Genomic DNA, 57,671 nt, shown 5'->3' with positions numbered 1-57,671 from the left:
GATTATGAGGAGGCAGATATCCTTTATAAAAAAGCCATTCAGTGTTTTGAAGAAATAGGGAATGACTATAAATTAATTGAAACCTATTATAATTTAACTGTTAATTCTCGCGAATTGTTTAGGTATCATGAAGCAATTGAATATGCTCAAAAGTGCCTTCAATTGATAGGTGAAGATGAAGATTTGCTATTATATTATAAGAGGATTTATTATTTAATTGCTGATAGTTATATAAAGCTTAAAGATTTTGAAAAGGCAGAAGAGTATGTCAATGTTTTAGAGAAAAAATTAGAAAAGAGTAATTTAAAAAATAAAGTGCGTACATATGCCTGGTTTCATGAGGCTAGAGCAGATTTAAATGTTTCAAAAGGAGAGTTTCAAGAGGCTGTTACTAACTTAAAAAAATCAATTCTTTCCTGGAGAGAACTTAATGATGCAACAGTAAAATCTATTGATAAATCGTACAAAAGAGAATTAAGTTTAGAAAAAGAACTTAGAAAAGATAAGGATGTTATAATAAAAGATCAAAGAAAAATACTATTGGTAAGTTTCTTGGCGATAACATTACTTTTTGGATTGATATTTCTTCTTATATTTTTCTTTAAAAAAAATAAAACCAAAAACAATCAAATATCGAAACTAAATCAAGAACTAAATAACCTAATAACCGAACTAAAAGATAATAATATTGATCTGAAGGAAAAGAAAATTGAAATAGAAAACTTACTTAAACTAAATGAACAATCGCTTTTTTCGCGTGTTTTAAAAATCTCCACTTATAACGATACCATTAGAAGAATTAGTAATGACATTGATAGTTATATGGATGGTAATCCATCTGCGTCAGGTTACTTAATGACGGTTCGAAAGAAACTGGATACACTTATTTCTGAAGAAGAATTATGGTCGGATTTTAAAATACAATTTGAGAAAATCAGGCCAGAATTTTTTAACAGATTAAAAGAAGTTGCTCCTGATTTATCTGTAAATGATTTAAAACATTGTACTTACGTTGTTTCAAACTTAAAGAGTAAAGAAGTGGCACAGTTAATAAATGTGTCACCGCGAAGTGTTGAAACAACAAGGTATAGAATTAAGAAAAAAATTGGACTCGAAAAAGATGATAGCCTCTATGATTTATTGGCGAGTTTATAGTGCTCACTAGCATTTGCTATATTTTATTAGAGGAGGAGTCGTGTAGTAATATTGTTTAAGTAAAATTAAAAAGGTTGGGTAAAGTAGTTTTATTGAAAGTATATGTAGTTGCTTGTTTATTAATTTCTTTTAAAAGTGTTGCTTTGGAAGAGGTTAAATTCTTATCTAAAAGTCAAGATTCTGTTGATAACAGTAAAGTATTAAAAGCGTATTATTCATTTCAGAAAAAAGAAGATCCTAAGATTTTGGATTCAATATTGAGTTATTTGAAGGTAAATAATATTCAAATAAAAGAAGACTCAATAAATAGTAAAGCTCTCTATTTAAAAGCTGTAAATAACTATGTGCTTCGAAGGTATGATGTTTGTGAGCAATTTTTAAAGGAATCTCTCAGATTGGCAGAAAAAACTCAAGATATACGGCTAATTGGAGTTGTATATAATATGAGAGGATTAAACGTAACTCAAGATACGGGAGATTTTGTAAAGGCAGAAGAGTATTTAAAAAAAGCGATAGTCTATTTTAAAGCAACAGGTGAGAAATTTCAAATCATAGACACTTATTATAACTTGTTCATGAACTCACGTCGAAGAAAAGAATGGAAGTTAGTCTTAAAATATGCAGATACTTGCATTTCCCTTATTCAAAAAACAGGAGCTAGAAAAAGAGTTTTAAAGACTATATATATACGTAAGGCTCATAGTTATTCTAAGTTGGGTGATTTTAATGCAGCTTTGACTAATTTGAAAAAGGCGGAAGACAATATTACCGCAAAGGATAGAAATGAAAGGAATTTATTGAACTATGCCTATGCTGAATATCACATGGAGAAAAAGGAGTTTGAACAAGCCGCAAAGAGATATAAAATGACACGTGATTCAGTAGCGAAGTTGAATTTTGAAACTCAAAAATTATTAGGAAAATCTTTTGAAAGAGAGTTGGAGTTAGAAGGACAGTTAAAAGCCGATAAAGATAAAATTATTCAAAGCCAGAATCGATCTTTATTCTTTGGAGGTATTGCTTTAGTCGTTTTAATAGTTTTAGTTTTTGTATTGGTCTATAATTCTAAAAGGAACGGAAAGAAGAATATGGAAATTGTTGAATTAAATAACAGTTTAAATAGATTAATAGAGGAGCTTAAGGGAAAAAATATTTCATTAGAAGAGAAAAGGATGGAAGTAGAAAATTTTTTAAGACTCAACGAGCAGTCTTTGTTTTCCCGTGTCTTGAAAATATCAACATATAATGATACTATCAGAAAAATCAGTGCTGAAATTGATAATTACATGGATATGAATCCATCTGCATCTGGATATTTAATGACAGTAAGGAAAAAACTTAACATTCTTATTTCTGAAGAAGAATTATGGGATGACTTTAAAGTTCAATTTGAGAAAATCCGCCCAGAATTTTTTAATAAACTAAAAAGAGTAGCTCCTGATTTATCTGTTAATGATTTAAAGCACTGTACATATGTAGTTTCAAATCTGAAGAGTAAAGAGGTCGCTCAATTAATAAATGTATCGCCAAGAAGCGTTGAAACAACTAGATACAGAATAAAGAAAAAGATTGGTTTAGAAAAAGATGATAGCCTCTATGATTTATTGAGCAACTTGTAAAATTAAATACTTGTAATTATCACAAAAAAATCATTGAATAACGATTTTCCTATAAAAATTGTTAGGAATTTGCCATTCTTTTAAAATGTAGTTTTGAGGTGTTTGTGTTTAAGTGTTTGTTTGTTAGTTGTTTAATGGTTTGTTAGAGGTCTTTTTTTATTATTTTCCTGTTTGTGATTTTTAATTTTTTTCAATTTTACTCAAAAAAACAAAACTTAACAAAGTATTGTAAATCATTGAACTATGGGGTTATGAAGTACATTTGTAGTATATTTGCTAACGAATTTTTTCCACCTAAAAAACATAGATTATGTTAATGAAAAAGCTATCTATTAATATTTTACGACGATTCTAAAAATCATGATTCAGAATAGAATATTTATATTAATTATGGGGCTGTTTTTGTTATTGAAAACGAACATTAACGGGCAAACCAATGACCTTTTACTAACCAATCAGAACATAAACAAGAAGATAAGTGAAGTATATTATAACTTCTATGAGACCGATGACACAAGTCAGATAGAAGAAATCTTATCATTTCTTAAAAAGAATCATGATTTAAAGCTTCATGATACAATTAAGAGCAAAGCGTTATATCTTAATGGTGTCTATCATATTTTGTCTTTACATCAATATAAAGAGGCTAATGAGCTTCTCGATCAGTCATTTGTATTCGCGTCTAAAGCCAATGATCATTTATTGAAAGGATTGATATATAATGATAAATCTGTTGTTAATGGGTATCTGACTCAAAATTATAATGCCTCGAACATTCTTATTGAAAAAGCAATTAACTCTTTTAAAGAGGTTAATAATGTCAGAAAACAAATAGAGAGTTATTATAATTTAACATTAAACCTTAGAGATTTAAAAAAGTATAGGGAGTCTATAGATGCGGCCAATAATTGCTTGAAGTTAATAGGAGATGATCAAAAACTATTGATCTATTACAAACGCATTTTTTATAAAATAGCAGATAATTATATTCGATTAAAAGAGTTTGATAAGGCTGAAGAGTATATTAAAATTCTTGAAGGACATTTAAAAAATAGTAATCTCGATAATAAGGTTTTGACCTATGCATGGTTTCATGGTGCAAATGCAGATTTGGATATTTCAAGAGGAGATTACAAATCGGCTGTTGATAACTTAAAGAAATCGATCATTTCATGGAGAGATTTAAATAATGAAAATAAGAAATCAATCAATGAATCGTATGAAAGAGAATTGTCTTTAGAAAAGCAAGTTAGGAAAGAAAAGGAAGTGATTATTGGTGACCAAAGAAAAATTTTATTTATCAGTTTTGTTTCTATTGTACTTTTATTTGGGTTGATTTTCTTGTTGATTTTCTTTTTTAAGAGAAATAGAAAGAAAAATGAACAGATCGTAAAGTTGAACGATGAGTTAAATGATTTAATTGTCACTTTAAAGGACAACAATCTTATTTTAGAGGAAAGAAAGAAGGACATTGAGAGCTTATTGAAGCTAAATGAACAGTCGCTATTTTCTCGAATCTTAAAAATATCTACGTATAACGATACCATTGGAAAAATTAGCGACGATATTGACGCATATATGGATAGTAGCCCAAGTGCTCCAGGGTATTTAATGACGGTTAGAAAAAAGTTGAAATCATTAGTATCTGAAGAAGAGTTGTGGGAGGATTTTAAAATTCAATTTGAAAAAATTAGACCAGAGTTTTTTAATAGATTAAAAGATGTGGCTCCTAACTTATCCGTAAACGATTTAAAACATTGTACTTATATCGTTTCAAATTTAAAAAGTAAGGAAGTGGCCCAGTTAATAAACGTGTCTCCTAGAAGTGTTGAAACTACACGTTATAGAATTAAAAAGAAGCTAGGTTTGGAGAAAGAAGAGAGTTTATATGATCTTTTGGCAGAACTCTAAAAAAAATTACCAAGAGCAGAAAATCTGTCTTGGTAATAAAAATCAACGGTAAACTTTAAAAGGGGGACTCTCTCAATTGAAAGTCTATTTAAACTATATCTGTGACAAATGTATATTGAGTTGCAAGACTTTTTTAGTATGTAGTGCCTTTTTGCAGGCTGTGTAGTACGTTTGACGTGGGATAACCTTAAATTAAGGTTATGAATTCACTTTAAATGTTAATTATTTAAAGATTGTTTTGTCAATTAAAATATTTTTTTAAATATTTGTATCATTATTAAAACAAAGAAATGACTTTTATTCAATTACATCATCATCATTTTCATACTTGCACTCAAGCGAGCTGAAAATGTATTGAATAAAATTTGAAATATATTTTAAACCCGTTTGAGTAAATCAAACGGGTTTTTTATTTCTGCCGGTACCAAGAAATAACTTTCCTAAAAGATTTACTCAAACCAAAGAAACAAAAATGAGTAAATTAAAAATAGCCATTCAAAAATCAGGAAGATTGAATCAAGATTCTCTTCAAATTTTAAAAGATTGTGGTATTTCAATAGATAATGGAAAAGATCAGCTTAAAGCTTCTTCAAGTAATTTTCCACTAGAGGTTTTTTATTTGAGAAATGGTGATATTCCTCAATATTTAAAAGATGGAGTTGTTGATATTGCCATTATTGGCGAAAATTTATTGATTGAAAAAGGAGGTGGAATTGAGTTTATTGAAAACCTTGGCTTTTCAAAATGTCGAGTTTCATTAGCAATTCCTAAAGGAGAAGTTTATAATGGATTGGAGTACTTTCAAGGAAAGAAAATTGCAACTTCCTACCCTAAAACAGTTGGTGATTACTTAACTAGAAATAAAATTAAAGCTCAGTTACATATTATTAACGGGTCTGTTGAAATAGCACCTAATATTGGTTTGGCTGATGGAATTTGCGATATTGTTTCAAGTGGATCAACACTCTTTAAAAATAATTTACAAGAAGTAGAAGTAATTTTAAAATCACAAGCTGTACTTGCTGTTTCTCCCAGAATACCTAAATCTAAGCAGGAAATTCTAGACAAGCTTCAATTCAGAATTCAATCGGTTTTAAGGGGTAGGCAATCGCGTTATGTTTTACTGAATGCTCCAGATGATAAACTAGAAGAGATTATCAACATTCTTCCAGGAATGAGAAGTCCGACGGTACTTCCATTAGCAGAAGCGGGTTGGAGTTCAGTGCATTCGGTTCTTAATAAAAATGAATTTTGGGAAATAATAGATGAATTAAAGAAATCAGGAGCCGAAGGAATATTGGTATGCCCAATAGAAAAAATGGTGATGTAAAATGAATAATCGAATGAAAATAATTAGAAACCAATCCAAAGACTCAGTTAAAAACTTGACGAAAAGAGTTTTGTTAAATAACGAAGGATTGACGGAGAAAGTGAGAGATGTTCTTTTAGAAGTTAAAGAAAAAGGAGACAGAGCGCTTAAAAGTTATACAAAACAATTTGATGGAGTAGAGCTTGAAAGTTTTTTAGTATCAAAAGAAGAGTTGAATGAAGCAAAAAACTTGGTGGATTTATCTCTAAAAGAAGCAATCCAGTTGGCACAATCGAATATATTAAAGTTTCACAATTCACAGATAAATAAAGAGAAAGTAATTGAAACTACAAAAGGTGTTAATTGTTGGAGAAAAAGTGTTCCCATAGAAAAAGTTGGATTGTATATTCCAGGAGGATCGGCTCCATTGTTTTCAACAATTTTAATGTTGGGTATTCCTGCAAAATTAGCAGGATGTAAAGAAATAATACTTTGTACACCTCCAAATAAAGAGGGGAAAATCAATCCTGTTATATTATACACGGCTTCTTTAGTTGGGGTAACCCAAATTTTTAAGGTCGGAGGAGCACAGGCTGTGGCGGCAATGGCTTTTGGAACGGAAACAATCCCGAACGTGTATAAAGTTTTAGGACCAGGGAATCAATTTGTAACCAAGGCAAAAGAATTAATTCAGCAAGAAGGAGTAGCCATTGATATGCCTGCAGGACCGAGTGAAGTGCTGGTTATTGCTGATAAAACAGCAAATCCGGAATATGTTGCAGCAGATCTTTTATCTCAGGCAGAACATGGTCCGGATAGTCAAGCCTTGTTGGTTACTGTAGATGAAAGCTTAGCAGTAAAAGTTGCTGAAGAAATAGAAAAACAATTAAATGAACTACCAAGAAAGGAAATAGCAAAGAAAGCCATTGAAAACAGTTTTATTTTACTTTTAGAGACGTATGACGATTGCCTTGATTTCAGTAATCAGTACGCACCTGAGCATTTAATTATAGCATCAGATAAACCAGAGGATTTTTCCGAAGGAATTGTTAACGCGGGGTCCGTTTTTTTAGGTAATTATAGTTGTGAAAGCGCCGGTGATTATGCCAGTGGTACGAATCATACTTTGCCAACAAATGGATTTGCCAAAAATTACAGTGGTGTATCACTAGATAGTTTTGTAAAGAAAATAACATTCCAAAAAGTTACCAAAACAGGAATAAAAAATATAGGAAACGCAATAGAGTTAATGGCAAGTGCAGAAGGTTTAGAAGCGCATAAAAATGCCATTACTGTTAGATTAAAAGATATTGAAAATGTTTAAGTTGAATTCATTAATAAGACCCAATATATTAAAATTAGAAGCGTATTCTTCTGCTCGAGATGAGTTTAAAGGGGAAGCGGAAGTGTTTTTAGATGCCAATGAAAACCCTTTTGGAGATCTGAACCGTTATCCAGATCCAAATCAATCTGAGATTAAGAAAAAGCTTTCAAAAATTAAAAATATAGATAGTAACCAAATTTTTATTGGAAATGGAAGTGATGAAGTCATCGATTTGGTTTTTAGAATTTTTTGTGAACCAGGGGTAGATAAAGCACTAACCTTTTCTCCTACATATGGAATGTATAATGTTTCTGCATCTATTAATAATATTGAGTTACTTAAACTTCCACTAGATAAAAACTTCCAAATTGACACGGATCAATTAGGTGCTTATATCAATGATGAAAGTCTAAAGCTTATTTTCATTTGCTCACCTAACAATCCTACAGGGAATTGCTTTAATAAAGCCTCAGTGGAGTATATTTTGAACAATTTCAAAGGAATTGTTATAGTGGATGAAGCCTATATCGACTTTAGTTTAGAGGAGTCTTATATATCAAAAGTCAATGATTTTCCTAATTTAATAGTTTGCCAAACGTTCAGTAAAGCTTGGGGATTGGCAGGTGTTAGAGTGGGAGTGGCATATGCAAACTCCGATATAATTAATTGGTTTAAGAAGGTAAAACCTCCCTACAATGTGAGTACATTGAATCAACAGGCAGTTTTAGATAGGTTAAAAAATAGAGCGCAGTTCGAAATAGAAAAGAATATTATTCTAAATGAAAAAGAAAAACTCATCAAGAGATTTGAGGAGTTGGACCTTGTCAAAAAAATATACCCTTCAGAAGCTAATTTTATCTTAATTGAAGTGAGTAATGCTAATGAAATCTATCAGACTTTGGTATCCCAAAAAATAATTACAAGAAACAGAAACAAGATTGTAAGAAACTGTCTTCGGATAACCGTTGGAAATAGTGATGAAAACGATAGGTTAGTAAATACTATGGAAAAAATTAGTAGAGAATTAGTAACACCAAAAGCATAAAAGACAATTAGATATTATGAAAAAAGTACTATTTATTGATAGGGACGGAACTTTAATAAAGGAACCAGCTGATGAACAAGTAGATTCATTTGAAAAATTGGTGTTTTATCCTAAAGTTTTTCAAGGGTTGGGTAAGATAGCCAGAGAATTAGATTTTGAATTAGTTTTGGTAACAAACCAAGACGGACTAGGTACTGAGGTTTATCCTGAAAATACATTTTGGCCAGTTCAAAATTTTGTAATGAATACCTTGAAAGAGGAAGGGATTGTATTTGCTAACGAAATTATAGATAAAACTTTTGCTAGAGATAATCAACCTACAAGAAAGCCCAATACAGGTTTGTTAACTCAATATTTTTCAGAAGAGTATGATTTAACCAACTCATTTGTAATTGGTGATAGGTTAACGGACGTTGAATTAGCAAAAAACTTAAAGTCTAAAGCAATTTATATAAATGATGAAACCTATTTAGGGTCTGATGAAATTACTGTGAAACGAAACGAGTTGGATGAGTTTATAGCTTTAGAAAGTAATGATTGGAATGCTATTTATGAGTTTTTAAAACTAAAGGACAGAACTGCTGAAATAACAAGAAACACTAACGAAACAAAAATAAATATCCAATTAAACTTAGATGGAACGGGAAAGAGCAATATTGATACAGGAATCGCCTTTTTTGACCATATGCTTGATCAAATTGCACGCCACGGTCAGATGGATTTAAATATCAATGTTGTTGGAGATTTAGAAGTAGATGAACATCATACTATTGAAGATGCTGCGATTGCCTTGGGTGAAGTGTTTTCAAAGGCTCTAGGAGGTAAGTTAGGTATAGAGCGCTATGGTTTTTGTCTTCCTATGGACGATTGTTTGGCTCAAGTCGCTATCGATTTTGGTGGTAGGAATTGGTTGGTTTGGGAAGCTGAGTTTAAAAGAGAAATGATAGGTAAAATGCCCACAGAAATGTTCTATCACTTTTTTAAATCTTTTACTGATGGAGCAAAATGCAACTTAAATGTAAAGGCTGAAGGAACCAATGAGCACCATAAAATAGAGGCTATATTTAAATCTTTTGCAAAAGCCATAAAGGTAGCCGTAAAAAGAGATGTCAACAAAATGATTTTACCATCAACTAAAGGGGTTTTATAATTAATAGTTGTCAGTTATAATAAATCAATAAATAGCATTGCTTGTGATAACTGACAATTGAATAACGGATAATTGAAAATGATAGCGATAATTAAATACAATGCTGGGAATATACGATCTGTGCAAAATGCCATTACGAGACTTGGGTATGAAAGTATTATAACAGATAATCACGAAGAGATTTTGAAAGCAGATAAGGTTATTTTTCCTGGAGTTGGAGAAGCAAGTTCAGCAATGGCTTATCTGAAAGAGCGAGAACTTGATAAATTGATTCCTTCTTTAAAACAGCCAGTATTGGGAATATGTCTTGGTTTGCAACTATTATGCAAAGATTCGGAGGAAGGAAATACAAAGTGTTTAGGTGTGTTTAATTCTTCAACCAAACGTTTTCCTCCAGAAGATAAGGTACCTCATATGGGGTGGAATAATTTTTCTGCAAATTCTGATTCGGAATTATTTAAAGAAATACCTCAGGAGAATGATGTGTATTACGTACACGGATATTATGCTGAAATTAGTGATGATACCATTGCAACTAGTAACTATATAACTTCATTTAGTTCGATAATGAAAAAGGATAATTTTTACGCCATGCAATTTCATCCAGAAAAATCGGCGAACGTAGGAGAGCAACTTTTAAAGAACTTTTTAGAAATTTAGTAATGAGAATTATACCAGCAATAGATATTATAGAAGGAAAGTGTGTACGCTTAACTAAAGGAGATTATAATACCAAAAAAGTATATAATGAAAACCCTATTGAAATAGCCAAGGAATTTGAAGATAATGGAATTCAATATTTACATTTAGTAGATTTAGATGGAGCTAAATCGAGTCATATTGTAAATCATAAAGTATTGGAAACAATCGCATCTAAAACTAGATTGATCATTGATTTTGGCGGAGGTTTAAAATCTGAGGAAGATGCACGAATAGCATTTGAAAGTGGAGCAAGCCAAATCACAGGAGGAAGCATTGCTGTGAAAAATCCTGATGTTTTTATGAACTGGATGAATGTTTATGGAAGTGAGAAAATAATTTTGGGAGCTGATTGTATTGATAGAAAAATAGCAACACATGGTTGGTTAGAAAAATCCGAATTAGATGTTATAGATTTTATCAAGGAATATGAATCCAAAGGTGTTAAAAACTGTATTTGTACTGATGTAGCCAAAGATGGAATGTTACAAGGTGCTTCAGTTGATTTGTATAAGGAAATTGTCAATAAAACTCAGGTTAACCTTATAGCGAGTGGAGGAGTTTCGAATATGGATGATTTACATGAGTTAAAAGAAATAGGGTGTAGTGGAGCTATTTTAGGTAAAGCTATTTATGAGGGAAAAATAACATTAAAAGAACTTCAACAATTATGCTAAAAAAGAGAATTATACCGTGTTTAGATATAAAAAATGGACGTACGGTAAAAGGAGTAAATTTTGTTGATATCCGTGATGCTGGCGACCCAATTGAACTTGCAAAACAATATGTGTTACAAGGAGCAGATGAATTGGTGTTTTTAGATATAACAGCAACTTTAGAGAATAGGAAAACTTTGGTAAATCTTGTGGAGAGAATTGCCAAAGAAATTAATATTCCTTTTACTGTTGGTGGAGGAATAAGTTCCGTTGAGGATGCTTTGGCTTTGATAAATGCGGGAGCTGATAAAGTGAGTATAAACTCTTCCGCAGTAAGAAATCCACAACTTATTGTTGATTTAAAAGAGCGTTTTGGAAGTCAGTTTGTTGTCGTGGCTATTGATACTAAGAATGTCAATGGTGTTTGGAAGGTTTTTACCAAAGGAGGAACCTTTGAAACGGATTTACAAACCTTGGCTTGGGCAAAGAAAGTTGAAGATTTAGGAGCAGGAGAGATATTATTGACTTCAATGAATAGTGATGGAACGAAAGATGGTTTCGATATTGAAGTAACCAAAGCCGTTAGTAGATCTGTAAATATTCCAGTTATCGCATCAGGAGGAGCGGGTAAGGTGGAGCATTTTAAAAAAGTATTTACAGAGACTCAAGCAAGTGCAGGTTTAGCTGCTAGCATTTTTCATTTCGGAGAAATACCAATTCCAACATTAAAAGAACAATTAAAACAAAAAAATATTCCAATAAGATGAAAATAGATTTCTTAAAAACAAATGGATTAGTTCCTGTTATTATTCAAGATCAAGCAACATTACAGGTACTAATGTTGGGATATATGAATGAAGAAGCTTTTCAAAAAACCAAGAAAGAAGGTGTGGTTACCTTTTATAGTAGAAGCAAACAACGCTTATGGACCAAAGGAGAAACTTCAGGAAACTATCTATATGCCAAAAGCATTCAATTAGATTGTGATAATGATACTCTACTGATACAAGTAACTCCAAAAGGACCGACTTGTCACAAGGGGACGACTTCGTGTTTTGGTGAAGCAACGGATAAGGGATTTATGTATAAGTTAGAGCAAATAATAAGCGAAAGAATAGATAATAACGTTGAAGAGTCTTATACAAACAAGCTTTATAGACGAGGGATTAATAAAGTAGCTCAAAAGGTTGGGGAAGAAGCTGTAGAGTTGGTAATTGAAGCTAAGGATGATAATGAAGAGCTGTTTAAAAATGAAGCAGCGGATTTGTTGTATCATTATTTGATTTTATTAAAAGCAAAAGAAATACCATTTGAATCAATAGAGAAAGTATTAAAAGACAGAAGTTAGTGGTTAACTAGAAGATAAGTATAATGTATAAAAAATCAGTATTGCAAAATAATACTGATTTTTTATTGAGAAATGTTTTTTGTTTAAATATTTGTTTGCTAGTATTTTGAATGATTAAAAAAATACTGTTCATCGAAAAATTCTTTTATTTAAACATGAAAAAGTATATTTTTACCTAAAAATAAGGTGTTGATATTGAGGTGTTTATGGTTTAATAGTAAACATTTTATTGTAATAAAAGATCGGCTTAGTGTAGAAAAATAGCCATTTTGTCTTGTGGGGCAAGTAAGGATCCTTAGAAAGTGTTTTGTGAATTTTAGTAGAAACGGTTCTAAAAAAAATAATACTAAAAGGAATAAATCATTTAGGGGAAAAAAAGGCTTACTACTAATTCTATTTAATACCAGTTTTATAAACATAAAACTGGTATTTTTCTTTATTGAGAAATATTTTTTTAACATTTGTTTAATGTAATAGAGTTTTTATTAAACAAAATTTATTAAATTTGTCTAGCGCCATTAGTAGGTGCAAATTTTTTAGCTAAATTATTTTTGTTTAACTTATTTTAATTAATGATAAACAAAGTCTGAATTAACCGAATATAGACTTTAAAAAAGAAGTAGGTGCTAACTTAAAACAATAAGTAATGTTTACTAAAAACTTAAAAACAATTTTGTTCACTGGATTGATGTTGGCTTCTGTGTCATTTATCTCTTGCTCGGATGATGACACGCCTGTAGTTGAACAGCCAAAAAATATTGTAGAACTAGCCTCTGCAACTCCTGATTTGAGCTCACTCGTTGCTGCTGTACAGAAAGCGGGGTTGGTGGATGTGCTCTCTGCGGATGGTGCATTAACGGTGTTTGCTCCAACCAATGCAGCTTTTCAAGCTTTGCTAGATTCTAATAACGATTGGAACTCTTTAGATGATATTCCAACCGATGTATTAATGAACGTTCTTAAGTTTCATGTGTTAGGACAGAAAGTAACATCCGGTGATTTATCGGATTCATATGTTAATACTTTAGGGGTAGGGCCAAATGATGAGAGTTTGTCGTTACAAATTGAAACTACTGGGGCAATTGAATTCAATGGTGATGCCAAACCGGTTACGGTGAATATAGAAGCTAGCAATGGTATTATTCATATAATTGACAAGGTAATGTTGCCACCTAATGTTGTATCAACTGCAATTAATAATTCAAACTTCTCGACTCTTGTTGCCGCGTTAACCGATAGTAGACATACAACTGATTTTGTATCTGTTTTAAACGGAGATGGTCCATTTACCATTTTTGCACCAACAAATGAGGCTTTTCAAGCTTTATTGGATAGTAATGCAGATTGGAATGGTTTAGCCGATATTCCAATTGAAACATTAGATGCCGTTTTAAAATACCATGTAGTAAATGCAGCCAATGTACAATCGAAACAATTACAGAATAACCAAGAAATAACTATGTTAAGCACAGGGAAAGTCACTGTTGATTTAACTAATGGAGCGAAGTTAAAGACCTCAAGTGATCAAACAGTTTCTATTACTGCGACTGATGTTCAAGGAAGCAACGGAGTAATCCATGTTGTGAATACGGTTTTACTTCCAAGCATGTAAAAAATTCTATGCTTTTCTATTTAAATCGGTATAACCTTGTTGTCATGCCGATTTTTTTATTTTTGCGGAAAGAGCTAATGAAGATTTTTTTAATTTCTGCATTTTTAATTTTTTACATGATACAAACATTCTTTTATTTAAAAAGAATTCTTAATAACGGAGTTTTAACTAGACTTCAGAAAATTATCAATTGTGTTTTTGTTTGTCTATTTCCCTTTGTGTGGTATTTCCTGATTAAAGGTTTAATTAAAGATGAATTTGAAGTTATGACCAAAAAAAAGAGAGATTACTTACAGAAAAGAGAGCCTTCTCCTCATAGTCATAATGGTGGGGGAGCATAAGGGTATATGTAAGGTGTTTTTTTATTGTTTGTTTAATTTTTAGATTTAAAAAGTATTGATTGTTTAAATTTTTTATTTAAAGTTTTAAAAATTGTTAATTTATATGTTTAAATGTTAAATAAAATTTAAAATACTTTTTCGTGTGTAAATAATTTATACTTTAGAACCAGTTGGAGGTTTTTAATCACTCTTCATAAGATTATTATTTCTTAGAAAAACCTTCAAAGATGGATTACTTGCCGTAGAGAAAATAAGATTAGAATACATGTTGTAGGAAGGTTTTATAAATAAATTACATTTAGTAAAAGTTTATAAGATAAACTGTACTTCTTTTTAAATCACCCCTAAATATTGTTAATAGGTACACTCACCTTTAAGGTTACCTTGTTTTAAAAACTAAAAAATGGTGGGCAGAGAAAGTACTGCCCAAAAAATAACCCCAAAAATCTAAAAAAAATTGTTGCGCAATAATAGGTGGATGCTGAAAAACCTTAATAGAGTAGGCTAATTGATATAAAACTGTAAAAAAAATGAAAAAAATCAAATCATTAGGAATAATCGCTTTAGTAGGATTATCATTCGTATTCATGAGCTTTAGCTCTGCATCAGACGACATGTATGGAGATTCTTATCTAGTAACACAAGGTGTTGAAAATGTAGATGGAGAAGAGGTAGCAGCCGCGAGTTTGTTGAGAATAACTGCTCGAGCTACTCGAAGAGCAATTAATTTCACACGTAGGGCTGTGGCATATACCAGAGAGGTGTATCGAGTTAATGCTCCAGGGTTAGAAGAGGTAGTTATGACAGCTTCTACTTGGGTAATGGTTGATAATGTTGATAAACATTCGAAAAAATACCTTGAAAAGATGCATAGTCTTAAAGATCAAAAAGTAAGGCAATTAGGGTAATAGATGAGTGTAAAGTGGCTCTATAGGGGCCACTTTTTTAACCAAACCAAAACATCATGAGAAAAACCATTGTATTTAAACTAATTATATCAGTATTTGCTTTTTATTGGCTCACGACATTACTTTTTGTAAGTCCCAATAACTACATAAAAATTTCATTTTTAGAACATCAAGAAACCTTCGATACGTTCTTTTTTCAGAAATGGGGTTTTTTTGCTCCTCCTCCTAAGCATAATGACCGCTTATACTTTATATTCGAGTCGAAAAAAGACCCAAAGATTTCCTATATGTTTGAAGTAATTGAAAAATTACAAGAACGTAAAAGTAGTAAGGCTCCATTTAATTCTTCCGAAGATATTTTAGATTATGTATTGTCAAGCACTTTGCACAGTATTAGTGATGGGTTGTTTGCCGTCGGGCAATCATTGAATTACGAAGATGAGGTAATTGATTCCATTCAGAACACACTTGATGACAGAATTAGAAAAGGCAAAGAGTATACACAAAGCACAGCAAATTTCGAAACCTTAAAAAGGTATGCTTATGTAGTAGCTAAAAGAAATAATATAGGGAATATTCATGATTATAATTTAACCATTGAAATAACTCAGTTGGATATGCCAAAATTTGCTGAAAGACAAAAGCTTGGGAATATGAAGAAACAAGAAGAAAAACTAATTTTTAAAAGTGACAAAATAGCATTGTAATTATGATAAATAAACTTATTAAAGAAAACAGATTTAGTTTTTACGCACCATTTTTCAGATTATTTATATGCTTTTATTTACTAAAAGACGTGATAATAATGTGGGATTTTAACAAGCTCATTTATAAAGGTGAATCTTTTTTGATGCTTGAAGCAACTCCTTTTTTAGAATTTTTTGGAATTCATACAGCTTTTGTTCGAGACAATTTTGAAATTTTCTATTTCGTCTATATCGTTCTTATTTTCCTTTTTTTATTCGGAATAGGCAAGAGATTTACAGTACTACTTTTGTTTATTAGTGTAGAAGTGGTTCAAAATTTAGCTTGGCTTACTTTAAATGGAGGAGATAATATTTTGAAATTCGCAGTTTTATATTTCATCTTCATTGATTCATATTCCAAATATAGCATCAAACCCTTTAAGCATAAGAATGAATTTTCAAAACAGCTTACTAACCTTTTATCAAATTTAGCTGGGTATTCATTATGTATTCATTTTAGTTTAGTGTATTTTCTTTCGGCACTTCATAAAATAAATGCAGATGTTTGGTTTAACGGTGTAGCAACGTACTATGTATTAGGATCTGAAAGATTTCAAGGAACTCCATGGAACCAATTATTAGTAAAAAATGGAATTTTTGTTACAATAACAACTTATGGAACTGTTCTACTAGAGTTATTATTTCCATTTCTTGTTTGGAACAAAAGATTAAAATTTATTTGTATTCTTTCAGCAGCTTCATTACATCTAGGTATTGCAATTTTTATGATGCTCTATGACTTTCAGATATTGTTTTTACTACTGTTAGGGTTCTTTATAACCAATAACGAATGGAAGCATGTCATTGAAATAGTAAATAATAAGTATGGAAACGTAAAAGTTAGACTTTTAAATCTTGCTCTTAAAAAATGATAATAAGTATCTCTCTAGTTCTTGTTGTTGGTATTTCATGTGGAGCATACTATGTGTGGAAAAAAGAACTATATGTACCTAAAATTCCTTTCAATCCGAAAAGTGATTTAAGAGATAATATTGAAAATATCGAAATGTGGTTCGATTCTATTTCCAGAAAAAATAAATTTAATGGAGCAGTGTGTATTAAGTATAAAAACCAAGTTTTATTGAAACGTACTTTCGGAAATCGTTCTTTTAACAACATTAAAGTAAACAATGATACTATGTTCAGATTAGCCTCATTATCCAAATCGTACACAGCATTTGGGATAATGTGGTTAATCAAAAAGTATAAGCTATCATATGACGAGCCAATAACTACCTATTTGAAGCTTACTATGAGTTGTGATATTACAATTAGAAATTTACTAAACCAAACTTCAGGTATTCAGCAAGATTATATTTCCTTGGCAAAAAAAATGGGGAAACCTAATAATGAGTATGTGCTTACCATTCAAGATGCAGTTAAGTTAATAATTAAGAGTATTAAAGAGAATAGTGTAGAGCCAAACAAGCAATACCTTTATAACAACTCAAATTATATTTTGTTAGCAGGGATTATAGAGGAAGTGTCAGGAAAGACTTTTGAAGAGTTTATGAGATCGGAAGTTTTTGAACCATTAGAACTCTTTAATACAAGAGTTTGGAATTTGGTGTCTGATATTTCTATAGAGAAAATTAAATGTATTTCCCAAGGTTTTGAATCGTATTTAAATAGTGATCCATTAGAAGTAAAACCTACTTGGATTGATGGTGTCGCTGGAGATGGAGCTGTGTTTTCAAGTGTAAATGATTTAGAGAAATGGTCAAGTATTTGGGATTCGAATAAACTGTTAACACCAGAGGAGTTAAGCCCCGCTTTTGAGTTACCAAAATTAAATAATGGAAAAACTTCAAACTATGGTTTTGGCTGGGTGCTCAATGCAGATTCGTTTTGGCATAATGGGAAATGGTTGGCTGCTAATTCTTTTTTAATGAGGAGTAAAACTAACGATTTCAGTTTGATATTGGTTGATAACTCTACTAATATGCGATTTGAAAAAATATCTGAAATGCTTTTAATCAGATTACAATATTTAAAAATTTTAAATTAAAAATATATAAAGAATATGGATAGAAATGATAAATGGAATATCGTTGTTAAAACCAGTATGTTTGTTGGAATAGCAACATTTGTCACAACATTGTTATTGTCATTATTTTGGCATCGAGATGGTTTTGATGATATAGAGTTAGTATTATTAAGTATAACTTCAAGTATTATTTTCTTGTTTTTTCTTGTTTTTTCTTGTTCTAGGAAATTCTAAAATTTTAAAACCACACAGAATCAAGAAGCATAGAAGGGGGGAATCAAATTTAAAAAGAAGGTATGCATTACCAAGTATATTGGTGCTTTCTTTTATTATTTATATGATCTTCGATTCCCTACTTTTTATGATTGATCCAAGTATTTCTCAAGATTATTGGTCGTTTATAGTAAACCTTGATGGAGTTGAAAACCCAGAAATAAATACTACGTTATTTCCAATAGCCTTGTTAAATTTATTTCAAAACATATCGTTAGGAATAATTGGTGGTTTGATTTCTATGAATATTGTTAAAAAGCAAGTGGTATGAAAATAATTTTGTTTGATGGAGTTTGTAATTTGTGTAACGTAACAATCAATTTTATAATAAAAAAAGATGAGAACAATGAGTTTAAATTTTCATCATTACAATCAAGTTTTAGTCGTAAGTATTTAGAGGCTAATAACGTGAATAGTGAAAGTTTTTCAACAATAATGCTCATTGAAAATGATCAAGTTTATACAAAGTCAACAGCGATTTTAATGATATTTAAGTTTCTAAGAGGCTATCATTGGATGAAATATTTACTTCATATACCAAAGTTTATTAGAGATGCTATTTATATGGTTGTTTCGAGAAATAGATATTTTCTTTTTGGAAAAAATAATACCTGCATGATTCCAACAAAAGAACTTAAAGCTAAGTTCTTAGATTAACATTATGGTTGGTGTTATAAGTTGATGATAAAAGAACGTCGTTCTTTTATGTTCTTCGTTCTTTTCAAGTTTTTTCGAATAAATTATTATATATCTTCTGCTTCAAGAGTGACATAAGATTGTTTATTTTTGTAAAACATTCTAAAATTTTAGAATCGTTTAAATGTCAAGAATCAATTAAAAGTAAAAAGTTTGAAAGAAGCCTTGCAGGAGTTGTTTATTGAGTTAGAAAAAAGCTATACCAGTGATAGCTTTGTAAAACTTACCCTTAGCAAAACAGCTAAAAAAAATGATAAGCTAGTAAATGTATATGTAAGAAAGGTTATTATAAAAAATGAACCTTATTTGCAGTTTTTATATAGGTTCTTGACAAATGATCAAGTTAAAAACTATACATTCGAAGAGAGTGTTAATGAACTAGAAATACTTTTAAATGATAAATTTAAGGCAGCTACTCTATTTACATTATCTCACGATTTAATCGTTTTGATTTCAAAAAAGAAAAAGATAAGTTACAAAAGGACAAAACCGAGTCTAACAAACAAACCTTCGGAGAATCATGACAAGACTAAAGAGAGGTTAGCTTCAGGAAAGTATTTAGAGCTATTAGGTGTTATTGATAAAGAAGGAAAAGTTATTCCGAAAATGGCGGATAAGTACCGTCAAATTAATAAGTATTTGGAAATAATTGAAGTTCAGTTAAAATCGGTTAAGCTTCCTAAAACCATTCACATTGTTGATATGGGATCTGGAAAGGGGTATTTAACCTTTGCTTTGTATGATTACTTGGTCAACAAAAGAGATTACAAAGTAACTTTGACGGGAATTGAGTTACGCGATAGTCTGGTAAATTACTGCAATGATGTAGCAGAGAAGTGTGAGTTTTCTGATTTAAAATTTGTAGCACAACCAATTCAAGAGTACGATAATGATAAAATAGATATTTTAATAGCATTACATGCCTGTGATACAGCAACTGATGATGCTATTTTTAAGGGGCTTTCTGCAAAATCAGAGTTAATAATTTGTGCGCCTTGTTGTCATAAGCAAGTAAGGCAACAGGTAAAAGGGAAAGAACAAGAAAGTCCACTCTTGAAGTACGGTATTTTTAAAGAACGCCATTTTGAAATGGTAACGGATACTATTCGTGCTTTAATTATGGAAAAGCATCATTATAATACCAAGGTGTTCGAGTTTATAAGTAATGAACATACGAGAAAGAATGTGATGTTAATTGGAGCTAAATCCAACAAAAAGTCCGATGTTGACTCGTTAGATAAAAAACTGAACGAATTAAAGAGTGCTTATCAAATAGATGAACATTATTTAGAGAGTTTGTTTTAGAGTAATGATCTTGAAATTATATGGAGCTATGTTGTGCTTGTTTTACTAGTTCAAGTGTTACTTCAAAAACAGGCGATTGCTGCATTTTACTTTTTAACCAAGCATAAAAACTCATTACAAATATATCTTCTTGTTTAGGACCAATAAATTCAAAAGAAGATTCTACTAGATCATGAAATTTTGTTGTTGTTACTATAGAGGGATCTTTATAGTAAACTTCTACAAGCCGTAAATATTCAATAACTCTATCTTGATTTATTTCTTTTAAATATGGATAGTATTTTCTTTTAAAACTAAGTAATCTAGATTCAAACAAATTCAGATTTTCAAGTTCAAGATGTAAAAGAATTTCAAAGAGGTTCTTTTTAATTACCCATTCAACTCCAACTTTATCATTATACCATTGATCAGAGTGGTTTAATTTATAAAGTAACTTAATTGCTTTATCAAATTCGCTACTTTGGAAATAGAACATAAGTAAGCTTAGTTGAATTTCTAAAAGTGATTTCTGATCTGTATGTTTTTTTCGAATGGTGTCTTCCAAGAGTTTTATGGCTTCCTCTTGTTGATTCATATAATTCTTATTTAAAGAGAGGAGAAGGAGGTGGTTTAAAGTGAATAGTTTGAAGTATTTTTTGTTGTTTTCATGCATTAAGGATAACATAGATTCAAGATAGTTTAAAGACTCCTTGAATTTTTTATTTCTAAAAAGTGTGTTCGCAATAAGGTATAGCACCCGTATATGATAAAACAGTTGTTTCTCTTTTCTCTTTTTGCTCACAAGAAGGCTGTAGGTTTTTATTAGAAAGGGCTCTACTTTTAAATAGTTCTTATGAATAAATGCCGAAATATTGACGATTGAAATTAATTGGTATAAAGATTTAAAGGAAAGAGAATCATCAATGTTAATATCGTGCTCCTTAAATATTGAGTAAATAAAAGATTCAAAATCGGAGACAGCACCTTTTTCACTGGGAATTAGAATTAAGTTATTTCTAATTTTTGCATAAATAATATTGAGTTCTTCTTCGAGGAAATAACTTTTTTGATTTGATTTAAACTCTAGGATTATTTTGTTTAAATCTGTTTTTGGATGAAGGTGTGCATACTGAATTTTAGTGTGATATATTTCGTTTAAAATAGGGAACAGTTCGTAGTCTTTAGCCAATACCTTTGCTTTATTTAATAGTTTATAAGCTTCATTGTAATTCTGTTGAAACAAGAAATCTCTTGCAACCATAATGTATTTAATCAATAACATGTCTATGGAGTTTTCACCTTGAATTTTATTCATAGCTATGAAGTCAATAAGGCTTTCATGCAATCGTTGCTTTAAAGTATACAAAGCTGCTCTATTTTGTTTTCCGTACAAAACATTGCAAATCAGTTCGGTTGAGGATTCTTGTTGCTTCAAAAGTTTAAACAGTTGAATATTTTTTGTATCCTTTCTTTTGTTTCTTCTTGTTAAAAACAACTCAAACTTTTGTTGTTCTTCCTGAGAAAAAGACGATATAATATGAAAAATTTGATTCATTTAATCGTTAGTTTTTTTATTTGTATACTAAGTAAATATAGACTTTTTAATTATGTTTTTCATTTATATATCGATAGATTTTTTAAAAAGTTGTTTTGTTAAGCTTACTAAATAATTACAATTTTGAACCATAATTAAAACCAAAAGTTATGGACAATCAAATTAAAAACGAATTCGATCAAAACAGAAAGAATAAACTTGAAAAAGATGAAAAAAGGAAAGTATTTAATCAAAAGCCTACTTCAGCATATGTGGGAGCTTCATGGGCCGGTTTGTTAATTGGAATTGTATCTTATTGTATTGGCTTATGGAATGTAGAAATGGAGCTTAATGAAAAGGGATATTACTTTACAGTACTATTGTTTGCTTTGTTTTCTGTGATATCAGTTCAGAAATCAATAAGAGACCGATTAGAAGGAATTCAAGTAACAGAAATATATTATAGTATAAGTTGGTTTACTACGGTAGCCTCTATAATTCTTTTGATTGTAGGGTTATGGAATGCGGACTTATTGCTAAGTGAAAAAGGGTTTTATGCTATGGCTTTTACACTTAGTGTATATGCTGCGATTTCCGTTCAAAAAAACACAAGAGATATCGAATATATCAATAAAAACGTTGAGAAAGAGGAAGAATAGTTGACATATCTTTTAGTTTGGCTCCTGAAAACGCTATGATTTCAGGGGCTTTTTTGGGTTATACAATCACAAAAAATATAATCTTATTTGAACGGAACTTTGTTGTACATTTGAAAAGCAACTTCTTTACAATAGATTAAAGATGGGGCAAAGTGAACTATTTAAAAAACAAACATAAGTTGTACAACTTTCAAATATCACATAGAACTCATTTAGACTTTTTGAGTTTAAGCGAAAATTATAGGTTTTTAGTTCTGTTGAAGGGTTTTTCGAGTTTCATAGCAGGGCTACGGAAGGAAAAAAGGCAAAAACAGGGCTGAAAACAACCATTTTTTAGCAAATTGAAAAAGTTTAAATGAGTTCATTGTGAGTAAGCCAAATAGAAAATGAATAAAACTAAAATTCTAATCATTGCGTCTTTTTTCTCTATTTATGTAATATGGGGATCAACGTATTTAATGAATAAAATAGCGGTAGCTGTTTTGGATCCAATGTTTATTGGAGCTTTCCGTTTTACTTCTGCTGGAATTCTAATTATGATGATTGCTAAAATGACAAATAAGTCATTAAAAATAACCAGAAAGCAATTGCTGAATTCGACCATTGCAGGATTTCTGTTCCTAGTTTATGGGAATGGTGTTTTTGTTTGGGCATTAAAATATGTTGATAGTGGCTTTGCGGCCTTACTAGCATCAACACAACCCTTATTTGTGCTTTTTTTAATGCGATTGATTGATGGAAAAAAAATGCAAGGCAGATCAATAATTGGTGTTTGTTTGGGTATTGTTGGGATGTATTTGTTGGTAAGCCAGAAAGAAGTGACAACTTCCGAAAACATGATTCTTGGAATTTTTATGATATTTTCATGTGTTTTAAGTTGGAGTTATGGCAGTGTATTCGTTTCTAAAGCGGATTTACCTGAAAACTTCTTCGTGAGTACAGGTTTTCAAATGGTTATCGCAGGGTTGATGCTCTTTTCATTAAGTTTTTTAGTTGGAGAAACTTGGAAAATACCAACTGAATGGGGAGGAAAGGTACAATTATCAATGGTATTACTAATTGTATTTGGAGGAATCGTGGCGTTTACAGCTTTTAACTTTTTATTAAAAAATGTTTCTGCTGAAAAAGTAGCTACCTCTGCTTATGTAAATCCAGTAATAGCATTGTTATTAGGATGGTATTTTTTAAATGAGAAATTAAGTACTCAATCTATTATAGCTTCGGCAGTTTTACTTACGGGTGTATATTTTATCAATTCTAGAAAGCCACAAAGTAAGTTAAAGGTTACCACCAAACCGCAAAAAGTTTAAGAAGCTCACCGTTTGGTTTTTTTATCCAACAGAGAGGTGAGTTTTCTTCATCAATAAATTTAAAAATTTCGACCAGCCCTTTTTCATAAGGTAACCATTCTACATTTGTGTGAGGAATGACCAGCCAATCATGTTTTACTGGAATGAAGAATTTAGAACTTTTGAACTCTTTTAAGTGGTTATAATGACAGTAATATCCATCAATACAATCATTATTAATTAGAGGGTAAGTATCTTTCAAATCCTTTAAAGGAACATAAAGTTGTGCTTTAAAATAAACCTGTTGTTTAATTTGATCAGGAGATAAATCAAATTGATTTAAATAGTTTTTACTTTCTTCTGAAAAGAGTAGAGGGAGTTGTTTATTTTTTAATTTGTTTAATTTTTGTACTAAGGAATCTCTTCTGTTGGGACCAATCCATTTATAAAGTTCGTCATCGGACGACTTTGGATCATATAGATAGAACTTGTAAATAACTTCTAAGTGAATAGGAGTGCCGTCTTGGTAGAGTAAACAATCTATTTCTCCTAATGTAATTTTTTCTTTTTGAATTTGAACATTTTCGGATATTATGGAAGTGTTAACTTCATTTCTAAGATCAAAAGAAACGAACCTTTCAACAAGCTTACCTAATCTTAATTTTTCATTTATTGCTAAATTAAAAGAAAGAGTAGAGGTGTTTTTGACTTTAAATTGTTCCAAATCAAAAACACCTTTTCCATGCCATAGAAAAGGTGTTTTTCGAAAACCTATATATTGTAATTGTAAGTCTTTTTGTTTTTGATGCATTTGCTTTAGTTATTCTTTAATACCAAGCTTAGCCATAACTTTATTGGTAATATCAAAACGATCATCAATATAAGCGAAATCATTCCCTCTAGTTGATAATATTTGTGTATATCCTTCGGCTTTTGCTATTTCTTGTATAGCTGCATTTAACTTTTTGTATAAAGGTTTCATAAACTCATCTCTTCTCAATTGAATTAGAGTCGAACCATTTTTACGAAACTTTGCCATTTCTTGTTCTACAACAGCAATCTCATTTATTTTTTTCTTTTTATCTTCTTCCTTCAATGTTTTTTCAATCTTTTTAAAAGCTTCAATCTTTGCACTATAATCTTTTGCCTTTACTTGAAATGAAGAATCCAACTGTTTTCCATAGCTGTTAATTCTAGTAATAACTTCTTTCATTTCTGGCATCTTTCCCATAACAAAATCAGTATCAACGGTTCCAACTTTAGTTTGAGAAAAACCAAAACTTGCTATTAATAATGCTACTATAAGGGTAATTTTTAATTTCATTCGTAAGTTGTTTAATGTTTAAAATAAACCAAGTACCTATAAAAAATATCAAGATAACTTAGTTATGTGTTTTTATGCTTTTCGCAAATATATAAAAGTGAGTATCTTGAGTGTTCAAAAAAAAGTTAAAGTTTAGAGTTAATGGTTTCAATTATGTTTTCAATATCTTCCTGAAAATCGAACCAAATAATCTTATCATCCTTTCTAAACCATGTGCCTTGTCGCTTTGCAAAGCGTCTTGTATTCTTTTTAATTTCGTCAATAGCAAAATCTAAAGTGAATTTACCATCGAAATAATCGAAAAGCTCACGATATCCAACCGTTTGAAGAGCATTTAAATGTTTGTGCGGTAAAAGAGATTTTGCTTCGGCTAACAATCCGTTATCCATCATAATATCAACACGCTTGTTAATACGATCGTACATGATTTCTCTATCAGCTTTCAATCCAACTTTAATGCTGTTGAAATTACGTGGTGTTTTTGGTTTGTTTTTAAAAGAAGAATAAGTTTGTCCTGAACCAATACATATTTCCAAGGCTCTAATTAATCGATGTGGATTATCAAGAGCGATTGAGTTATAAGCTTCGATATCCAGAGTTTTTAATTGTTCTTGAAGGACATTAATGCCTTCGGATTCTAACTTTTGAGTAAGGTCCTCTCTTATTTGAGGGGCAACATCTGGAAAATAGTCTAAGCCTTTTAAAACGGCATCGACATATAATCCACTACCACCAACCATAATTTGAATAGGAGATTTTTTAAAAAGCTCTTCGAGTTTTAAAAGTGCATCTTTTTCAAATTGGCCCACATTATAATCTTCAGAAATACTTCTGTTTTGAATAAAATGATGTGTGGCTGCATTAAGTTCATTTTCATCAGGAACTGCCGTTCCAATACTCATTTCTTTGTAAAACTGTCTTGAGTCACACGAAATAATTTCACAGCCAAAATGTTGCGCTAACTTAATGCTTAATGCTGTTTTTCCAATGGCAGTTGCGCCAACAATAGTAATAAGAGTGTTTGTCATTAATTGTGCAATTTACTTCCGCAGTGGTTACAAAAGGCAGCATCATCGTCGTGTCCGTCTTCGCCACAATTAGGGCATGCTTGAGTATTTAAATGTAAATCTTGTGTTTTTGTCATTTCCGATGATATAATCCCTGTTGGAACAGCTATAATACCATATCCCAGAATCATAATAACGCTTGCAATTAGTTGTCCGAACGCTGTATGAGGAGCAATATCTCCATATCCTACAGTGGTAAGGGTAACAATAGCCCAGTATACACTCCTCGGAATACTCGTAAAGCCATTATCACCACCTTCAATGAGGTACATAACGGTTCCCAGAATAATACAAAGAATCAAAACAAAAAATAAGAAAACTGCAATCTTTGCTTTGCTGGCTTTAAGCGCTTTTACAAAGTTATTACTTTCACCTATAAACCTTGCTAGCTTTAAGATTCTAAAGACTCTTAGTAATCTCAAAGCCCTTAGAGCTACCAGACTGTGGGTTCCTATAAAGAAAATAGAAAGGTATTTAGGAATGGTTGATAAGAAATCAATGATACCATAAAAACTAAAAATATATTTTGATGGTTTATTAATAGCAACGATTCTAAGAATATACTCTAGAGAGAATAAAATAGTTAAAATCCACTCTCCAATATTTAAAGCAGCTCCATATTTTACCTGAATATCGTCAACACTTTCTAACATCACAAAAAGAACGGATGAAAGTATGGCGATTAATAAAATCACATCAAAGACTTTTCCTTCTCGTGTATCCGCTTCATAAATAATTTCATGAAGCTTTTCTTTCCATTTATTTCTTTGGTTTCTCAAAAAAGATGTTCATTAAATAATAACAAAAATATGTTTTTGGTATTTGCTTACCAAATTTACTGTGGTAGTTGAAAGTTATAACAGTTCTGAATTTTATAAGTTTGCTATAAAATCTGTTTTAGAAAACAGCAATAGCTCTAACTGGCGATCCAGTGCCTCCTTTAATTTTTAAAGGCAAAGCAATAAAGCGAAACCTACCTCTGCCAACAAGTTTGTATAGATTAATCATATTTTCATAATGTGTAAAACCTAATTCTCCACAAACATGGTGTACCTTTTTGTTAGAGATACCTGGTACTCCGGGAGACATGGTTTCTACTCCAAAAGCGGCTATTTTTTTATTACCTAAATATGTTGCACATTCAACTGTAATTCCTGGACCATTTTTCCAATTATCGGTTTTAAAGTATTTGCGGTAATGATCAGTATAAAGTAAAACTGTATCTCCTTGCTTAATTTTGAGATTTTCTTTCTCTAAAGCTTCTTTGATTTCTTTAGAAGTAATAAGTTCTTTCAAACCTTTATGCGAAAAATCTAAACATATCCCTTCGGTATAAAACATTGAAAGAGGCATTGTGTCAATAGATTGCCCTTTGTGCTTGGCTGCCATATGGTTAATGGCATCAACATGAGTACCTGTATGTTCTCCTAGTTCAAGTTTATAAACACTTGGAGTAGTTGTGGTAGGGTTTTCAATTCCATCCCATTCTTCATGGGTATTATGAACAGACATTTTAACCTGAGGAAGCCCTTTGTATACAGGCATGCCTTCATAAATTTCCTGGCTTAAATCTATAATTTCTGGCACTGACTATAACTCGATTTTTACGTTATAAGCTTCTAAATCTTTAATGTAATTGTTAGCAACAAAGTCTTCGCTATCAAATTCATCCTGGCGCTTCTTTTTCATTTCAAGACGTTTTATTGCTTTTAAGAATCTTCTCATTTCTATTTCACTATTCACAATAATACCAGGAACTGGTTTACCTTTTCCATTTTCATCTTTAGCTACCATGGTAAAGTAAGAAGAGTTGCAATGATTCACTTTTCCTGTTTGAATGTTTTGTGATTCAACTCTTATCCCTACAACCATTGAGGTTTTTCCGACGTAGTTAATCGAAGCTCTCATGGTAACGAGTTCACCAACTTCAATAGGATTTAAAAAATCTACAGTGTCAACCGAAGCTGTAACACAATAGGTGCCTGAGTGTCTCGATGCACAAGCAAAAGCTATTTGATCCATAAGGTTAAGCACATACCCACCATGAATTTTACCGCTAAAATTGGCATGAGAAGGAAGCATGAGTTCCGTAATGGAAATTCTTGTATCCTCTACATTTACAAATTTATTCTTCATTCTTTTCTATCGTACCACCTCTGAAATGTGGTGATTGTTCTTCTTCTACCTTTGTAACAAAATATTTAGTGTCTCCTAACCAAAAGAAGGTTCCGAAACGCTCTTTATAATGTACTTTTACATACCTCCCTTGATATTTTTGAAGATCATCAATAACTTTTTTCTCTTTGTCTTCCACAGAAAAAGAGAAAATTTGGGCTCCTGAAATACCTTGACTAATTTGACCTTCCCATGTTTTCACAGCAATACCTTTATAGCTAATCTTAATTAATTCCCCTGATCGAACACCTTCACTATAAGGAATGTAATAGATAAAAGCGTAATACAAACCAGCTATTAAAGCTATAATAACTAGAATCAAGGCTAGTATTTTTTTCATTGAGATAATTTAATTTTTCAATAACAAAAGTAAGGTTAAAATTTTGACTTGTAAAATGGATTGAAATTGGTAAGTTTGTCTTGCTGTAAAAATAAAAAAATGAATTACATTTTATTTGATGGTGATGTGAGAAATGCCTTGTTACCATTTACCTATACGAGGCCAGTTGCCGATATTAGAGTGGGAATTTTAACCATAAGAGAAAAGTGGGAGAGATTTTTAGGAATTACAACCACAACAATTACTGAAGAGTACTTAGAAGAGAAATATCCAATGGTAGAAATGGAAGTCAATGTGTTATTGAATTCTTCTTTTTTACCTACCAAACCATTGGTTGAAATGGTTAAAAACCTTGAACCAAATCAAGCTATATTTAAAGGAGAAGATGTAATCGCTTTTTATACTACCGATTCTCAAGAAGAAGTAGATTTTAGCGAGTACGATCAAATTGAATTTGACGACGATCTTATTCAAATAAAAAATACTTGGGATATTTTTAGTTTGAATGCTGAGGCTATTAGAGCTGATTTCGATTTAATTACTGAAGGAAGAAAATCGCAACCAATTCCAGAAACGGTTAACTGCATTAATAGAGATGATATTTTCATTGAAGAGGGAGCTGAAATAACGTTTGCCACACTAAATGCATCTAAAGGTCCTATTTATATCGGAAAAAATGCTTTGGTTATGGAAGGATGTATGATTAGAGGAGCTTTTGCAATGGGTGAAAGTTCAGTACTAAAAATGGGAGCGAAAATATATGGAGCCACAACCTTAGGTCCTTATTGTAAAGTAGGAGGAGAGATAAATAACTCTGTATTGTTCGAACATTCAAACAAAGGGCATGATGGTTATTTAGGGAATTCGGTTTTAGGAGAATGGTGTAATATCGGAGCAGATACTAATAACTCGAATCTAAAAAATAATTATGCAGAAGTTCGTTTATGGAATTACGAAACAGGAAGGTTTGCTAAAACGGGGCTACAGTTTTGCGGATTAATGATGGGAGATCATTCTAAATGCGGAATTAATACCATGTTTAATACAGGAACCGTAATTGGAGTGTCTGCGAATATTTTTGGAAGTGGATTTCCAAGAAATTTTGTGCCATCTTTCAGTTGGGGAGGAGCTTCTGGTTTTACAGAGTATAAAACAAATAAAGTATTTGAAGTTGCAGAAGTTGTAATGAAAAGAAGGGGAATAGCTTTTGATGATAAAGAAAAAAGAATTCTCGACCATATTTTTGAGGAAACTAAAAAATATAGAAATTATTAAAAAGCTTAGACTAACTGTTAGTAAGTAGTTAGCGAATAAATTAAGTTAAAAAAGGTTCTTCACACAGAAGAACCTTTTTTCGTTATTTTCAATTAATTATATTTGGAAGAGAACAAATGAAATTACTAAAGCTTCCATTATAACATATTTGAATTCAGGTTAATTCTTGAATACCTAAAATTACTTATTATTTGAAGCTGTTAGAATATGATCATAAACTATGAATAAAAAAACACTATCGTCGCTACTACTATTATTGCTAATTGTAATTTATTCATGTTCAAATCGCAAGGCTAAGCCCAAGTCCAAACAAGAAGCTAAGCCTAATATCATAGTTGTTTTTACTGATGATCAAGGATATCAGGATATTGGTTGTTTTGGTTCTCCAGATATTAAAACTCCTCATCTAGATAAAATGGCACAGGAAGGAATTAAGCTTACTGACTTTTATGCTGCTCAAGCTGTCTGTTCCGCTTCTAGGGCAGGACTTCTTACTGGATGTTATCCTAATAGAATTGGAGTACATGGTGCATTTATGCCTAATAGTAAAAAAGGGTTAAATACTTCGGAAACCACCATTGCTGAAATGTTGAAGGAAATTAATTATAAAACAGCAATTTTTGGTAAATGGCACTTAGGAGATGCTCCGAAATTTATGCCCAATAATCAAGGTTTTGATGAATATTTCGGAATACCTTACTCAAATGATATGTGGCCCTTACATCCTCAACAAGGAAGTGTGTTTAATTTCGATCCTTTACCATTGTATGAAAATGAAACGATTATCGATACGTTGACAAATCAAACTTCATTAACCACACAAATAACAAAGAGAAGTGTAGATTTTATTAAAAGGAATAAAAACAATCCGTTTTTTCTGTACATAGCACATCCTCAGCCTCATGTGCCTTTATATGTGTCTGACAAATTTAAAGGGAAATCCAAAAGAGGGCTCTACGGTGATGTTATTATGGAAATTGACTGGTCTGTAGGACAGGTTTTAGAAGCGTTAAAAGAGAATAATTTGGATGATAATACCATCGTTATTTTTACCTCAGATAACGGTCCATGGTTGAGTTATGGAGACCATGCAGGTTCTGCACACCCTTTAAGAGAAGGGAAAGGTACAGCATTAGAGGGCGGGCAAAGAGAGCCTTGTATTATTAGATATCCTACTAAAATAAAACCTGGAAGAGTCGTTGATGTACCAATGATGGCAATTGATATTTTACCTACAATTGCTACTATCACGGGAGCCAAGTTACCAAAAGATAAAATAGACGGTAAAAATGTATGGGATATATGGACAGGAAAATCATCCGAAAGCCCTCATGAAGCTTATTATTTTTATTATCATGTAAACGAATTGCATGGAATCAGATATGGGAAATGGAAAATGTACTTTCCGCATAGATATAGGACATTAAATGGTAGAAAAGGAGGTGAAAATGGGTTTCCTGTTGACTATGATTATAATACAATTGATCAAATAGAATTGTACGATTTATCTGTGGATATCAATGAAACGATAAATGTAGCTTCTCAAAACCCTGAAGTTGTTGAGAAAATTAAATTGTTAGGAGAAAAAATGAGGGATGAGTTAGGAGATCAATTATCAAATAGAGAAGGAGTTGGTAACAGAGAAATAGGGTTGATTGATAAGTAGTCAGAAATATTATTTAGGTCAAGCTCCACTTATATAATTTCTATGTTTTAGAGAAAGATGGTTCGGTAGTTGGTTGTTTTCATATAATGTTAATTTCTCCTTATCTAAAGGTGAAAGCTTACATGATAGTAAATTGATTATAATTTATAAAGAAGTATTTGGTTAAAAGGCTTTAAACTAAGGTAAAATTCCTTTTTTTTGTAGTAACCTAATAACCAAACTATGAATACTTTAAAAACAATTTTAATAGCAGTTATACTGCTAAACTTGATACCGCTTCAAGCTCAGTCGAGTTCTAACAAAATAGAGCTTTCTTCAAGCTATATTATTAATGAGTTTCGTCAGTTGTACCAGCAAAACAAGTCTTTTAGGGCGACTATTGATGATTCATTTGACCATATTAAAAAAAACAAGCTTAAGGAAAACTATTGGTTCAACAAAACACCTGATGATTTGTTTAAATTCGTAGAAGATTGGTATTATTTTCTACCTTTAGTTGATGACGGATTAACATACATTAGAAGATTTGAGCAGTTTTATAAAAACAATCCTGAAGGATTGAAAATACTTTATGAAGAGCCTGGGAAATCTTGGCTGCAAAACTTTGCTATTGCCAGAGGTAAATATATGGATAGTAAGGCTTCAACAAAAAAATTAAATAAATGGTTAAAAGATTCTTTAATTCAAATTAATGATTATCAAGTTCCAGAAAAGGGATTTCAATCTTTTAATGAGTTTTTCACGAGAGAATTAAAGTTTGGAGCGAGAAGAATTGATTCGCCAAGCGATAATAGTATTTTTGTTTCACCTGCAGATTGCGAATTAGCTGCTATAAATTATAACATACAACCCGATACTAAAATAAACACGAAAGGGAGCGAGTATTTGGAAGTTAATAAAATATTAAATAACTCCAAGTATGCTGAAAAATTCAAAGAAGGAACGGTAATCACTTTGATTCTTGTTCCGACTTCATATCACCATTTTCATTCACCTATTTCAGGTAAAATGGTTGAATCAGATGAAAACTTACCAGGAGCATTTTACGATAGGAGCAAAACAGGTACTTACCATAGAGGCTATTATATTATTGATACAGAGAAATTCGGACATATAGCAATGGTTCCGATTGGACTAGCAACCATTAATTCCATAAATTTTGAAGATAAATTTAAAAATGTCGAAGATATAAAACCGGTAAGAGTTCAAAAAGGAGAGAAGCTTGGACATTTCGCTTATGGAGGATCTAAAATTTTAATTTTTATGGAAAAAGAGCATATGACGGAGTTGAGCTTTCTTCAAGGGCAACGAATTGGAAGAATGAAAAACTAAAGAATACAATATTTATTAAAAGAGCTAGGCTTCAATATTAACAAGGTTAAAATTGAAGCCTATTTACGTTTTTAAATCGTTTTTTAATAATATTGCATTGCTAACAAGTCTAAGTAAGCATAGAAACTACTTATACCGAAAACAGTTCTAAAATTGAAAAATGAAACATCTAATCAGCAGGGGAGAGTACCTGTTGTAATATTAAATGGATTTTTAGGTTCAGGAAAAACCACGATGCTTAGAAACTTACTCGTTCAATCTAAAAAGAAAGAACTATCTGTTTCTGTTGTTGTGAATGATATGAGTGAGCTTGATGTCGACGGAGAACTAATTGCAGACACAGAAATTGTGAGAAAAACTGATCATAACTTTGAGTCTATTCATTCTTGTGTGTTAAGTAGTAAGCAGGGAATTCAGAAACTAGATGAGGTGTTGAAAAAAATGTTGTCAAATCATAAGCCTGATTTGATTATTATTGAAACATCAGGAAGTTGCCATCCAATGCCTTTAATAGAGTTCTTTCAAAAGCAATCGAAGTTCAATTTAACAGGAGTATTGGTATTGGCAGATAGTTCCATGTTTGCTCAGGATTATAACTATGGAGAAGAGTTGATTCTTCGTTTACAAAGCAATTTACAATCTCAAAAAAGAGATATGGTTAATTTGTTAGTAGAACAAATAATGTTCTGTAGTCATTTGATTTTGACAAAAGCAGATAGAATACCAGAAGGTAAACTGTCAACCATAGCACAATCGATTCATCCTCTTAATCCTTATGTCGATGTACTTTCAGTGCAATTTGGAAGATTAGATTTTGATAGCATTTTAAAGCTTCCAAGTTATGATTTTTTCAAAGTAGCACAATTGATGGAGGAAGTAAAACCAGCTTTAGAGAAAGAATCTAATGCTGATCGTCCATATAATATGGTTACTAAGGTTATTCGTGATGATCGTCCGTTTCATCCTCAGCGATTGTGGGAGGTGTGTCATCAGTATTTAGATCAACGAATTTATCGAAGCAAAGGTTTCTTTTGGCTGTGTACTCGAAGTAAAATCTCTTTATTATGGAATCAAGCGGCTGGTAATATAAGTCTTGAATTAATGGGCTATTGGCGTTCGGGTGTTTTGGAAGAAGAGAATAATAATCTTAGTGATGAGGAATTAGAGCAATTAGAAGAGCTCTTAGCTAAAGAAACAGGGCGTTTTGGAGATCGCCATTGTCATTTAACCGTTATTGGTGACAGAGATCATGTAGATCAATTTACTGAAGCTTTAAAAATGTGTTTTCTTACGGAAGAAGAAATTGATCATTGGGAATACGGACATGAATTTCAAGACCCTTGGCCAAAGAATATGGTGAAGATGGCTTAGGATGATAAAAGCTATAGTAGTAAAAAAAATAAAAACCTCCCAATTTGGGAGGTTTTTTATATTGTATAATATGATTACATTTCCATTGAGTGGTAGACTTGATTGACATCATCGTCTTCTTCTAATTTCTCTAAAAGCTTTTCAACTTCTTCTTGTTGTTCAGCTGAGAGTTTTGTGGTAGTTGTAGGAATTCTTTCAAATTCAGAAGAAAGAATTTCTAAACTATTTTCTTCTAAATATTTTTGAATAGCTCCAAACTGCTCAAAAGGAGCGTAGATTAAGATTCCATCTTCGTCTTTAAAAACTTCCTCAACGTCAAACTCAATCATTTCTAGTTCGAATTCTTCTAAATCCATTTTTAATGACGATTCTTCAATTCTAAAGTTTACTGTATGATCAAACATAAAAGCAACCGATCCAGAAGTACCTAAGTTCCCATTGCATTTGTTGAAAGCTGCACGAACATTTGCAACTGTTCTGTTATTGTTATTAGTGGCAGTTTCAACTAAAACAGCGACCCCATGAGGAGCATAGCCTTCAAAAAGAACCTCCTTATAGTTTTCAGTGTTTTTATCAGATGCTTTCTTAATTGCACGAGCAATATTGTCCTTAGGCATGTTTGCTGCCTTCGCATTTTGAATGACAACACGTAAACGAGAATTTGATTCAGGGTTAGGCCCTCCTTCTTTAACAGCCATTACAATATCCTTACCAATACGAGTAAAGGTCTTTGCCATGGCAGACCAACGTTTCATTTTTCTTGCTTTCCTAAATTCAAATGCTCTTCCCATTTATAAAAATTTGTTTAGTGCTTGCAAATGTAATTATTGCGATAAAAATTAGCAAAATATTTTTGCTTGCAAGCCTATGTTTTTGTGTTAATATCAGTTTATGTTCCTAAAAAACTTCTCGCTTTTTATTTATTGTTAGTTCGGGTGATTTTATCAATTAGTAGAGAGATAAAAATTGTGTCAGGAACTCTATTCTTATATCTCAATACTCAATACTCAATACTCATTTCTCAATACGATATCACTAAAATCTCTTTTTAAACAAAAGATCTTCGTTTTCTTTATCATAAGCCTTCCAGGTTCCTACTTGAGCGCCTTTTTTAAACTTACCCGAAATCTTCACATTTCCGTTTCTATAATATTCTGTGAAATCTCCGTGTTTTAACCCATTTTTAAGTTCAACTTCGATATGAACTTGACCATTTTCATATTTCTTAATGAATTCAGAGGCGCTTAAATCGTTAGGATATATTTCTGGTAGGTTGAAAACTGTTTCTTCCGTTAAAACTGTATCTACATCTTTTGCTATTTTATGAAGAAGCTCAGCTCTTAATTTTTTATCGTCAATTCGTTGTTTTTGAACATTCACTGGGTCTTCGTACCCTACAACTAAATAATTTTCGAAAAAGTCTCCTTGTGATATCAATTGGAGCCCTAATTGAGAAAAAGAAACGATATAATCCTTGTTTTTACGAATGCTATTTCTTGTTTTACTATCCGTTAAGGTTAACAATTCATCATAAATGTATGGTGTATTGATATAAGCGAAAACACTTGATTTTTCATCAAACTGATCATTGAAATCTAAGTAGTTTTGATTTGAAGCTAATGTGAAACCTATAAGTTGCGTATTAATAATTTCCTTTAAGGTATTTGGACTGTTACTAAAAATAACATAATCGTCAATAATAGTAAAATAAGGTTTTTCCATTTTAGCAAATAGATTTCCAGCCAACATTTTAAAGAAACCTTTTAAATCTAAAAAGTTAATATCGTATCCTTTATAATTAATTTGTTTAAACTTTAAAGGAGTTTTTTCTTTGATTTTTGCCAGAATAAAGTTGAGTTTTTCTCTTGCTTTATCAATGTTTTTAGTAGTTAAAACAACCGCTAAGTCTTGTTTATTTTTAGAGATAACATTGTTGATATGTAACAAGGCAATTTCACTACCAATCCAGCTAAATACATCGTCCTTTAAATTGATGTCGAGCATGTTTTCAACCTCCTTAACTTGTTCATTGTATGCTTTGAAGGTTTCCTCGTTTTCCTCTTTTATAGATTCAAAGTTCTCATAGAAAGTATCAAAATCATCAAAGGCAAAACTTAGATAAAGCGCTGTGTTTTTCGGAGCAACCTTTGCAATCGTTCTTTTTCCTTTTCCAGACTTCTGTAATGCTCGTAAATAGCTTTCCGAAGTCATGTCAAAATTAGTAAAACCTTCTGCTTGAATCGTTGTGCTCTCTTTTAATCCAATATTAAAGCCAGAGTATAACCAAGACTTTTCAACAGTTTTTAGAAGCTCAGAATTCATTTTGTTTGAAAAACAAGCTAAATACTTATTCAGGTATTTGTATTGTACAAACATTTTAAAGAACCCATCTTCAGGAGTTTCCTTATTGATTTCAATATAATTAACATCTCTACCAATAATAGGGTTTTGATATTGATCAATTGATTTTTCAATTAATACGTGTGTATAAGAAGCTATTAGTTGATTCTTTACAAATGAAAGGTATAAAGTTTCTCTTTCCTTTTTATTATAAAGCTCTGTAATTTCATGGTCTTTATAGATTCTTTTCGTAACCTCAAAACCTTCACCGGCAAGTTTGGCAATGGAGTTTTGAAGGAATCGTAGTTTAGATAACTTTTGAATATCTACGGTGTAAAACAAACCATAACTTTTGGGTTTATATACATGAACCGAAATCAAAATATCACGTTCTCCAATGAATTCAATGAGTTCTTTTCGTTCTTTAAATGTTTGATCTAAGGTGTTCAAACTTTCAGTTACCTCACTGAAATAATCATTCTTTTGAAGGTGTTTCCAAATATTACTATTACTGATTTCATCCCACGTATCAATTGGTCTTTCAGTATCAATTATAAAAACAGCATCGTCAGGAATAAGGTAAATAGGATTTATATTGTCTTCACTTGCAGTGGTAAAGATGTATGCCTGATACGCTAAAAAAGCTCCTACTAAAACAAGAACGCCAATAATAAGCTTCTTTTTCATGATGTATAGTTTAGGTTTGGTTAACTTTGAAATTATACTTGAATTACTCCTAAATTAAATGGTTTTTCAATTGGGGCATGATCAGCAGCTTCAATTCCCATAGAAATCCATTTTCTGGTATCTAAAGGATCAATAACGGCATCCGTCCAAATTCTTGCAGCAGCATAGTATGGAGAAATCTGGTTGTCATAACGAGATTTAATCTTATCAAACAATTCTTTCTCTTTTTCAGGAGTAATTTCTTCTCCTCTTTTCTTTAGAGCAGCTGTTTCAATTTGTAATAAAACTTTTGCAGCAGAAGCACCACTCATTACTGCTAATTCAGCACTCGGCCAGGCAGCAATTAATCTAGGGTCATAAGCCTTACCACACATCGCATAATTACCAGCGCCATAAGAGTTTCCAATAACAATAGTAAACTTTGGAACCACTGAATTACTTACAGCATTTACCATTTTGGCGCCATCTTTTATAATACCACCATGCTCCGATTTACTTCCTACCATAAATCCAGTGACATCCTGTAAAAACACTAATGGTATTTTTTTCTGATTACAGTTTGCAATAAATCGAGTAGCTTTATCTGCAGAGTCGTTGTAAATAACTCCTCCAAATTGCATTTCTCCTTTTTTAGTTTTTACAAGCTTACGTTGATTGGCAACAATTCCAACCGCCCAACCATCGATACGAGCATAACCAGTAATAATACTTTTTCCGTAACCTTCTTTGTATTGATCAAATTCCGAATTATCGACTAAACGATTAATAATTTCAAGCATGTCATATTGTTCATGACGTGCTTTTGGTAATATTCCATAAATATCACTCTCGTTTTCTTTTGGAGGAAATGATTCCTTTCTGCTGAAACCAGCCTTATCATAATCTCCAATTTTATCAACGATATTTTTAATGGTGTTTAAAGCATCTTTGTCATCTTTAGCTTTATAATCCGTAACTCCTGAAATTTCACAATGAGTAGTTGCTCCACCTAAAGTTTCATTGTCAATGGTTTCTCCAATTGCAGCTTTTACTAAATAGCTTCCTGCTAAGAAAATACTCCCAGTTTTATCAACAATTAAAGCTTCATCGCTCATAATAGGTAAATAAGCTCCACCAGCAACACAGCTTCCCATTACCGCAGCAATTTGCGTAATTCCCATGCTACTCATTACGGCATTATTTCTGAAAATTCTTCCAAAGTGTTCTTTATCCGGAAAAATTTCATCTTGCATTGGTAAATAAACTCCAGCCGAATCTACCAAATAGATAATAGGTAGTTTATTTTCAATGGCAATTTCTTGAGCTCTTAAATTCTTTTTTCCTGTAATAGGAAACCAAGCTCCAGCTTTTACCGTAGCATCATTTGCTACAACAATACATTGCTTTCCTTGAATATACCCGATTTTAACAACTACCCCTCCTGAAGGACAACCACCATGCTCTTTATACATGTCATCTCCTGCAAAGGCACCTATTTCAATTGATTTACTATCATCATCTAATAAATACTCAATACGCTCTCGAGCAGTCATTTTTCCTTTTTCATGGAGTTTATCAATTCTCTTTTGACCTCCACCAAGTTTTACCTTGGCTAAACGTCTGCGTAAATCTGATGCTAAAAGTCTGTTGTGATCTTCGTTTTTATTAAAGGTAAGGTCCATATAATGTTATCGTTGTTTGTAAGCGATTGCTAAAATAATAAATTACTAAATAAGGTTCAATGGGAAAATGATTGCTTTATGTTAACAGTATTATAATTAAATAAGTATACTTTTTGAAGTGATAAATTATAGTAGTGTTTTCAATACTTATACATTTAAATTAAGAGTAATTATTTAAAATTTCGGTAACTGTTTTATCTATGTTTTCATATTCTAACTGTCTTTCAAGTCTTGAAGGTTCTGCAACTCTAACGTCACAATTTTTTACCGAGCAAGTTTCACAGGTAATACCAACTTGTTTTGTAAATATTGCGGGATCGTTGATGAATTTCAGTTTCTTTTTTAAATGAGGAGAAACCAAAAAACCAATAGAAATACTTCTATTTAGTTGTTTTCTAAAAGGGTCAGGAGTAGCGGAAGACAATACCAAATATTCGTTATCAGAATTTTCATAGGAAGAAATTTGAAGTCCAAATGAAGAGGTATTGTTTGTTTTTTCCAAATCTTTTATTGATTGAATAGAAACCCATCTTCTACAGTAATGTTCATTATTTCTATTAGCATGAGGAGTTTGTTGCTGTGTAATATGTAATTCTTTGGTAAGCCTGAATTTTGGAGAACCTAATTTATGAGTAAAGCGTAAGAAGAATAGATTTTTAATATGGAAAAATTTAGGTAGAATATTAGTCAATCTTTGATAAAAACTTTCCGCAGAACAATTGTATGTTTTCATCATTTTGATAAACTCGTCTGTACTCCAGGTTTCTAATGAAAAAAAAGTATTCAAACGATCAACAAGTGTTTTTTTGGGAATAATTAGAGCACCTGCAAAATAAGATGCAACGAAGTTATTTAAAACTTGATCAAAATCGTCAAACTTTACCCAAGGGAATGTATATAACCTATGGGATATTTTTAAATGGTTGTAGGCTAGCTCTTTTGCATAAATGAATGTTTTTTGAGCTTCGGATATGTCATTACTAATTAAAAGTGTTTTTTTAGAAGGAATATAAATATTTCTTAGCTGCATTAAATTATTGTGTTTTGACAGCTCTTCGTTATCTATTGTATAACCGAACTCTTCTGTTAAAATTTCTTCCAAATCTTTAGAAGAAACATTTTCTTCTAAATTTAAATGATAAGAGTTCGCAAAGTCCTGAACATGCTCTTCAATCTCGTCAAAATAGTTGTTGTGTGCCTCTTGGTAAGATCTTAGAGAAGCTAGGAAGAAGCTTTCTCTGGTAAGATTATAGTTTTGAGATATTTTAATGATTGTACTAATAAAAGCGTTGACTTTTGCAGGTGCATTGGCAACAATATCAATAAGATTCTTTTCTTGGATACCAAAAAGCTCCAGAGGTATTTCTTTTAAAATTTTTGACTGTAAAATTTCGCCAATAGGTGCTAGATTTTTATCCAATTTAAGTGATACTAAATGATCATATGGAACATCAAGTTGCTCGGAAAGCGTGGCAATTTTATCAGTTTTTGGATATTTTTTTCCTTTTTCAATCTCATTCAAATACGATTTAGATAATCCTGTAAGTTTCGCTAAACCGAAAAGTGATAGTTTTTTTTCAGTTCGAATTTGCTTGAGTTTAAGCCCGAAAATAAGGCGTATGTATTCATCTTCTATATGCATAAAATCAAATATAGTAATAATTAGCGAATTAGCTAATTTAGAAAACTTTGTAAATTTAGCGAACGTTCGCTTGTGGAGTTCAAAAATATTTTATATCATTGTTGTGTCAAACAAAAAATGATAATCATGAACACAGAAACAATTACAAAAGAAATTGGATTAACAGGTTTTAATACAGTTAACTACAATGACGTGTTAACTGATGAGGCATTAAGTTTTTTGGTCGCATTACATGAAAAGTTTAACGAGAAGAGATTATCATTATTAGAGGATAGAAAAATCTATCAAGCTTATTTTGATGCTGGCAATTTTCCAAGCTTTCCAGAAGAGACTAAAGAATTAAGAGATTCGGATTGGGTATGTGCTCCTTTGCCAAAAGATTTGTTGGATAGGAGAGTAGAAATTACAGGTCCAGTAGATCGTAAGATGATTATTAATGCTTTAAACTCTGGGGCCAAAACCTTCATGGCAGATTTCGAGGATAGCAATTCACCAACTATTGAGAATGTTTTAAATGGACAAGTCAATTTAAGAGATGCTGTTAATGGAACAATTTCCTTTTATGATGAAAGAAAAGGGAAAAGTTACCAGTTAAATGAAATCACTGCTGTTTTATTAGTAAGACCAAGAGGGTTGCATTTAAATGAGAAGCATATAACTATTAAAGGAGAGGAGATGAGTGCTTCGTTGGTAGATTTCGGACTGTATTTCTTTCATAACATTCACAAGTTATTGAAGAAAGATTCGGCCACCTATTTCTATTTACCTAAGCTAGAGCATTATTTAGAAGCTCGCTGGTGGAATGAAGTCTTTGTTTTTGCTCAGGATTATCAAAATATTACACAGGGAACGATTAAAGCCACTGTTTTAATTGAAACAATCACCGCGAGTTTTCAACTTGATGAAATCATATATGAATTAAGAAATCATATGGCAGGTTTGAATTGTGGACGATGGGATTATATATTTTCTTACATAAAGAAATTTAGAAAGCATATGGATTTTATAGTTCCAAATAGAAGTCAGGTAACTATGCAAACACCTTTTATGGAGTCATATTCTCTTCGAGTAATTCAAAAATGTCATAAGAGAGGAGTACATGCAATGGGAGGTATGGCTGCTCAAATTCCAGTAAAGAATAACGAAGAGGCGAACAATCAAGCATTCTCGAAAGTGAGAAAAGATAAAGAGCAAGAAGCCAAAAATGGTCATGATGGTACTTGGGTTGCACATCCCGCTTTGGTTGAAATAGCATCCGAGGTATTTAATAAATACATGCCTAACAAGAATCAAATAGATAAAAGAATTGATAATCTTACAATCACTGAACAGGCGTTGGTGACGTTACCTCAAGGTACCATAACGGAGCAGGGTGTTCGTGACAATATCAATGTTGGAATCTTATATATCGAGAGCTGGTTAACTGGAAATGGGGCGGCAGCTTTATATAATTTAATGGAAGACGCAGCAACAGCAGAAATATCAAGAACTCAGGTTTGGCAGTGGTTACGAGGTCAAGTTACTTTAGATAATGGTCAATTGTTTAATGAAGAGTTATACCAATCTTTGAAAGAAGAAGAAATCCAAAAGATTAAGGTTTTGGTTGGAGAAAATAGATTTAACTCTGGACGATTTGAAGAAGCAATTAACTTGTTTGATCAATTGGTTTTAACGGAAGAATTTATTGAGTTTTTAACACTACCAGCATACGAAATACTATAATCAATAGCTTCGGGGCAAGTCCAAGAGGTATTCAAAGAAAACGATTCCAAACATTTCGACTTAGATTCGGAGCATTTAAATCTCGATTATCGAGTAAAAAATAAAGCCCCATAAATGCGGCAACATTTAAAGGGCAGATAAGCATTAACAAATTAATAACTTATATCAAGAACAAAATTATGAAAAATATAGAACAAACCAGTTATAGATCAGCTTTAGAAACAGTAATCGGTTTAAAAGAAAAATTTGGAGATAGATGGAGCTCAATAGCTCCGCATAATGCAGCGAGAATGATCACGCAAAATCAGTTTAAAACTGGATTAGATATTGCTCAATACACAGCCAATATTATGAGGCAAGATATGGCTGATTATGATAATAACCCTTCTAATTATACCCAATCTTTAGGGTGCTGGCATGGTTTTGTGGCTCAGCAAAAAATGATCGCCGTAAAGAAACATTACAAAACAACCAATAAGAAATATTTATACCTATCGGGTTGGATGGTAGCTGCTTTACGTTCAGAATTTGGACCACTTCCTGATCAGTCAATGCATGAGAAAATTGCAGTTCCTGCGCTTATTGAAGAAATCTATAATTTTTTAAGACAGGCAGATGCTATTGAGTTAAATGATTTGTATAGAAGACTTGAAAGGGGAGAGGATGTGCAGGATCAAATAGATAATTTTGAGACTCATATTGTACCAATTATAGCTGATATCGATGCTGGATTTGGAAATGAAGAGGCTACTTATTTATTAGCTAAGAAAATGATCCAAGCTGGAGCTTGTGCGATTCAAATTGAGAATCAAGTATCGGATGCGAAGCAATGTGGACATCAAGATGGTAAAGTAACAGTACCACACGAAGATTTCATAGCTAAGTTAAATGCAGTAAGATATGCGTTCCTTGAGTTGGGAATCGATAATGGAATTATAGTTGCTCGAACGGATTCGGAAGGTGCAGGTTTAACACAAAAATTACCTGTAAGTAAAGAGCCAGGAGATTTAGCATCGAAATATTTAGATTTTGTAGAATGTGAAGAAGTTGCTATTGGAGATGTTTCTGATAACGAAGTTTTACTGAAGAGAAATGGCAAATTGGTACGTCCTGTAAGACTAGCTAATGGATTGTATAAGTTCAGAGAAGGAACTAATATTGATAGGGTAGTGTTAGATTGTATTACTAGTTTGCAAAACGGTGCAGATTTATTATGGATTGAAACACCTACACCTCATGTTGGTCAAATTGCTCATATGGTAAATAGAGTAAAAGAAGTAGTACCTAATGCAAAATTGGTTTATAATAATTCACCTTCATTTAATTGGACATTAAACTTCCGTAACCAAGTATACGAGGAAATGCTAGCTGAAGGTGAAAACATGACTGAATATGATCGTAATAATTTAATGGATGCTGAATATGATGGTTCAGAACTTTGTTTTAGAGCAGATGAAAAAATAAAGTCATTTCAATTAGATGCAGCACGAGAAGCAGGTGTATTCCATCACTTAATTACTCTACCAACGTATCATACAACAGCACTTCATATGAACGACTTAACGGAAGGTTATTTCGGAGAAGAAGGAATGCTAGCGTATGTAAAAGGTGTACAAAGACAAGAGATAAGAAAAGGAGTATCATGCGTGAAGCATCAACGAATGGCTGGGTCTGATTTAGGAGATGATCATAAAACTTTCTTTGCTGGTGACAATGCTTTAAAAGCGGGAGGGGCAAAAAATACTTCGAATCAATTTGAAACAAAACAATCCGGAATAAAAGAGACTCCAAAGCAAGAAACGGCTGTGGCATAATATTTCAAAAAGCGAATATATACTTAGTTAACCGTGGAAATAATATGATTAATTTATGATAACTAATAGATTAGATATTATTTTGAAGTAGAAAAGGCTGTCGTTAACGACAGCCTTTTCATTTTATAATTATTTATTTTTTAATTTCTTAGAAGGGAGAAATGCCCTGAATTTACATAGGTTTTATCGTTTCTATCTGTTAGAATTATTCTAAACCAATAGTCATTAGAAGGCAAAATTTGTCCATTATAACTTCCATCCCAACCAATATCATCATTTACATTTTGTTTTAATATTATTTTACCAAAACGATCAAATATAATTACTTCAGCTAAAGGGAAGTAAGTTCTGTTAACTCCTCTTACCGTCCAAGTATCGTTATAACCATCTTGATTAGGGGTAAAGAACTTAGGAAACTCTACCAATGGTATTTCTACTTGCGCAATTCCACAATCGTTCTTGTCTTGTACTAAAATAGTATATATACCTCCTTGAAGGTTTTCGAATTTTGGCTCATCTTGATAAGGAGATATGTCTCCATTCTCATTTTGAAGAGCAAACTCATAATCACCGATACCTAAATTATTGTTATCATTATTAATAATGATAGAATAATTATTACTTCCATTATTGTTGGTATCATCAATAACAGTTACATCATCTTCTTGAATGGATGCTATCACAGACTCATTTACAACTATTTCTAAAGGTCTTTGACACCCAGTTGTTGTATTAGTTGCTGTTATAATATAGGTTCCTCCATTAGAAACATTTATATTATCAGTTGTTCCTATAGTTGCATTTGGCTGATTTGAGTTAACCCACCTGTATTCGTAGGTATTACTATCGGGATTTTCAACAGCAATATTTATTGGTGGATTATTTAAACAAACAACTTGAGGAGATGTAACTTCAAAATATGGAAGTTCGTTAATAATAATATTAAAAGACAAACTTGAATTATAACAACCAGATTGAATGTCTTCAACTCTTACATAAATGGTTTGAGGATTGCTTAAGTTCGTATATTCATCATTATTAACTCCGTTAGTATTTGCGTTCGCATCGGCTAATGTTGGGTGAAAAGTAACATTGAAATTTGAAAATTCAGAAGCATTATAATTGGCCAATATTTCTTGAATCTTTGTACTTAAATTAATGTCTTCTATAATTCCATCCGTATCACTACTAAGCCCACCGTTGTTATGGTCACATTCGACATAATTTGTTATAGCAGTAGGAAGATCTGGTTCCGGAAATACTCTTAAAAGTAACTGAGAACCTCCAGATATACATCCGGTAGCTCTGTTTTGTAGACTAATCCATAAAGTTTCTTCTCCAATATTGTTAACTATTGTTGTATTGGCAGGATTCATGTCGTAAATCAATGGTACAGGGCTAAAGGCAGTATAAGAGTCAGCCTCGGTATTGTGAAAAGAAATTATATAGTCCGCAATATCTCTTCCGTTTAGAATTTCATTAATTCTCTGAGCAAGATCAATATTTTGCTCTAAACCGTTTCTAGTATCGTTATCTTCTGTTCCAGCATCACAAAGTTCAATAGGACTAATGCTTGTGCTTAATTCAGGAAGAGGATTGATACTTATATTGAATTGTGTGTTTGGATTGATACAGTTGGTAGCATTTTCTAGAACAGCGACGTAAATGGTTTGTTCACTTACGGTACCAGGCACGAATCCTACAGGAGCTGTATTTCTGAAAGCACTATCATTGGTTATTGGGTTGTTGGCTGAGAGAGCATCGTTAAAACTAGTATGAAAAGTAACGGTAAAATCACTCGGGTTTTGAGTCCCTAAAATATCATTAACCTTAGCTCTTAAATCAATATTAATATTTTCGCCATCTGTTGAAGAACCACTATCACGATCATCACAAAGTACAATTGGTGTTACCACATTTGCTTCTGGAATACCTGTTAAAATCGTGAATTCTCCAAGCCCTACACATTCGTTATTTTGAGAATTTATAATTTTAAGATAAAGCGTTTGAGGAGTTAAAGCTGGTAGATTTATATTTCGATAGCTCGATAAGTTAGGAATAGCATTTGTAACTGTGTTTCTATCATCCATGTTTTCAAAAACTAGGATGTCAAGATTGGGTTGAATATTCACAGGAAATAAGGCTTTCACATCAGTAACAACAGAGCTTAAATCAAAATTGGTAATACCATCTGTATTATTATTGCTTCCAGCTATATCATTACCGTTAGTATCAAGATAGTCATCACATTCATAAAATTGATTATTATAGGCAACATTACTGGCATATCCAACAATAATATTTATCGAGGAAATTCGATAACATTGATTGTTATTGATTGTTCTTACCCATATGTTTTGACCGTTTGATGCTGAATAATTCGCAGGATCTGAAATTACATTAGTGTTACTAATAGCATCATTTTCGGTAGGGTAGTACTGAAATGTTTCATTGGCATGATTCGACGAAATACTTTGTTCAGCTAAGGTCAAGTTCATTGATGTTGTTAGATCCGCATCAGTATCACATTGTCTTAAGTCAACATTATTAACAACTGTTGGTAAAGAATTAATAATTAAATTAAATGGAGCAAAAGTAGTTGAACTCGATTCCGTTACAACATTACAATCAGTATTTAAAACGTTTTCAACTCGAACATATATAGTTTGACTGTTAACTGTGATGTTTGTATATGGGGTATTTTTATCAATAACATCAGTCGCTGAACTGGTTTGAGCTCCAGATAATGTTGTATGATACGAAACTGAAAAAGTACTTGTAGAAAGACTACCTAAAATTTCAGCATCTTTTGAAGCCAAGGTGAAGTTATTAAAAATACCGTCGGTATCACTACCACTTATCAAATTATCACAAACAATATAATCTGTTGGTTGATTCACTTGTGGCTCAGAACTTACAGTAATATTGAACTGAGTAACTTCGAAGCAAGCCGTTGGTGCACTTCTATTATGAATACGAGCGAATATGTTTTGAGAACTAAAAGCTGTTGGATTCGTATAATTATTGGGTAATGCATTTCCAGAAATATTGGCATTTGCATCATTGATATTTGAATAATAAACTATTTCGAATTGATTCGAATCTTGACCGTTTAATATTAACGGAGTTACTGAACTTTGTAAATCAAATGTATGGAATCCATCACCATCGGTATCACAATATAAAATATCGTCAATATTGTTAGCAACTGGATTAGGAAAGAATGTGATTTCTACTTCATCACTACCAGTAGCTCCGGCGTCATCTATAACTTCAACTTTATAAATACCAGAAACGTTATTATTAATCAATAAGGTAGCATTAGTTTGTCCGGTAATTTCATTAAAGCCCGATCCTGTATCTAAAAACCATTTGTAGCTTGTCACTGTTCCGTTTGAAGGAGTAGCATCAAGCGTGATTTCGGTACCTTCACATACTTTTTGATCTGGACCTAGAGTTGAAGAAATAATAGAACAGTCTGTCGTTGCTCCATTCGGATTCGAAGGGTTTGAACTTTCCATACTGATGGTTCCAGCTTCTTCTTCGAAATTAGTAACAAGAATAACATAATATTCTCCACTTTGAACAGGACTCACTTCTAAAAACTCAACAGCATCGGCTAAAAAACTACAATCTCTGATACTTCCTGCGTTTAATCGACTATAGTCTCCTCCTCTAATGTTATCAAGTTCTGTTTCTGTATATGGTCCCCAAATAATAAAATCCACGTCAATAGGATTACCCGTTAAACTTGTTTGTCTAATAGTAAGGTTTAGGTCTCCTTGATCCTCAACTCGAATAAAAAACCAAGAGGGGTATGGTTGAGAACCTAAACATCCATAAGCTGGTCCAAAGGCTGCTTGCGTAGCAGGGTTCGTACTTCCGTCCGCAAGAGAGTTACAAAATGTAATTCCTGTATCGGAACAGAAAGCAGCAGTTCCAGTGATTTCACTATTGTTCAAAGTTTGCCCGTCACATCCTTGAGAATAAGAGTTTACTGACTTCAATAAAAAAACCGCGCAAACAATTAAAATGAGCTTTTTCATAAAAAGATAATAGTTAATTTTCCATAATGCCTCAAATACTGAGCCATTTTACGTTAACAAATAGTCAACCAAACGTAAAAATACTACTTTTTTGGGTGGTACCTAAGTTAAAGTCAAATTATTATGTTAAAGTTAAAACTCCACTAAAAAAGTGAAGTTTTATAAAGGAATATCTAGTTTGGATTTGTTTTTTCGAGTTTAGTAATTCTTTCTAGTAATGTTTTGAGTAGTTTACTATCTTTCTCAAATTTGACACTCTGATTTTTTATGCTTTTTTCTAGAGCTATGGTATTAAAGTGTCAATTCCTCAATTTTTTTAGAAGGTTCATATCCATTTTGGGCTTACATCACCCCGTTTTGAGCGAATTCTTTGGCAGAAGGAACTTGAACTTAAATTTATCATAGCTTTTCAATTTATATCGCAAAAGTTAAAAACGGAATAAATAACAAATTAAGACAAATACTGTGGAGACTAATACTTTTGTTGCTCTATGTTTTTTGTTACGTCAGAGATTACATCTCCAGTATGTTGTGTAGATTTCGATTCAATAAGCATAATTAAACAGTCATTATGTGATGATACGCGATGATTAATTCCTTTTTTGACAACATATAAATCTCCCGCTTTCATCTCAAAACTAGGTTGATTTTCTATTTCCATTAAAAGGCTTCCTTCAATAACATAGAATAACTCATCTTCATTTTTATGATTATGCCAAGGAATGTCTTCACCTTTAATTTTAGCCAATTTTACATATTGGTTGTTGACTTCAGATACTATTCGAGGTGAGAAATATTCCTTTATAATATTTGACTCACTCTTTAAGTTAAGTTTTTTCTCTATTGTCATGTGTTTAATTTTTATGAGTTGTTTTACAGGTGAAAAATTGCACTATGATTTCAAAGGAGTTAATTTTAATTCCATTTTAATATTACTACGTTTATATGGAGAATCTTTTTCAACAGGAATTTCTATAAATCCATATTTTCGATATATATAAATGGCGTTTTCTAAAACAGTATTAGAGTAAAGAATCAATTTTTCAAGTTCTAAATTTTTAGCAAAATCAATACAATGTTGCATCAATTTTTGACCAATTTTGTATCCTCTGTGTTTAGGTGATACGGCCATTTTTGTCAATTCGTAAACACCGTCTTTGGGCATTAGAGCAACAGTGCCAACAATTGCGTCGTTCAATTTGGCAAAGAAGATATATCCTTTTTTATCGATTATGTACTTTTCAGGATTGCTTAAAACTTCCTCATCAAAAGGTTCAACATAAAAAAAGGTTTTCAACCACTCTATATTGAGCTCATAAAAATGGTTACTGTACTTGTTGTTATATTGAACAATGTTTATAGTGTCTTTAAAATCTTTCATTCTAATATCTTCAATAATTGCTTTACTAAAACTTTTTTCTTCAAATTGTGCTTCCAGAATATTTAAATGCTCAATGAGCGATTGAGATTCGAAACCTGTGTATTTTTTAATAATAAACTCAATACTTTCCCATATTGGGGTAACTTCTTTAACCAATTTTTTACCTTCTTCAGATAAATAGAAAACTTTTTTTCGTTTATCTATTTCGTGTTCTTTGTAGGTAATGAGGTTCTTTTTTAACAACTTATTGATGGTTTGTGTAGTTGCGGGTTGAGTGGTTCGCAAACAATTGTTTATTTCTGTATTGGTTACACCATTTCTGTTTTTTATAATTTTAAAAGTAGGGAAGAGGTAAGGATCAAAATTAATACTAAATGTATCATAAACAATTTGGGTCTCTCTCATTAAATACTCACTAATTCTTTTAAGTCGAGAGCCCATACTTATTTCACCCAAACCTCGTAATGTATCCATTTATTATAATTTATATAAGTACTTATGTAAAAGTAAATAAATAATTCTAAATTGAAACGAATAACTTATAAAAATAATTTTCCTAGAAAATATTTACCATGGAATTTATTTTTTTATATCTTTGTATCAAATAAAAAACACATTATCATGAAAACTAATAAAATTATCTTTTATGTTACCACCGGACTTTTATCATTATTGATGTTGTTCTCCGCAGGAATGTATTTTTTTAATCATGCTGAAGTAGCAGGAATGTTTAAAAGTTTTGGATACCCAACATATATTATATACCCATATGGTTTGGCTAAAGTTTTAGGAGTTGTAGCATTATGGTTTTTTAGAGGGAAAGCTATTAATGAGTGGGCCTACGCTGGGTTTTTCTTTGCCTTTATTTTAGCTATTTTCGCTCATGTAATGATTAATGATGGAGCACAAACGGGGGCTATTGTTGCTTTAGTACTCTTAATAGCTTCTTACGTTTTTAGCAAGAAAATCAATGAATAGAACAATAACTTCTGAAGTTACATTAACAGAAAAGAAGTACTTAGCTAAGGCTAAGATGCGAAACCATTTTGCTGTAATTGATGAGCCTCTCGAGTCAGGAGGAACTGATACAGCACCGACACCCGTTGAGTATTTGCTAACGGCAATTGGTGGATGTGTATCAATAACACTTCGCATGTATGCCGAAAGGAAAGGTTGGGATTTGGGAGAAATAAAAGTGAAAGTATCTCAAAAAGAAAAGCTAGGACCAAAAGGAATCAAGAAATCATTAGTAGAAGAAATTTCTTTTGAAAAAGAAGTAACTAATGAACAAAGAAAGAAACTTATAGAAATAGCAGGTAAATGTCCAATAGCTAAAATGGTAAAGGGAGAAACACCTATTGAAAGTTTAATTGTTTAGAATACTACAAATACAATAAAAATAAAAAGATGAAAAAAATAGCCGCATTCGCCGGAAGTACAAGTACAACGTCAATCAACAAAAAGTTAGCTGCTTTTGCTGCAGGTCAACTTAAAAATACAACCTTTGATGTTTTAGATTTGAATGATTACGAGGTACCAGTTTTTAGTGAGGATTTTGAAAGAGAGAATGAATATCCGAATGGAGCAGCCTCATTTAACGAAACACTTGACAAATATGATGGATTTATTATTTCACTAGCAGAACATAATGGATCATACGCAGCAGCATTTAAGAATTTATTTGATTGGGTTTCACGAAAGAATAGAGAAGTGTTTAGAAATAAACCAGTTTTGGTTATGGCTACTTCACCAGGAGGTAGAGGCGGAGCAACAGTTTTAGCAGCAGCGCAAGGAACATTTCCTCATATGGGAGCCAATGTGGTTGGAACGTATACCTTACCGAAATTTTATGATGTTTTTAAAGAAGATAAAATTACGGATGATGATAAGTCGCTTGAATTGAATAACACGGTTACGGAATTCGAAAAAGCACTTTAAAATCAAACTCGTTTAGACATTTAAGTTTAAACGAGTTTTTTTTGAGCTCATCTTTATTTTTAATTTTCAGGAATTTTTCAGAGATAGGAAAAGTTGTGATGAGTTCATTTAATTGAAACTAACAAAAACTGAAGTCATGTCAGAAAACAAAGAAATTTTAAAGACATATGAAAAAGATGAATTGAAAGTATTTTGGAAACCGAATTCTTGCATACATTCAACGAAATGTTGGAAAGGCTTAATTCAAGTATTTAACCCAAAGAACAGACCTTGGGTAAATTTGGAAACTGCTACTAGTAAAAGAATTCAAAAGCAAATAGACGAGTGTCCCTCAGGAGCATTATCCTATGAATTAAAAACGAGAAACAATAAAAAGGAACGGGAAACAGAGGTAAAATGTTTAGAAAATGGACCTCTAATGATTATGGGAGATATTCATATAGTTAATTCTGATGGTTCTGAAGAGGTTAGAGAGAGGGCAACGGCCTTTTGCCGATGTGGTGCATCAAACAATAAACCTTATTGTGATGGAACACATGGTAAAGTAGGTTTTATTGGCTAATGTCGGTTTCTTAACCATATAATTACCTTGATATTATATTCCTTGGAAAATAAAAATATTTTCCGTAAATTTGTACTATCAATTAAGAAAGGAGGATTCTAAATGAATATTACATTATACGGTAAAAAAGGACATGCTTATACCATTGCTTATCGAAACTTTTTAAAGTCGGCTGAAGTACCGTTTATATTTAAAGACGTTTATGAAGATAGTGAAGCAAAAGAACATACAAAAGAGTTGTATGAGGGTATGATTAAATATCCAACCTTATTTGTAAATGATGATGTATATTTAACACCAACTTCAGATACTTTTAATAAAGTAATGAAGGATCTAAAATTAAGAGGGTAATTATACTATGGGAGATATTTCTAAGGACATTAATTCAAAATTTGAGGATAGTAAAGTGAAAGCTTTTATAAATATTAAGTATACAGCTAACTGGATTCAAAGTAAAGAAAATGATTTTTTCAAACCTTATGGTATATCGCCTCAACAGTATAATATACTTCGAATTTTAAGAGGAGCAAAAGAAGCAATTAAAGTCCAGGTAATTAAAGATAGGATGGTGGAAAGAGCACCTAATGCTACTCGTTTAATGGATAAATTATGTGATAAGAATTATATTCATCGAATAAGATGCGAACATGATAGGAGAGTGGTATATATTAATATTACTGATAAAGGATTAGAAATTCTTGATACAATAGATAGCGAATTACATTTTGACTTTATGGATAACCTATCAATGGAGGAAGCTGAGCAGTTAAGTTTTTTACTTGATAAAATAAGGTAAGACTCACAGAAATAATAAAAAAATTTACAATAATATTTTCCATGGAAAATAAATGAATTAAAACAAATGAAAACAAAAACAATAAAAAATAAAGTAGGGAGTCCAATGGTAAACATGGGACCAGTAAGATTAAGACAACCTTTACCCACACAAGGAATAGAAATGGTAGATCCCTTTTTACTATTACATCATTATGGACCGTACGCTATCAGTGCTTTTAATAATCCATTTGATTTAGGTCCTCATCCACACAGAGGGTTTGAACCGATTACCTTATTATTCAAGGGTGAGCAGCTACATAGAGATTCTCTAGGAAATGAAATGCTAGTTAAAGCAGGGGATGTTCAATGGACTACGGCAGGGAGAGGAATTATCCATGCAGAAGGACCTTCTAAAGAATTCGTAGAAAGAGGGGGGGATTTGGAAGGTATCCAGTTATGGTTGAACTTACCAGCCGAAAAGAAGCTGATGACTCCGAATTACCAACATGTGAAAAGTGAAGATATAGCTACTATTGAAGATGAGGATGGAAACTTTGTGTTAAAAGTAATCGCAGGAGAGCAAAAGGGAGTAAATGGTAGAATTCTAACACAAACGGAAGTGAATGTTTTTACAGCTGATGTCAAAGATTCTGGAAAAATGATGGTTGAGATTCCAAAGCATCATGAAGTGTTAGTATATCTTTTAGATGGTGAAGTTTTGGTAAATAATGAAGCAACCTTGAAAAAAGGCGCTACACAAATGATAACTTTTCATCAAGATGGTGATCAGATAGAACTTGAGGGTAGAGAAGAGAGTCGATTATTAATTCTTTCAGGAACTCCAATAAAAGAAAAAGTAGCTTCTTGGGGACCGTATGTCATGAATACTCAAACTGAGATAATGGAAGCCTTAAGAGATTATCAGCAAGGAAAAATGGGATATTTATATTAAAGAATAGCAAATAAATAATTGCTTAAGAAGAATTTAAAGGGAAAAACGTTGTAAATGGTTTTTCCCTTTAAAATTATAAAACTAAATGTTTTCTATTTTCTTTCTACAACATAGGTATTGGTAACCTTATCGTATGCATTTTGATGTTTCTTATCAAAAAACAACCAAATTACTGGAAGAATAAAATTCGATAAAAAGTTTTTTACAAATTCTCTTATTCCACCTTCAAAGAAGTTATTGAAATCATTTCCTGTTTTTGCATCAATTACCTTTATATTAAGAATTCGATGTCCGATATTCCCAGAAAATAAAGGGTAACATGCTGCGCCAATTCCAAATGCAGCTACTGCATTTAATAAGATACTATATAGGTTTGTGTCAGCATCCAAAAAAGTATCTAAATCTTCTTGATAAAACAAATAGTTTAAAGCAAATAGCACTATTAGAGAGAAAAATAATTCTAACATAAAAGCATAGAATCGCTTTTTCTTACTGGCAATCTTATAATTAAAAACTTTAGTATGTTCGTTCATAATTGAAATTTTTTTCGAATTTGCTCATTCGGAATAGAGCAGGTATTTTGAGTTAATTTTCGTCTGTTCTCTGAGATTATATCATATACCCAATCTTTAATTTTAATAGGTATTAAGTTCATTAAAAGTCTTAGAGCATAATATTGCTTTGTTATCTTTAAGAACTGATATATAGCATTAGATTTAATATAAATGTTATCATGACTAACTACAATTATTGTTTTTTTATTTAATTCTGTCAGATTATTTTTCTTAAGTATTTCTCTACCTAGTTCAGATTGATCAGAAATAAATTTGAAGTGATTTTCCGAATCTAACTCAGCTAAAAAAACAACGGTTTTATTACAGAAGCCACATAATCCGTCATAAATTAAGATGTTTTCCATTTTTTAAAGAATTTTACAATGTCTTCAATCCAGAATAGGAAGAAAAATAATTTGAATAATTTAAAATAGCTAGGAGCATCTAAAAAATAGGAAGCAAAACCTAAAAAACCTAGAAATCCGAGAAGTTTAAGCTTGTTGAGCATGTCGTTGTGTTTTAAAGTTAAGTAAAAATGTATTTGCTTTATAGGCTAGCCTTTCATAAAGTTGATTGCTTAAGAAGAAACCATATAAGCTAACAAAGAAGATTTCAAAGTCGTAAATCATCATGAAGAAATAGATTCCTGCATGTAACATTATACCTGAGATTAGGAAGATAACTTTATACTTTTTATCCCAAACTAAAAAGATGAATAATAATTCGAATAGTAATGTAAAATAGGTTCCTAAAGTTGTTATAACTCCATTATCAGAAAATAAACTACTAATAGGACTACTAAATCTTTCTAAATTCATCACGTAATATAACGCAGTTCCATTAAACCAAACATCTGCATGTATTTTATGAATAGCCGATATAAAATATACATAACCTAAATGAAAGCAAATAGAGTAAACGGCTAGGTTTGAAATTAAATAAGACTTATTTGTTTTAACTTTTTGTTTGTACAGTGTTAAGTGCTCGAAAGAGCTTGCAAAACAGAAATACAGTAAAACAAAGATCATTAAATTATCGCCTCCATTAAGTATTGGATAGGTTAGGTCCTGCAAAATTTTTATAAAGAAATATAATATGAAAACAGTGATGTTTCTACCGATACCCAATATCATAAAAATTGAAAGTGCTACTATGGATAATAAAAGAATACTACTATTAGCTAAAACAACTTCTGAGTTAAACCCAAAATAATCCAAGAACATTTCTTTATGCTCAAATAACACGCCATTGCTTAAAAGTATCGATTGACTTCCCCAAAGTAGGTATATTTTCTTTATAATATGAAAGCCAAGGAAGACTCTAAAGATTGATAAATACCAAGAGAATCTATTCGTACTTGATAAATTGTCTATAAATTGTTTTAATTTTCCCATGATTCAGTTTTTAAGTTATAATAGTCAGTTTCAAAAACAAATTGTTCCTTTTTTTCTTCTTCGCTTTCTTTTTCATGTCTTTTAGAGAAAGCTGGTACATCTACCGTGGCATAAACAAACTTTATTTTAAAAGTATCGTCTAAGCCTCTATTTTTAGCAAGACTCTTTCCGTAGTTCATTAATGTCTTTACTTCATTTGTTTTATGGAAGTCCTTTTTAAACTTATCCATAAATTGTTTAAAGCATTCAGCTTCTTCTTTACCATCGCAATTTTCAAATTTGTAGGCATTATAATGTTCTCTAATAATGTCGGAAATATTGTTTAGAGAGTTTGATAAAATGTAATCTACAACTGAAATATCATTGTTAAATAGGTATTCACTTTTTCGTTTATCGTGAATTGGTTTCATAGCTTCCATAATAATGGTGTCTTTTTGACTAGCGAAGTTGTAGTATAGACGGTCGTTAAATTTAGGAGGGGGGGCAAAGAAGGACCATCTTTGGTAAAAGAATGACGAAAATATCTTTTCGTATTTTAGAGCTTTAATTTTTAAGTAGTTTTCAGGAAGGGTGAAAAATATAGTAGCCCCCCAATAAACTGTAAAAATTGAGATTATTAAGATACTTTTTTTCATCTGTAAGTTGTTTAAGGTTTTAATAGATAGGAATGTATTGGATGTTATGAGTGGATTTCCATACATTTTCCGACTACTAAAAATATAGTTATAGTTGGATATTGATTATACTGCTAATAAATCGTCTTAGGATTTTTCTCAATGTTGAATGTCGGCCTTCGAGAAAGCTTCAATTCATTTAATAATTAGTAATTATTTTGTTTGTTGTTGAATTAGCAAGAAGTCTACCAGTAGTTCAAAAAATCAAAATTATTATTGTGATATTGATACCAATGGTTAATAGTTTGTCTTTTTAAACCTACCCGCATATGTAATACAGGTAGGTTTGAATAGTTTGATGATTAAAGCTTGCTTAGCTTGTAATTGATTTCACTTGCAACTTGAGGAGCTTGGATTTCTTCTTCAGCTGATAACAACCAATCAACACCTCTTAAAACAACTTCGTAAGCAAGGAATTTAGCAGCTTCTTTACCACTTCTATCCCATACTTTTTTAGCTACTTTACCTACGGTTCTAATACGTGCAACTTGTGCATAATCTCCTACTGAATATTCTGCAGAGTTAAACTGAACTGAAGCTACATTTAAGTTATCTTGATTAGAAGAAGTAGACTTGAATGAGAATAATGTGAACGATAGTGCTACTGCGCAAACTGGTACTAAGATTTTTTTAGTTAATTTCATTTTTAATGATTTTTAATGGTTATTTTTTTTCCTAATAAGTTTTACATCATTTTTAGGGTTTCGGATAATATTTATCGATAAATAGTTTTTACGTTGACAAAGTTAAGAGGGATTCTAAGTTGAATGATCTACCCGAAAGAGTAGTTTTTGTTTTTAGTGTGTAAAGCCTTGTAAATGAGTGTTTTGTGTTTGTGTATAGGGAGTTTTGTATTAATGTTAATTATACAAAAGTGTAGTACAACTAAAGTAGTTTTTTTGTATTTGGCTACGTGAAAAATTGATATAAAAAGAAAATCCTAAAGAACAAATGTTCCTTAGGATTTTCGATATTTTTAATTATAAAGAGTTACTTTTTATAAGTAGTATTTTATAAGTGAATTACTTCATCATAAGCATCAGCAACAGCCTCCATAACCGCTTCACTCATGGTTGGGTGAGGGTGGATAGCTTTTAATACTTCATGACCAGTAGTTTCTAATTTACGAGCTACGACAGCCTCAGCAATCATGTCGGTAACACCAGCACCAATCATATGACAACCTAGCCACTCACCATATTTAGCATCAAAAATGACCTTTACGAAACCATCAGGAGTTCCAGCAGCTTTCGCTTTACCAGAAGCAGAGAATGGGAATTTACCAACTTTAATGTCATATCCTTGCTCTTTTGCTTTGTCTTCAGTTAAACCAACAGAAGCAATTTCAGGAGTCGCATACGTACATCCAGGAATGTTTCCGTAATCAATAGTTTCAGTATGTAAACCAGCGATTTTTTCAACACAAGTAATT

56 protein-coding genes (2 of these 56 running past the window's edge) are annotated in these 57,671 nt (G+C 31.6%); 35 read left to right on the top strand and 21 right to left on the bottom strand.

Going from position 1 to position 57,671, the window contains the following annotated elements:
• The 20 genes from ACKTTV_RS14655 to ACKTTV_RS14560 all read left to right on the top strand — a co-directional run.
• A protein-coding gene (locus ACKTTV_RS14655; protein ID WP_408031599.1) for a tetratricopeptide repeat protein crosses the window boundary here: on the top strand, positions 1 to 1,155 show its 3' portion. It extends 390 nt beyond the left edge of the window; 1,155 of the gene's 1,545 nt are visible here — the last part of the coding sequence; the start codon falls outside the window, past its left edge; it ends in the stop codon at positions 1,153 to 1,155.
• Between the two features lie 74 nt (positions 1,156 to 1,229).
• Positions 1,230 to 2,774, top strand: a complete 1,545-nt coding sequence (locus ACKTTV_RS14650; protein WP_408031598.1) for a tetratricopeptide repeat protein — start codon at positions 1,230 to 1,232, stop codon at positions 2,772 to 2,774.
• A 360-nt stretch (positions 2,775 to 3,134) separates the two neighbouring features.
• Positions 3,135 to 4,685, top strand: coding sequence for a hypothetical protein (locus ACKTTV_RS14645; protein ID WP_408031597.1), 1,551 nt, complete (start codon positions 3,135 to 3,137; stop codon positions 4,683 to 4,685).
• 472 nt (positions 4,686 to 5,157) lie between these two features.
• On the top strand, positions 5,158 to 6,015 hold the full coding sequence (hisG, locus tag ACKTTV_RS14640; protein ID WP_408031596.1) for an ATP phosphoribosyltransferase: 858 nt from the start codon (positions 5,158 to 5,160) through the stop codon (positions 6,013 to 6,015).
• A gap of 13 nt (positions 6,016 to 6,028) precedes the next feature.
• Positions 6,029 to 7,318 (top strand): histidinol dehydrogenase, encoded by a 1,290-nt coding sequence (gene hisD, locus ACKTTV_RS14635; RefSeq protein WP_408031595.1) that lies wholly within the window; start codon positions 6,029 to 6,031, stop codon positions 7,316 to 7,318.
• On the top strand, positions 7,311 to 8,363 hold the full coding sequence (gene hisC / locus ACKTTV_RS14630; RefSeq protein WP_408031594.1) for a histidinol-phosphate transaminase: 1,053 nt from the start codon (positions 7,311 to 7,313) through the stop codon (positions 8,361 to 8,363). The genes hisD and hisC overlap by 8 nt, the downstream gene beginning before the upstream one ends.
• 16 nt (positions 8,364 to 8,379) lie before the next feature.
• A complete protein-coding gene (gene hisB, locus ACKTTV_RS14625) occupies positions 8,380 to 9,513 on the top strand; it encodes a bifunctional histidinol-phosphatase/imidazoleglycerol-phosphate dehydratase HisB (protein WP_408031593.1) in 1,134 nt (377 codons plus the stop codon).
• Between the two features lie 78 nt (positions 9,514 to 9,591).
• Positions 9,592 to 10,173 carry an imidazole glycerol phosphate synthase subunit HisH gene (hisH, locus tag ACKTTV_RS14620; protein ID WP_408031592.1) on the top strand — a complete coding sequence of 194 codons (582 nt, stop codon included), beginning with the start codon at positions 9,592 to 9,594 and terminating at the stop codon, positions 10,171 to 10,173.
• A gap of 2 nt (positions 10,174 to 10,175) precedes the next feature.
• A complete protein-coding gene (gene hisA / locus ACKTTV_RS14615; protein WP_408031591.1) occupies positions 10,176 to 10,889 on the top strand; it encodes a 1-(5-phosphoribosyl)-5-[(5-phosphoribosylamino)methylideneamino]imidazole-4-carboxamide isomerase in 714 nt (237 codons plus the stop codon).
• Complete coding sequence (gene hisF / locus ACKTTV_RS14610) at positions 10,883 to 11,635, top strand: imidazole glycerol phosphate synthase subunit HisF (protein ID WP_408031590.1); 753 nt, start codon at positions 10,883 to 10,885, stop codon at positions 11,633 to 11,635. The genes hisA and hisF overlap by 7 nt, the downstream gene beginning before the upstream one ends.
• Positions 11,632 to 12,216, top strand: a complete 585-nt coding sequence (hisIE, locus tag ACKTTV_RS14605) for a bifunctional phosphoribosyl-AMP cyclohydrolase/phosphoribosyl-ATP diphosphatase HisIE (RefSeq protein WP_408031589.1) — start codon at positions 11,632 to 11,634, stop codon at positions 12,214 to 12,216. The genes hisF and hisIE overlap by 4 nt, the downstream gene beginning before the upstream one ends.
• A 646-nt stretch (positions 12,217 to 12,862) precedes the next feature.
• The gene (locus ACKTTV_RS14600; RefSeq protein WP_408031588.1) at positions 12,863 to 13,828 is read left to right on the top strand and encodes a fasciclin domain-containing protein; all 966 of its coding nucleotides are present in this window, start codon (positions 12,863 to 12,865) and stop codon (positions 13,826 to 13,828) included.
• 871 nt (positions 13,829 to 14,699) lie between these two features.
• Positions 14,700 to 15,077, top strand: a complete 378-nt coding sequence (locus ACKTTV_RS14595) for a hypothetical protein (protein ID WP_408031587.1) — start codon at positions 14,700 to 14,702, stop codon at positions 15,075 to 15,077.
• 56 nt (positions 15,078 to 15,133) lie between these two features.
• On the top strand, positions 15,134 to 15,784 hold the full coding sequence (locus ACKTTV_RS14590; protein ID WP_408031586.1) for a hypothetical protein: 651 nt from the start codon (positions 15,134 to 15,136) through the stop codon (positions 15,782 to 15,784).
• Between the two features lie 98 nt (positions 15,785 to 15,882).
• Entirely contained in the window at positions 15,883 to 16,695 is an 813-nt protein-coding gene (locus ACKTTV_RS14585) for a hypothetical protein (RefSeq protein WP_408031585.1), read from the top strand.
• The gene (locus ACKTTV_RS14580; protein ID WP_408031584.1) at positions 16,692 to 17,831 is read left to right on the top strand and encodes a serine hydrolase domain-containing protein; all 1,140 of its coding nucleotides are present in this window, start codon (positions 16,692 to 16,694) and stop codon (positions 17,829 to 17,831) included. Before ACKTTV_RS14585 ends, ACKTTV_RS14580 begins: the two co-directional genes overlap by 4 nt.
• A gap of 15 nt (positions 17,832 to 17,846) precedes the next feature.
• Positions 17,847 to 18,044 carry a hypothetical protein gene (locus tag ACKTTV_RS14575; RefSeq protein WP_408031583.1) on the top strand — a complete coding sequence of 66 codons (198 nt, stop codon included), beginning with the start codon at positions 17,847 to 17,849 and terminating at the stop codon, positions 18,042 to 18,044.
• 103 nt (positions 18,045 to 18,147) lie between these two features.
• Entirely contained in the window at positions 18,148 to 18,354 is a 207-nt protein-coding gene (locus ACKTTV_RS14570) for a hypothetical protein (RefSeq protein ID WP_408031582.1), read from the top strand.
• Positions 18,351 to 18,740: a thiol-disulfide oxidoreductase DCC family protein gene (locus ACKTTV_RS14565; RefSeq protein ID WP_408031581.1), complete on the top strand. Its 390-nt coding sequence runs from the start codon at positions 18,351 to 18,353 to the stop codon at positions 18,738 to 18,740. The genes ACKTTV_RS14570 and ACKTTV_RS14565 overlap by 4 nt, the downstream gene beginning before the upstream one ends.
• A 192-nt stretch (positions 18,741 to 18,932) precedes the next feature.
• A complete protein-coding gene (locus ACKTTV_RS14560; RefSeq protein ID WP_408031580.1) occupies positions 18,933 to 20,084 on the top strand; it encodes a class I SAM-dependent methyltransferase in 1,152 nt (383 codons plus the stop codon).
• Positions 20,085 to 20,100: 16 nt separating this feature from the next.
• On the opposite strand, the gene ACKTTV_RS14555 is transcribed toward ACKTTV_RS14560, so the two are convergent.
• On the bottom strand, positions 20,101 to 21,618 hold the full coding sequence (locus ACKTTV_RS14555) for a hypothetical protein (RefSeq protein ID WP_408031579.1): 1,518 nt from the start codon (positions 21,616 to 21,618) through the stop codon (positions 20,101 to 20,103).
• Between the two features lie 149 nt (positions 21,619 to 21,767).
• Here ACKTTV_RS14555 and yiaA point away from each other — a divergent pair, with 149 nt between their 5' ends.
• Positions 21,768 to 22,256 (top strand): inner membrane protein YiaA, encoded by a 489-nt coding sequence (gene yiaA / locus ACKTTV_RS14550; RefSeq protein ID WP_408031578.1) that lies wholly within the window; start codon positions 21,768 to 21,770, stop codon positions 22,254 to 22,256.
• Positions 22,257 to 22,642: 386 nt separating this feature from the next.
• The gene (locus tag ACKTTV_RS14545) at positions 22,643 to 23,566 is read left to right on the top strand and encodes an EamA family transporter (protein WP_408031577.1); all 924 of its coding nucleotides are present in this window, start codon (positions 22,643 to 22,645) and stop codon (positions 23,564 to 23,566) included.
• Here ACKTTV_RS14545 and ACKTTV_RS14540 read toward each other — a convergent pair.
• From ACKTTV_RS14540 to ACKTTV_RS14510, 7 genes are all read right to left on the bottom strand, one after another.
• Entirely contained in the window at positions 23,541 to 24,356 is an 816-nt protein-coding gene (locus tag ACKTTV_RS14540) for a DUF1853 family protein (protein ID WP_408031576.1), read from the bottom strand. The two genes, ACKTTV_RS14545 and ACKTTV_RS14540, sit on opposite strands and share 26 nt — an antisense overlap.
• Before the next feature lie 9 nt (positions 24,357 to 24,365).
• On the bottom strand, positions 24,366 to 24,869 hold the full coding sequence (locus ACKTTV_RS14535; protein WP_408031575.1) for an OmpH family outer membrane protein: 504 nt from the start codon (positions 24,867 to 24,869) through the stop codon (positions 24,366 to 24,368).
• A gap of 125 nt (positions 24,870 to 24,994) precedes the next feature.
• Positions 24,995 to 25,897 (bottom strand): tRNA (adenosine(37)-N6)-dimethylallyltransferase MiaA, encoded by a 903-nt coding sequence (gene miaA, locus ACKTTV_RS14530; protein ID WP_408031574.1) that lies wholly within the window; start codon positions 25,895 to 25,897, stop codon positions 24,995 to 24,997.
• Entirely contained in the window at positions 25,897 to 26,715 is an 819-nt protein-coding gene (locus ACKTTV_RS14525; RefSeq protein WP_408031573.1) for an ion transporter, read from the bottom strand. Before ACKTTV_RS14525 ends, miaA begins: the two co-directional genes overlap by 1 nt.
• A 118-nt stretch (positions 26,716 to 26,833) precedes the next feature.
• Entirely contained in the window at positions 26,834 to 27,523 is a 690-nt protein-coding gene (locus ACKTTV_RS14520) for a cyclase family protein (protein ID WP_408031572.1), read from the bottom strand.
• A gap of 3 nt (positions 27,524 to 27,526) precedes the next feature.
• Entirely contained in the window at positions 27,527 to 28,072 is a 546-nt protein-coding gene (locus ACKTTV_RS14515) for an acyl-CoA thioesterase (protein ID WP_408031571.1), read from the bottom strand.
• Complete coding sequence (locus tag ACKTTV_RS14510) at positions 28,062 to 28,451, bottom strand: 6-phosphogluconate dehydrogenase (RefSeq protein ID WP_408031570.1); 390 nt, start codon at positions 28,449 to 28,451, stop codon at positions 28,062 to 28,064. The genes ACKTTV_RS14515 and ACKTTV_RS14510 overlap by 11 nt, the downstream gene beginning before the upstream one ends.
• Before the next feature lie 99 nt (positions 28,452 to 28,550).
• Here ACKTTV_RS14510 and ACKTTV_RS14505 point away from each other — a divergent pair, with 99 nt between their 5' ends.
• The 4 genes from ACKTTV_RS14505 (at position 28,551) to ACKTTV_RS14490 (ending at position 34,095) form a co-directional block, all read left to right on the top strand.
• Positions 28,551 to 29,726 carry a GlmU family protein gene (locus tag ACKTTV_RS14505; RefSeq protein WP_408031569.1) on the top strand — a complete coding sequence of 392 codons (1,176 nt, stop codon included), beginning with the start codon at positions 28,551 to 28,553 and terminating at the stop codon, positions 29,724 to 29,726.
• A 220-nt stretch (positions 29,727 to 29,946) separates the two neighbouring features.
• Positions 29,947 to 31,392, top strand: coding sequence for a sulfatase family protein (locus tag ACKTTV_RS14500; protein WP_408031568.1), 1,446 nt, complete (start codon positions 29,947 to 29,949; stop codon positions 31,390 to 31,392).
• A 222-nt stretch (positions 31,393 to 31,614) separates the two neighbouring features.
• Positions 31,615 to 32,724, top strand: a complete 1,110-nt coding sequence (locus ACKTTV_RS14495; RefSeq protein WP_408031567.1) for a phosphatidylserine decarboxylase — start codon at positions 31,615 to 31,617, stop codon at positions 32,722 to 32,724.
• 153 nt (positions 32,725 to 32,877) lie between these two features.
• Positions 32,878 to 34,095 (top strand): CobW family GTP-binding protein, encoded by a 1,218-nt coding sequence (locus ACKTTV_RS14490; protein WP_408031566.1) that lies wholly within the window; start codon positions 32,878 to 32,880, stop codon positions 34,093 to 34,095.
• Between the two features lie 74 nt (positions 34,096 to 34,169).
• Here the strand turns inward: ACKTTV_RS14490 and ACKTTV_RS14485 are convergent, their stop codons facing one another.
• From ACKTTV_RS14485 to ACKTTV_RS14470, 4 genes are all read right to left on the bottom strand, one after another.
• A complete protein-coding gene (locus tag ACKTTV_RS14485) occupies positions 34,170 to 34,886 on the bottom strand; it encodes a YebC/PmpR family DNA-binding transcriptional regulator (protein WP_408031565.1) in 717 nt (238 codons plus the stop codon).
• A gap of 244 nt (positions 34,887 to 35,130) precedes the next feature.
• Complete coding sequence (locus ACKTTV_RS14480; protein WP_408031564.1) at positions 35,131 to 37,122, bottom strand: DUF3352 domain-containing protein; 1,992 nt, start codon at positions 37,120 to 37,122, stop codon at positions 35,131 to 35,133.
• 32 nt (positions 37,123 to 37,154) lie between these two features.
• Complete coding sequence (locus ACKTTV_RS14475; RefSeq protein WP_408031563.1) at positions 37,155 to 38,783, bottom strand: acyl-CoA carboxylase subunit beta; 1,629 nt, start codon at positions 38,781 to 38,783, stop codon at positions 37,155 to 37,157.
• A 160-nt stretch (positions 38,784 to 38,943) separates the two neighbouring features.
• Positions 38,944 to 40,425, bottom strand: coding sequence for a helix-turn-helix domain-containing protein (locus ACKTTV_RS14470; RefSeq protein WP_408031562.1), 1,482 nt, complete (start codon positions 40,423 to 40,425; stop codon positions 38,944 to 38,946).
• Positions 40,426 to 40,551: 126 nt separating this feature from the next.
• Here ACKTTV_RS14470 and aceB point away from each other — a divergent pair, with 126 nt between their 5' ends.
• Both aceB and ACKTTV_RS14460 read left to right on the top strand, forming a co-directional pair.
• A complete protein-coding gene (gene aceB, locus ACKTTV_RS14465) occupies positions 40,552 to 42,147 on the top strand; it encodes a malate synthase A (RefSeq protein WP_408031561.1) in 1,596 nt (531 codons plus the stop codon).
• Positions 42,148 to 42,326: 179 nt separating this feature from the next.
• Positions 42,327 to 43,961 (top strand): isocitrate lyase, encoded by a 1,635-nt coding sequence (locus ACKTTV_RS14460; RefSeq protein WP_408031560.1) that lies wholly within the window; start codon positions 42,327 to 42,329, stop codon positions 43,959 to 43,961.
• Positions 43,962 to 44,101: 140 nt separating this feature from the next.
• On the opposite strand, the gene ACKTTV_RS14455 is transcribed toward ACKTTV_RS14460, so the two are convergent.
• The 3 genes from ACKTTV_RS14455 to ACKTTV_RS14445 form a co-directional block, all read right to left on the bottom strand.
• A complete protein-coding gene (locus ACKTTV_RS14455; RefSeq protein ID WP_408031559.1) occupies positions 44,102 to 48,007 on the bottom strand; it encodes a T9SS type B sorting domain-containing protein in 3,906 nt (1,301 codons plus the stop codon).
• Positions 48,008 to 48,479: 472 nt separating this feature from the next.
• Positions 48,480 to 48,857, bottom strand: coding sequence for a cupin domain-containing protein (locus tag ACKTTV_RS14450; protein ID WP_408031558.1), 378 nt, complete (start codon positions 48,855 to 48,857; stop codon positions 48,480 to 48,482).
• A gap of 42 nt (positions 48,858 to 48,899) precedes the next feature.
• A complete protein-coding gene (locus ACKTTV_RS14445; protein WP_408031557.1) occupies positions 48,900 to 49,862 on the bottom strand; it encodes a bifunctional helix-turn-helix transcriptional regulator/GNAT family N-acetyltransferase in 963 nt (320 codons plus the stop codon).
• A gap of 147 nt (positions 49,863 to 50,009) precedes the next feature.
• Here ACKTTV_RS14445 and ACKTTV_RS14440 point away from each other — a divergent pair, with 147 nt between their 5' ends.
• From ACKTTV_RS14440 to ACKTTV_RS14410, 7 genes are all read left to right on the top strand, one after another.
• Positions 50,010 to 50,366, top strand: a complete 357-nt coding sequence (locus ACKTTV_RS14440; RefSeq protein WP_408031556.1) for a DoxX family protein — start codon at positions 50,010 to 50,012, stop codon at positions 50,364 to 50,366.
• Positions 50,359 to 50,766 carry an OsmC family protein gene (locus tag ACKTTV_RS14435; protein ID WP_408031555.1) on the top strand — a complete coding sequence of 136 codons (408 nt, stop codon included), beginning with the start codon at positions 50,359 to 50,361 and terminating at the stop codon, positions 50,764 to 50,766. Before ACKTTV_RS14440 ends, ACKTTV_RS14435 begins: the two co-directional genes overlap by 8 nt.
• 29 nt (positions 50,767 to 50,795) lie before the next feature.
• Positions 50,796 to 51,326 carry an NADPH-dependent FMN reductase gene (locus ACKTTV_RS14430; protein WP_408031554.1) on the top strand — a complete coding sequence of 177 codons (531 nt, stop codon included), beginning with the start codon at positions 50,796 to 50,798 and terminating at the stop codon, positions 51,324 to 51,326.
• A gap of 136 nt (positions 51,327 to 51,462) precedes the next feature.
• Entirely contained in the window at positions 51,463 to 51,888 is a 426-nt protein-coding gene (locus ACKTTV_RS14425; RefSeq protein ID WP_408031553.1) for a (4Fe-4S)-binding protein, read from the top strand.
• Between the two features lie 102 nt (positions 51,889 to 51,990).
• The gene (locus ACKTTV_RS14420; RefSeq protein WP_408031552.1) at positions 51,991 to 52,239 is read left to right on the top strand and encodes a glutaredoxin family protein; all 249 of its coding nucleotides are present in this window, start codon (positions 51,991 to 51,993) and stop codon (positions 52,237 to 52,239) included.
• A 7-nt stretch (positions 52,240 to 52,246) separates the two neighbouring features.
• Complete coding sequence (locus ACKTTV_RS14415; RefSeq protein ID WP_408031551.1) at positions 52,247 to 52,684, top strand: MarR family winged helix-turn-helix transcriptional regulator; 438 nt, start codon at positions 52,247 to 52,249, stop codon at positions 52,682 to 52,684.
• Between the two features lie 66 nt (positions 52,685 to 52,750).
• Positions 52,751 to 53,617 (top strand): pirin family protein, encoded by an 867-nt coding sequence (locus ACKTTV_RS14410; protein ID WP_408031550.1) that lies wholly within the window; start codon positions 52,751 to 52,753, stop codon positions 53,615 to 53,617.
• Positions 53,618 to 53,709: 92 nt separating this feature from the next.
• Here the strand turns inward: ACKTTV_RS14410 and ACKTTV_RS14405 are convergent, their stop codons facing one another.
• From ACKTTV_RS14405 to lpdA, 6 genes are all read right to left on the bottom strand, one after another.
• Positions 53,710 to 54,150, bottom strand: coding sequence for an RDD family protein (locus ACKTTV_RS14405; protein WP_408031549.1), 441 nt, complete (start codon positions 54,148 to 54,150; stop codon positions 53,710 to 53,712).
• On the bottom strand, positions 54,147 to 54,536 hold the full coding sequence (locus ACKTTV_RS14400) for a thiol-disulfide oxidoreductase DCC family protein (RefSeq protein ID WP_408031548.1): 390 nt from the start codon (positions 54,534 to 54,536) through the stop codon (positions 54,147 to 54,149). The genes ACKTTV_RS14405 and ACKTTV_RS14400 overlap by 4 nt, the downstream gene beginning before the upstream one ends.
• A gap of 126 nt (positions 54,537 to 54,662) precedes the next feature.
• Entirely contained in the window at positions 54,663 to 55,565 is a 903-nt protein-coding gene (locus ACKTTV_RS14395) for a hypothetical protein (RefSeq protein ID WP_408031547.1), read from the bottom strand.
• Positions 55,553 to 56,200, bottom strand: coding sequence for a hypothetical protein (locus ACKTTV_RS14390; protein ID WP_408031546.1), 648 nt, complete (start codon positions 56,198 to 56,200; stop codon positions 55,553 to 55,555). The genes ACKTTV_RS14395 and ACKTTV_RS14390 overlap by 13 nt, the downstream gene beginning before the upstream one ends.
• 341 nt (positions 56,201 to 56,541) lie before the next feature.
• The gene (locus ACKTTV_RS14385) at positions 56,542 to 56,883 is read right to left on the bottom strand and encodes a hypothetical protein (protein WP_408031545.1); all 342 of its coding nucleotides are present in this window, start codon (positions 56,881 to 56,883) and stop codon (positions 56,542 to 56,544) included.
• A gap of 367 nt (positions 56,884 to 57,250) precedes the next feature.
• Positions 57,251 to 57,671 carry the end of a dihydrolipoyl dehydrogenase gene (lpdA, locus tag ACKTTV_RS14380; RefSeq protein ID WP_408031544.1) on the bottom strand. 968 nt of this gene lie beyond the right edge of the window, so 421 of the gene's 1,389 nt are visible here — the last part of the coding sequence; its start codon lies off the right edge, out of view; its stop codon occupies positions 57,251 to 57,253.

The organism is Tenacibaculum xiamenense (assembly GCF_964513065.1).
GTDB lineage: Bacteria > Bacteroidota > Bacteroidia > Flavobacteriales > Flavobacteriaceae > Polaribacter > Polaribacter xiamenense.
This window is presented reverse-complemented; position numbering and strand designations above follow the sequence as displayed.

What these genes read in the sequence shown, in the direction of transcription:
- ACKTTV_RS14645 (WP_408031597.1), top strand. Translation starts at nt 3,135, where the DNA reads ATGATTCAGAATAGAATATTTATATTAATTATGGGGCTGTTTTTGTTA.
- hisG (WP_408031596.1), top strand. Translation starts at nt 5,158, where the DNA reads ATGAGTAAATTAAAAATAGCCATTCAAAAATCAGGAAGATTGAATCAA.
- hisD (WP_408031595.1), top strand. Translation starts at nt 6,029, where the DNA reads ATGAAAATAATTAGAAACCAATCCAAAGACTCAGTTAAAAACTTGACG.
- hisC (WP_408031594.1), top strand. Translation starts at nt 7,311, where the DNA reads ATGTTTAAGTTGAATTCATTAATAAGACCCAATATATTAAAATTAGAA.
- hisB (WP_408031593.1), top strand. Translation starts at nt 8,380, where the DNA reads ATGAAAAAAGTACTATTTATTGATAGGGACGGAACTTTAATAAAGGAA.
- hisH (WP_408031592.1), top strand. Translation starts at nt 9,592, where the DNA reads ATGATAGCGATAATTAAATACAATGCTGGGAATATACGATCTGTGCAA.
- hisA (WP_408031591.1), top strand. Translation starts at nt 10,176, where the DNA reads ATGAGAATTATACCAGCAATAGATATTATAGAAGGAAAGTGTGTACGC.
- hisF (WP_408031590.1), top strand. Translation starts at nt 10,883, where the DNA reads ATGCTAAAAAAGAGAATTATACCGTGTTTAGATATAAAAAATGGACGT.
- hisIE (WP_408031589.1), top strand. Translation starts at nt 11,632, where the DNA reads ATGAAAATAGATTTCTTAAAAACAAATGGATTAGTTCCTGTTATTATT.
- ACKTTV_RS14600 (WP_408031588.1), top strand. Translation starts at nt 12,863, where the DNA reads ATGTTTACTAAAAACTTAAAAACAATTTTGTTCACTGGATTGATGTTG.
- ACKTTV_RS14595 (WP_408031587.1), top strand. Translation starts at nt 14,700, where the DNA reads ATGAAAAAAATCAAATCATTAGGAATAATCGCTTTAGTAGGATTATCA.
- ACKTTV_RS14590 (WP_408031586.1), top strand. Translation starts at nt 15,134, where the DNA reads ATGAGAAAAACCATTGTATTTAAACTAATTATATCAGTATTTGCTTTT.
- ACKTTV_RS14585 (WP_408031585.1), top strand. Translation starts at nt 15,883, where the DNA reads ATGTGGGATTTTAACAAGCTCATTTATAAAGGTGAATCTTTTTTGATG.
- ACKTTV_RS14580 (WP_408031584.1), top strand. Translation starts at nt 16,692, where the DNA reads ATGATAATAAGTATCTCTCTAGTTCTTGTTGTTGGTATTTCATGTGGA.
- ACKTTV_RS14575 (WP_408031583.1), top strand. Translation starts at nt 17,847, where the DNA reads ATGGATAGAAATGATAAATGGAATATCGTTGTTAAAACCAGTATGTTT.
- ACKTTV_RS14570 (WP_408031582.1), top strand. Translation starts at nt 18,148, where the DNA reads ATGATCTTCGATTCCCTACTTTTTATGATTGATCCAAGTATTTCTCAA.
- ACKTTV_RS14565 (WP_408031581.1), top strand. Translation starts at nt 18,351, where the DNA reads ATGAAAATAATTTTGTTTGATGGAGTTTGTAATTTGTGTAACGTAACA.
- ACKTTV_RS14555 (WP_408031579.1), bottom strand. Translation starts at nt 21,618, where the DNA reads ATGAATCAAATTTTTCATATTATATCGTCTTTTTCTCAGGAAGAACAA.
- yiaA (WP_408031578.1), top strand. Translation starts at nt 21,768, where the DNA reads ATGGACAATCAAATTAAAAACGAATTCGATCAAAACAGAAAGAATAAA.
- ACKTTV_RS14545 (WP_408031577.1), top strand. Translation starts at nt 22,643, where the DNA reads ATGAATAAAACTAAAATTCTAATCATTGCGTCTTTTTTCTCTATTTAT.
- ACKTTV_RS14540 (WP_408031576.1), bottom strand. Translation starts at nt 24,356, where the DNA reads ATGCATCAAAAACAAAAAGACTTACAATTACAATATATAGGTTTTCGA.
- ACKTTV_RS14535 (WP_408031575.1), bottom strand. Translation starts at nt 24,869, where the DNA reads ATGAAATTAAAAATTACCCTTATAGTAGCATTATTAATAGCAAGTTTT.
- miaA (WP_408031574.1), bottom strand. Translation starts at nt 25,897, where the DNA reads ATGACAAACACTCTTATTACTATTGTTGGCGCAACTGCCATTGGAAAA.
- ACKTTV_RS14515 (WP_408031571.1), bottom strand. Translation starts at nt 28,072, where the DNA reads ATGAAGAATAAATTTGTAAATGTAGAGGATACAAGAATTTCCATTACG.
- ACKTTV_RS14510 (WP_408031570.1), bottom strand. Translation starts at nt 28,451, where the DNA reads ATGAAAAAAATACTAGCCTTGATTCTAGTTATTATAGCTTTAATAGCT.
- ACKTTV_RS14505 (WP_408031569.1), top strand. Translation starts at nt 28,551, where the DNA reads ATGAATTACATTTTATTTGATGGTGATGTGAGAAATGCCTTGTTACCA.
- ACKTTV_RS14500 (WP_408031568.1), top strand. Translation starts at nt 29,947, where the DNA reads ATGAATAAAAAAACACTATCGTCGCTACTACTATTATTGCTAATTGTA.
- ACKTTV_RS14495 (WP_408031567.1), top strand. Translation starts at nt 31,615, where the DNA reads ATGAATACTTTAAAAACAATTTTAATAGCAGTTATACTGCTAAACTTG.
- ACKTTV_RS14485 (WP_408031565.1), bottom strand. Translation starts at nt 34,886, where the DNA reads ATGGGAAGAGCATTTGAATTTAGGAAAGCAAGAAAAATGAAACGTTGG.
- ACKTTV_RS14480 (WP_408031564.1), bottom strand. Translation starts at nt 37,122, where the DNA reads ATGAAAAAGAAGCTTATTATTGGCGTTCTTGTTTTAGTAGGAGCTTTT.
- ACKTTV_RS14475 (WP_408031563.1), bottom strand. Translation starts at nt 38,783, where the DNA reads ATGGACCTTACCTTTAATAAAAACGAAGATCACAACAGACTTTTAGCA.
- ACKTTV_RS14470 (WP_408031562.1), bottom strand. Translation starts at nt 40,425, where the DNA reads ATGCATATAGAAGATGAATACATACGCCTTATTTTCGGGCTTAAACTC.
- aceB (WP_408031561.1), top strand. Translation starts at nt 40,552, where the DNA reads ATGAACACAGAAACAATTACAAAAGAAATTGGATTAACAGGTTTTAAT.
- ACKTTV_RS14460 (WP_408031560.1), top strand. Translation starts at nt 42,327, where the DNA reads ATGAAAAATATAGAACAAACCAGTTATAGATCAGCTTTAGAAACAGTA.
- ACKTTV_RS14455 (WP_408031559.1), bottom strand. Translation starts at nt 48,007, where the DNA reads ATGAAAAAGCTCATTTTAATTGTTTGCGCGGTTTTTTTATTGAAGTCA.
- ACKTTV_RS14450 (WP_408031558.1), bottom strand. Translation starts at nt 48,857, where the DNA reads ATGACAATAGAGAAAAAACTTAACTTAAAGAGTGAGTCAAATATTATA.
- ACKTTV_RS14445 (WP_408031557.1), bottom strand. Translation starts at nt 49,862, where the DNA reads ATGGATACATTACGAGGTTTGGGTGAAATAAGTATGGGCTCTCGACTT.
- ACKTTV_RS14440 (WP_408031556.1), top strand. Translation starts at nt 50,010, where the DNA reads ATGAAAACTAATAAAATTATCTTTTATGTTACCACCGGACTTTTATCA.
- ACKTTV_RS14435 (WP_408031555.1), top strand. Translation starts at nt 50,359, where the DNA reads ATGAATAGAACAATAACTTCTGAAGTTACATTAACAGAAAAGAAGTAC.
- ACKTTV_RS14430 (WP_408031554.1), top strand. Translation starts at nt 50,796, where the DNA reads ATGAAAAAAATAGCCGCATTCGCCGGAAGTACAAGTACAACGTCAATC.
- ACKTTV_RS14425 (WP_408031553.1), top strand. Translation starts at nt 51,463, where the DNA reads ATGTCAGAAAACAAAGAAATTTTAAAGACATATGAAAAAGATGAATTG.
- ACKTTV_RS14420 (WP_408031552.1), top strand. Translation starts at nt 51,991, where the DNA reads ATGAATATTACATTATACGGTAAAAAAGGACATGCTTATACCATTGCT.
- ACKTTV_RS14415 (WP_408031551.1), top strand. Translation starts at nt 52,247, where the DNA reads ATGGGAGATATTTCTAAGGACATTAATTCAAAATTTGAGGATAGTAAA.
- ACKTTV_RS14410 (WP_408031550.1), top strand. Translation starts at nt 52,751, where the DNA reads ATGAAAACAAAAACAATAAAAAATAAAGTAGGGAGTCCAATGGTAAAC.
- ACKTTV_RS14405 (WP_408031549.1), bottom strand. Translation starts at nt 54,150, where the DNA reads ATGAACGAACATACTAAAGTTTTTAATTATAAGATTGCCAGTAAGAAA.
- ACKTTV_RS14400 (WP_408031548.1), bottom strand. Translation starts at nt 54,536, where the DNA reads ATGGAAAACATCTTAATTTATGACGGATTATGTGGCTTCTGTAATAAA.
- ACKTTV_RS14395 (WP_408031547.1), bottom strand. Translation starts at nt 55,565, where the DNA reads ATGGGAAAATTAAAACAATTTATAGACAATTTATCAAGTACGAATAGA.
- ACKTTV_RS14390 (WP_408031546.1), bottom strand. Translation starts at nt 56,200, where the DNA reads ATGAAAAAAAGTATCTTAATAATCTCAATTTTTACAGTTTATTGGGGG.
- ACKTTV_RS14385 (WP_408031545.1), bottom strand. Translation starts at nt 56,883, where the DNA reads ATGAAATTAACTAAAAAAATCTTAGTACCAGTTTGCGCAGTAGCACTA.